Here is a 44,773-nt window from a genome sequence, read left to right on the forward strand (position 1 = left end):
CCGAGGCGGGTGCGGCGATGCCGTAGCGCTGCAACTCGGTCAGCAGCGTCGTCTCCACCTGGGCGCCGAAGCGCACCGGGTGCTTCGTCTCGATGAAGAGCTTGGTGGGGCGGCTCTTCCAATCCAGCACCAGCTCGATCAGCTGGGCCAGGGTCAGCACCGGGGACGGTTCCTCGGCGGTGCCGAAGTTCAGGGCCTCGAGTTCCTCGAGGGTCATCTCCGAGACCGCGCCCACGCCGTCCGAGGTCCGGTCCACGGTGCGGTCGTGCACGCAGACCAGCTGACCGTCCTTGGTCAGTCGCACATCGCATTCGACGCCGTCGGCGCCCTCCTGCAAGGCGAGTTCGTATGCGGCGAGGGTGTGTTCGGGTCGCGCCGCCGACGCCCCCCGGTGCGCGACCACGAACGGCGCGCGACTGGCCCGGCTCACTTCGCCAATACCTCCTCATGCTCGGCTTCCGGCGCCCCCGTGGACTCCGGGCCGGCCGCCTCTGCGGCGATGGCCTCATCATTGCCGACGGCGGTCGCCGGCGCGCGCCCGGCGGCAGCCGCCGATCCCGGCTGCACCGGTTCGATGACCGGCGCGGCGGGTGTGGTCGCGATCAGCCAGCGCTGCGCGGTGAGCTCGCGCCCCCGCAGATCGCGCCCGGCGAAGCCGCGCACCAGCCACAGCGTCAGCACCGCGATCCCGGCCGCGAACGCATCGGTCCACAGCGTGATCAACACGCCGTCCGCGCGCACCTGCAGCGAATCGCCGAAGCGGTACAGCACCGCGATGACCACCAGCAGGCCGTTGAGAACCCAAGCGGCCCACCAGATCCGCACCATGCGCAGCAGCCGCGGTTCGTCGGCCCCGGTGGCGCCGACCCGGACCGTCTCGGTCAGGAAGACGCCCGGCCACACCAGATTCACCCCGGGCACGAGACAACCCGCGAACAGTTCCGCGAGCGACCGCGAATCCTCGCGTCCCGCAGCGGCATACAGGCTCGTCCGGGTGCGCGCCAGCCAGCCCACCACGGCCACCGCGGTGATCAGCGCGACCACCATCGCCGTCACCGCGGCGACCGTCACCGCGGCATCGGACAGCCACAGCAGCCACGGCTCGATCAACCGGCGGCGATTGCGCAGCAGGATCCCGTAGCGCCCCAGCTCGGTCAGGGCCGCGACGCCGAACACCACGGCGGTCGTGACGAGCAGGCGGGGCAGGCGCGCGACGAGCCGGTCGATCCGGTGCACGGGCTCGGCGGCGGTCTGCGGCTGCTGGTCCTGCAGACCCCAGCGCGGGATCTGCGTGTAGTGCGGGGTCGCGAGATTCGGTGCGGTGCGGCGCGGTGTCCCGGGATGCGGGGCCTTGCGGCCCGGCGGGCGGGCGACCCAGCGGTAGTTGCGCCGCTCGGGCGGAGCGTCGACCGGGGCGGGTGAGAGCAGCACGCCGTGGCAGCGCGGGCACCAGTGCAGCGGTTTGCCCTGCACGGCCCAGCGCGCGCCGCAGCGGGCGCACGGCTGCACGACCGCTGATCGCGGTTGGCCCACATTTCCCCCTGTCATCGCTCCATCATCCTGCGCCTAGTAGACCTTCGCGTCGGCGCCGTCGCCGGTGAGCGGGCGTCCCGTCTGCTGCCAGGCAACCATGCCGCCGCTGACATTCGTGGCATCGAAACCGATATGCGTCAGATACTGCACAACCTGGATCGAGCGACCGCCCTGCCGGCAGATCACGTAGATCTCGGAGTCGTAGTCCAATTCGTCCAGCCGCGCGGGCACGTCGACCATCGGGATGTGGATGGCGCCGGGCGCGTGGCCCAGGCTCCATTCATCGTCCTCGCGCACGTCCAGCAGCAGGGCCGGGGGCGGGGTGGTGGCGGCCCACGGCTCGGCGGCGTCGAATTCCGCTGGCACGGCATCGATCGGTACCGAGGGGACGTGGGAACTGGTCACGGTTTCGATCCTGCCACGCGTGCCGGGGAGCCGGGGAGTTCTATCCCCTCGAACCGGCCTGCCGCATCGACATTCCGGGTGCACGCGACTCGCCGAGCGGCACGAAACCGCCGGTCGGTTCCCCTCGGTGGAAGCCCGTCACCCACCCCGTTGCGGTGGGTCTGTGCATATCTCACTTGTAGTTATCCACATAATCCACAGGCTGATCCACAGCCGGGTTGTGGATAGCTCGGGTTGCCCGCGTGGCCGCGGCGAAAAAACCCGACAACACTACCAATAATCGGAAATCCTCTGACGGACAACGCAAGATCGGTAGCCTGACGCTATGACTGTGAGCAGGGGGCTACTCGACGGCGTGGACATTTCCGGACTCAACACCGCTCTCTCCGAGGCGACCTGCCTCGGCGTGGAGGTCGACACCGCAGCCGCCGAGCTGCGCCTGGAGCTCGACGTGCTGACCCTGCCCGCCGACGGCCCGCCGCCGACGGACTGCGACGTCTTCCTGATCCTGTCCGGGGTCAGCCGCGTCGCGGCCTCCCTGCGCAGGCAGCGCTGGGACGACCTGGATCCGGTGGTGCTCCCGCTCGCGCTGGACGGCCTGCACGACGCGGTCAGCAGCTTCGGCGGCGGCGCACTGCACGGCTGGGAGTTCTTCGACCTCGACGACAACGCCTGGACGCAGTGGCGCAAACTGCTCAGCTTCGACACCGTGCTGTCCGACCGCTCGGCCGCGCACATGCTCGAGTTCTCCCAGGAGGAGGGCATCGACCCCCGCGAGCTCGATATGCGGGTGTGGTTCGACGGCATCAGCGTGCAGGACAAGGCGGGCAAGGAGATTCCGCTCGAGGAGTTCGTCGCGGGCGGGGTGCGCTGGTGGAAGGCGCACTCGGCGGGCGATCCGCGCACCATGCGGCCGAATATCGTTCCGCCGCTGTAACTTCGGATTCCTCGGATCGAACGGGCCGCACCGGGTCAGGCGCCGGGCGGCCCTTCCGCATGTTCGGGCCCGCGCCCGGCCGGGTTGAGATCAGCCTGTGTCCATAGGTTGGGAAAACTGGGTAAGCGCTGGAATGTGGGGGCACGCGGCCCGGTTGCACGGGAGCGGGTGTACGAATGATGGTTGGGTGCGCCGCGGCACGGGCCGAGGGCACACAGCCGACGACACTGAGCACTGAGGAAGGGACATCGTGGCCGAGTACACGCTGCCAGAACTGGATTACGACTACAGCGCCCTGGAGCCTTTCATCTCCGGGCAGATCAACGAGATCCACCACACCAAGCACCACGCGGCCTACGTCGCGGGCGCCAACGCCGCCGTCGAGAAGCTGGAAGCCGCGCGCGAGTCCGGCGACCACGCGGCCATCTTCCTGAACGAGAAGAACCTGGCCTTCCACCTGGGCGGCCACGTCAACCACTCCATCTGGTGGAAGAGCCTGTCCAAGGACGGCGGCGACAAGCCGGTCGGCGACCTGGGCGCCGCGATCGACGACCAGTTCGGTTCGTTCGACAAGTTCGTCGCGCAGTTCTCCGCGGCCGCCAACGGCCTGCAGGGCTCGGGCTGGGCGTGGCTGGGCTACGACACCCTGGCCGGCAAGCTGCTCACCTTCCAGCTCACCGATCAGCAGGGCAACGTGCCGCTCGGCATCATCCCGCTGCTCGGCCTGGACATGTGGGAGCACGCCTTCTACCTGCAGTACAAGAACGTCAAGGCCGATTACGTCAAGGCGTTCTGGAACGTCGTGAACTGGGAAGAGGTGCAGGACCGCTTCGGTCGCGCCGTCAACCAGGGCAAGGGCCTGATCTTCGGCTGAGATCGCACGCATCGCGGAGTTCACGCTCCGTGACACGCCCGGCTCGGTAGGCCCGCGAACCCACCCCGGTTCGCGGGCCTACTGCTGTTTCCGGCCCCTGAACGGCGCGATGTTCGCCGGGCCGTTCGTCTGCTAGCACTCTTTGGTACTTGTGTGCCAGTCCGATTCCGGGGCATTCTCTGAATCCACAACCAGGACGGGCAGGGCCGCCCCCGTATTTCCGCACTTCGGGAGGGCGTAATGAGCGAACAGATCGGTGTACTGCCGTTTCAATCGCGTGGGTCGCTACGCGGATTCGTGATTTCGGGCCGCTGGCCGGACTCCACCAAGGAATGGGCGCAGGTGCTGGTCCTGGCCGTGCGGGTGGCCAGCCTGCCCGGACTGCTGCCGACCACCACCGTGTTCGGAGCCCGCGAGGAACTCCCCGAGGATCCGGATCCGGACATGGTCGGGCTCGTCATCGCCGAGGGCACCGTGCTCGGGCAGGAGGCACTGCTGCCGGGCCGGTTCGCCCAGCATGTGCCGCCGGCCCTGATCATGTTGCATCCGCCGCGCGAAACCCGGCCCTCGCTGCCCGAATGCCTGGGCGCCGCCTCGGGTTGCCTGCTGCTGCCGGGTCTGCCGCATCTGGGCCTCGAGCATCGGGCCGCGTGGGTGGAGACCGACACCGACGGCACGGTCACCTCCATGGTGAGCCGGGTCGGGGTGGATCCGATCAGTGATCCCGACACCGCGGTTCTGGCCATGCTGCTGGCGGCGTGAGGGTACCCGAAACCACCCGGCAGTGTTCCCAAACTTATTGCGCGCATTGCGATTTCGGCGATAGATGTTTGCGTCTGCCGGGTTTGCCGGGGTAAAGTCTCCGGCAGCGAAGGGGAGTAGCCCCCAATCGCGTAGTCGACATACTGGTCCCGCGCGGATCCGGCTGCGTGAACCGTCAGCGCCCTGTCCGGCGCCCGGTGGGCGAGACCTTCGGCCGACGAGAACCAAACCGATACACGGTGCGGCGTCGGCTGAAGCGCCCGCGCATCTTCAGCCGACAGGCCGGAAACCCTGGGAGCTGATGTGATCACCACGATTTTGCTGACATTCGGCGTGCTGTTCCTCGCCGAACTCGGCGACAAATCGCAGTTGATGGCCCTGACCTTCGCGCTGCGCTACCGCTGGTGGGTGGTGCTGAGCGCGATCACCGTGGCCAGCGTCCTGGTCAACCTCATCGCCGTCGGCGTCGGCCACTTCCTCGGCGCGGCCCTGCCCACCGAGATCATCTCCTTGTTCGCGGCGGCCATCCTGATCGGCGTCGGCCTGTGGACCCTGCGTGAGACCCTGCCCGGCCGGGAGGACGGCGACGAGGCGGAGGACGAGGCCCAGCTGCCGGCGTCGCGCTCGGCCTTCTTCGTGGTGCTGTCCGCGTTCCTGCTCGCCGAGCTCGGCGACCGCACGATGTTCGCGACGATGGCCCTGGCCACCAACAACGGCTGGGTGGCGGTGTGGATCGGCTCGGTCCTGGGCATGGTCGCCGCGGGCGGACTGGCCATCCTCGTCGGCGTCACCGTCGGCAAGCACGTGCCCGAACGCACGATCGCCGTCTGCTCGGGTCTGCTGTTCCTGTACTTCGGCGCGACGACCCTGCTGGGTACCGTCGCCCCGGGCCTGGGGACGGTCGCGATGGTCGCGGCCGGCGCCCTGCTGCCGCTGGCGGCGGGCGCGGTGCTGCTGGTGCTGCGCCGTCGCGCGGGTTCCGGCGAGCCGCACGTGCACCACCCGGACGCCGAGGCGCTTCCGCGGTCCTCGGCGCAGGCGTCTCCGCCGGACGCGCACTGATCACCTCGAGCGGCCGCCCGTACTGCGATGGATATCCGGAAACGCTGAACAGCGCTGTGCCCGAGAGCCGTTGGAAAGCCTAAACAGGCAGGTCAACGCAAGGAAATAATCTCCGCCCTGCTACCCTTCCGCGTCATGGGTAAGAGCAAGCGCAACAGTCCCAAGCCGGACAGCAACCGCGCGCAGAAGCTGGCCGCGCGCCGAGCCGAGCAGGAGCAGGCTTCGCAGGCGGTCACGCGGCCGTTCGAGGGTCTGGCCGCGGAGTGCGATCTGGTCGCGCTACGGGAATTCGTGCCGTCGGCTACCGCCACGCTGAAGCTGGCGCCGGGGGTCGCGGCCGAGCGCGCGGTGACCCTCGCGACGGTGCTGCCGGGGGCGGTTGCCGCATTGGTGCGGGCGGGCGACGAGCCGCTCGGATTCGTCGGCACGCAGGTGCAGTTCCAGTCGGACAACCCGGCGAGTGATCTGGCCACCGCGATCCTGTGGACCCAGTCCGCGGAGCCGGGCGAGTCGCTGGCGGCCGCGAGCGTGGACGGCGCGCCGACGCTGACCGACGTCCTGGATCCGGGCGCCGCGCTGGACCTGACCGTGCACCAGGACTTCAACTGGTGGGTCCCCGAGGGCGTCACTCCGGACAAGCAGGTGGCCGCCACCATCGAGCAGGCGAACCAGGCGATCATGCCCTCGGCGCGCCTGAACCTGGGTGCGGACGCCGTCGGCGCGGCCTGGTGGGTGGATGCGGGCGAGAAGGCGCATCTGCGCTGGGTGCGGCCCGAGGACGAGGATCAGCTGATGCTGGCGCTGGCTCGGCTGCACGCGGCCGGCGAGCTGCATCTGGGCGAGGATTCGCGGTTCGCGGGTTCGTTCCGCACGCACGGCCTGCTGGTGCCGGTCTTCGACCTGGACCCGGAGAAGCACGCCACCGAGTGGGAGCCCGCCGCTCGCGAGTTCGGCGCGCGCCTGATCGCGGCGCTGGCGAACACCGAGCCGCTCACCTCCGAGGAGCGCCGCTCCCGCGACGGTCTGCGCTCGCGTCAGGTGACGCTGCGCTGATTCCCGCGCACCGGTCCGCCGCACCCGGATCCGGGTGCTGAGCGGGCGATCTCCGGGCCGTTTGCCGGTTGGTTGCGACCACCGGCAAACGGCCCGAAAATTTTGCCGGAAGAATTTTTGAAAAAACCATATCTCGTTCGTTGGGCTCGGTTACGTTCTCCTCACCCCCGGAACAGCGGGGAGTCACCCCGGAAACTCGGGGCAAACCTGATGAGGAGAACACCATGGATGCCATTCTCGGTCTGATCAAGAGCCTGTTCAGCAGCATCTCCGCGAAGTAGCAATACCGCGGTAACCCAACAGAAAAGGCCCGGTCCAGCGCAAGGGACCGGGCCTTTACTGAAATTGCGAACTAAATGGAACCGCCCGCGGCCTTCGGGGACCCGGAAGCGTCCGGCGGCGAGCTCAGCTCGCGCGCGACGAAGTTCTCCAGGTCGAACATATTCGCGCTGGCCCGGTCGGCGACCGTGAGCAGCGTATTCATGTGCGCGACTTCCTCGACCTGCTCCTTGAGGAACCACTGCATGAACTGTTCGCCCAGGTAATCGCCTTCTTCCCGGGCGGTGCTGGCGAGCTGGATGATCTGGTCGGTGACCGTCTTCTCCTGCGCCAGCGCCAGCGCGATCGGCTCGCGCGCATTCTCGAATTCCGACTTGGCGGCGTCGACGCTGGTGAAGTCGACGCTCATATCGCGGTCGAGGAAGTACTGCGTGATCATCATGGCGTGATTGCGCTCTTCGACCGCCTGCTTGTAGAAGTGCTTGGCAAGCACCGGCAGATCCGCATTGTCGAACCACACCGCGATGGCGATGTACTGGTGTTCGGCATTGAATTCATTGCGGATCTGGTCATGCAGCAAACCGTGGAACTTGCTGCGCTTGGTTTGGGTTCGGCTCGACATGCCGACGACATTAGCCCTGGTCAGAACGCGTGTCATCCAAGTGCAGCCTTATTGAGCCCAGCCTAAATGAGGCAAGTATTGCCTAATTCGACTAATTGCCGACGGTGGTGACGAGGTCCGCCGGAATGGGTTCGTCCTTGGCGAGCGCTTCGAAGAACCTGCTGGCCCGGGCCTTGTCCCAGAGCAGCACGTTGCCCGCGTCGGTGTCGTCGAACCCGGCGATCGGCACGGTCGTCGCGACCGGATCACCGGCCAGCGCCTTCCCCAAAGATGCCAGATTCCACACATGATCGCTCGTGTCGACCTTCAACGCCTTCGTCAAGCCCTGTATCAACGGCCACGACCGGAACGGGTTGATCAGCGTGCCCGGACTGGCCGCCTTCTTCAGCAGCGCGCTCAGGAACTTGCGCTGATTCAGCATGCGATCCAGATCCGCGCGCGGCGTGGCGCGGGTGCGGACGAAGCCGAGGGCCTCGGCGCCGTTCAGCGTCTGGCAGCCGGCGCGCAGGCTGAGCCCGGCGAGCGGGTCCTCGATGGCGTCGTCCAGGCACATCTCGATCCCGCCGACCGCGTCGACGATGTCGGCGAAGCCGCCGAATCCGATCTGCGCGTAGTGGTCGACGCGCAGTCCGGTCGCGCCCTCCACGGTCTCGACCAGCAGCGTCGGGCCGCCGAAGGAGAACGCGGAGTTGAGCTTGTCCTTGCCGTAGCCCGGAATGGTGACGTACGAATCGCGCGGCAGGCTGACCAGCGTCGGCTCCCCGGACTCCGGCACGTGCACCAGGATGATCGTGTCGGTCCGCTCGGAGCCGACCTCACCGCCGGTCGCGAGTTCGGATTCCTGTTCCGCCGACAGACCCGAGCGACTGTCCGAACCCACCAGCAGCCAATTGGTCCCGGGCGTGTTGGTGGGCCGCCCGGTGTAGTTGGTGAGCGCGTCGATCCGCGCCAGGTGGTTCTCGACATAGAACCCGACGCCGATCGGCAGCAGCAGGATGACCAGCAGCAACGCCAGAATCCAACGGCCCCAGTGCCGTTTGCGCCGGGGCCGCGGCGCGGGCGCGCCACCCTTGCGCCGCCGCCCCGGCAGCGCGGGCGGTGGCGGCGTTCCCCGGTCGTCGTCCCGGTACGCCTCGGGCCGCTGGGTCGGCGCGTGCGAGGCGACCGGCCGTGCCGGTCGGCGCTGTGCCGGGGCCGGCTCGTCGGCCTGCTCGTAGCGCCGGGTCTGCTGGGGCGGCGCCACGCGCGGATCCCGTTGCCCCGGACCGGCATTACGCTGCCCCGGACCGGCCGCGCGCTCGCCCGGACCCGCGGTGCGCGAGCCGGGAGCGCCGCCGCGCTGCCCGGGCGCCCCGCCGCGCATTCCCGGGTCACCCTGTGCCGGGCCCGGATTGCGCGATGGGTTCGGGTTCCGCTGCGGTGGAACCGGATTGCGGGGCGGCTGATTCCGCTGCGGGGCTTGCGGCCCGCGCCCGTGCGGCGGCTGCTGCCGGCCGTCGGGCCGGCCGGGCCACCCCTGATTCGGGATCGGCTCATCGCGCTGCATACGCCTGTTGCGATCAGCGGGTGGGTGCGCGCTCGGGGGTTGCCCGTGGGATGCTCCGGGGCGCTGCGGGCGAGCCGGGGGCTGCGCCGGGCGTCCCGGCGGCGGCTCCCGGCGCATCCGTGCAAAGTGCTGGGGGTCGTCGCCGTTCATCACTGTCGACTCTACGGATCGAACCGCCCGAACGGTTCATCTCGGGTGCACTTCTTTTCGCATTACGGCAGCCAGGAGACGTGACCGCGCAGTAACGCGTACCCGATATAGGCCACCGTGTCGATGAGCGCGTGGGCCAGCAGCAACGGCCAGAGACGGTTCGTACGTTGCCAATACCGGCCGAAGATCAAACCCATGACCACGTTGCCTATACCGCCGCCGAGGCCCTGATACAGGTGATAGCTGCCACGCAGCAGCGCCGACGCGAGCAGCGAGCGATTCTCGCTCCACCCGAGTGCCCGCAGCCGGGTGATCAGAAACGCGACCACCAGGATTTCCTCGGCGGCCGAGTTGGCCCACGCGGTGAGCACCAGCATGGGCACCCGCCACCAGTACTGCAGCGAACCGGGCACGATGGTGACGCTCACCCCGAGCGCGTGCGCGGCCAAATACAGTCCGAGCCCGGGTATTCCGATGATCGCGGCCAGCGCCAGCCCGGGCAGCACGTCCGCCCGCCAGCGCAGCCGCCGCGCCAGCCCGATGGCCCGCGGCCCGATTCCGCTGCGCCACAACAGGTAGAGCCCGAGCGCGGCCCAGGCCAGCAGGCGCGTGGCGCCGATCAGCTGGAACAGCAGATCGATGGTGGACTGCGTGGCGCGCGAGGGGTTGAGCGCGACCGTCTGCCCGCCGACGCCGCCGGGGGAGAGTGCGCTCTCCAGCAGCGACAGGGCGGCCGAGGCGCCACTCAGGCCGAAGGTGACGGCCAGCACGACCGCGATCTCGATGCGGATGGCCCGCCGCTCGGCGTCGGTCTCGGCGACCGGGAACTTCCGGGGCGGGGTGTCGGCGGCCGGGGTCATGCGGTCAATCTATGCGGTCAGATGCGATGCAGCCCGCCGCGGAACGGGTTGGCGGCCAGGGCCTGCACCGCGCGGCTGAGCGATTCCACATCGTCGGCGGGCGCGGCGAAGGGCAGCCGGATGTCGTGGTCGGCCTCGGTGCCCTCCACTCGCAGGGTGACCCCGTAGCGGTCGATGGCCAGCGGATGCACGAGCGCGCCGCGCCGCAGGCCGGGCGGCAGGTGCCGGGCCAGCCGGTCGATGACGTCGGCGTGGTCGGCGTGCAGGTGCTGCAGCCAGGCCGCTTCCATGCCGACGAACGGGTCGGGCCGGGTGTGCCGGAGTTCTTCGCGGCCAACCGAATCCGCGCCGGTGGTGTCGGCGACGACGGCGGAGTCCACGACCAGGCGCAGCAGGCTGGCGGTGTGACCGATGTCGAGCAGGGACGGGTGCGGGTGGTCCTCGGCGACGGCGGCGGCCAGGGCGCGCTGGGCGTTGGCGGGGACCGCGTGCACCCAGCCGCGCAGCCAGACCAGGGCGCGCACGGGTTCGCGCAGCGGCAGCGGCGCGTGGTCGGTGAGCTCGAGGACGGCGGGGGAGCCGGTGGTGCCGCTGCCGACGACGAGCTGGGCGGCGACCGAGTAGGTGGGGACCGCGATCACGATGTCGCCGCACTGGCGCAGCAGGTGGACGGAGGTGGGTACCGGGTCGAGGCCGGGCAGCGCCAGTACCGCGTTATCGGCGTGCGCGCAGGCGCTGTGCACACGCTCAGCGGTAGTGGGGGCGACGACCGGGGCCGTTCGGGGCATACAACACCTCCGGAATGGAATTAGGTAAACCTAAGCTAAGTCAGAGTGTGATCTTCCGCAACCCTTGCGCTCGCCTACCGTGAAGCCGTGCCCCACGATTCGCATCCCGCGCCCGAGCCGGTCTCCCTGCAATTGAGCTTTCCGGCCAAGCCCGGCGGGCAGGGCCTGACCGCCGGCCTGGTCCGGCCGGTCACCGCCGATCCCGGCGCCGTACCGGTGCTCGACCTGGCCGCCGCCGACGAAACCGTCTCGGAGTTCCTGGTGCGGATCGCGCACGGCGACACCGGTTTCATCGCCCGCACCGACTCCGGCGAACGGGCCCTGGCGATCGTGGCCGCCACCGTCGCGGCCCTGTGCGGCGACGACATCCGCCGCGCCCTGCAACGCCCGGACGTCGCGTTCCTGCGGGGACTGAAGGGCCCGGCCGTCGAGGCGCTGCGCGACATCCTGCTCGCGATCGAGACCACCGACCGCGACGCCGTGACCAGCGCCCTGACGGTCCTCGCCGACTGAGGGCTCGGCCCCGCGCGGGCCCACCCGGGGTGAAACGCTGGGCCGCGCCGCAGGCTCGGACCTCGCCGTCCGGCGGCCCTCGGAAACCGTCCCGGGCGTGGCAAACCGTTCAGGTCGAGGCAAACCGTGGGAGCCCCGCGCGGGCACAAGTAATCTCGTAGTCGTGCCGCGCATCGCCTACTTCGGGCCGTCGGGAACTTTCACCGAGATGGCCCTGGCCAAACTGGAGTCCACCGAAATATTCGGCGGGCCCGTCGAGCGTGTGCCCGCACCGAGTCAGGGCGCGGCCATCGAACTGGTCCGCGCGGGCGAGGCCGAGGGCGCGGTCGTGCCGATCGAGAGCTCGGTCGAGGGCTCGATCTCCCCGACCCTGGACGCGCTGGCCCTTGGCCCGCGCCTGCAGATCATCGCCGAAACCGAACTGGACGTGGCCTTCACCATCGTCGGCAAGCCGGGGCTGTCGCTCGACCAGGTCCGCACCGTCGCCGCCTACCCCGTCGCGGCGGCGCAGGTGCGGATCTGGCTGGCGCACCGGCTGCCCGCCGCCGAGCTCTACACCTCCGCCTCCAACGCGGCCGCCGCCGAGGACGTGGCGGCCGGGCACGCCGACGCCGCGGTCTCGACCGCGCTCGCGGGTGAGCGCCTGGGCCTGGCGACCCTCGCCGCCGGCGTCGCCGATCACGATCAGGCCGTGACCAGGTTCGTGCTGGTCGCCCCGCCGCAGCCGGCTCCCGCCCGCACCGGCCGCGACCGCACCTCGTTCGTGCTGGAACTGGCCAACGAGCCCGGTTCGCTCATGCGCGCCTTCGCCGAATTCGCCACGCGGGGCATCGATCTCACGCGCATCGAATCGCGCCCCACCCGAACGGGCATGGGCACGTACCGCTTCTACCTGGACTGCGTCGGCCATATCGACGACGCCGCGGTGGCCGAGGCGCTGAAAGCGTTGCACCGCACCGCGGCCCGGATCCGCTACCTCGGATCCTGGCCCGCGACCTCGGCGACCGGCGCCCCGCCGCCCGCCGACGAACCCGCGGCGGCCTGGCTGGCCGATCTGAAGAAGGGGGTGGCTGATCTGTGACCGGCAAACTGATCCTGGTCCGGCACGGTGAGACCGAGGGCAATGTCGGCAAGATCCTCGACACCCGCCTACCCGGGCTACCCCTGACCGAACGCGGTGCGGGACAGGCGAAGACGTTCGGCTCCGGCCTGCTCGTCCCGCCGCAGCGCCTGTTCTCGTCCGAGGCCCTGCGCGCCCGTCAGACCGGCGGCTACATCGAGGCCGCGACCGGCGTGAACCTCGAGGTGCTCACGGATCTGCAGGAGGTGCAGCTCGGCGATCTGGAGGGCCTGAACACCAGAGCGGCGCACGAGGCGTTCCAGGACGTCTACCACGCTTGGCATTTCGGTGAGCTGTCCGAACGCGTCCCCGGCGGCGAATCCGGCAACGACGTGCTGGAGCGCTACGTTCCCGCCCTGGAGCGCCTGCGCGAGACCTATCTGACCGACCCGGAGGCCCCCGACCTGATCGTGGTCAGCCACGGCGCCGCGATGCGCCTGGTCTCCCGCGAATTGACCGGCGTCCCTCGCCAGTTCGCCGCCAACAACCACCTCGACAACACCGAGACGATCGAGCTCCTCCCGGTCCCCGGCGGCTGGGACTGCACCCGCTGGGGCAGCTACCTCCCGCCCTTCGCCGCCGACATCGCCCCCACCGGCGACGACCCGATGGGCTGAGCCGATCCGAGCTTCGATGCGCTCGGGCACCGGCCGCGTGCTTGCTCGGCTGCCGGCGGGAGCAGCTCTCCGGCTCAGGCGGGCGGTGGCGGGAGCGGGAAGTCCTGGCGCAGGGGGAGTGTGGCGATCAGGTCCGACAGTGCCGTGCGCAGGCGGGCGGGGGCGCCGGCGGTCAGGGCCGTCCATTTCGTACCGTCGTCGGCGCGGGAGGCGGTGGCCAGCAGGCGGCCGTGGCGGGTGTCGAAGACCGCTATGTGGTTGTCGGTGACCTCGCGGGCGGCGTCGGCGTAGACGACGGCGACGATCTCGGCGTGCGAGTCGACCTGGATCAGGGCCGCGGCAAGGGTTTTCGCGTCGCGGGGCGGCTTGCCGATCAGGGCGAGGCGGTTCGCGGTGGTGGTGACGTCGGTGGCGGCGTCGTCGAACACCGGGGCCAGTTCCTCGGTGGGTGCGTTCATGCCCTCGATGTCGAGCGGACCGGCGGGGCCGAGCGCGGCCAGGATCGTGCCCGGAAGATCGTGTCCCGCTTCGTCGATGACGTACGAGTGCGGCCCGCGCAGCGCCAGCACCTCGATGTCGTCGCCCTTGGCCAGACACAGTCGATTGACCTGCTCGCCCACGTACCAGCGCAGCGCCACCACCCAGTGCGGACGGTGCAGCACCCGCAGCCGTTCGGCCAGCTCGGGATGAATCTCGGTGCCGTCCAGCAGTTCTCGCTCGGCGAGTGACACCGCGGCGGCCGCCATGGCCGCGTCGTGATCGGCGGCGTTGTCATAGCGGCCCATGGCGTCGAGCACCACGGGCAGCTCGTCGATCCCCACCGCCTCCAGCAGATACTGCATGTCGTCGAGCGAGAGCGTCACCGCCCCCAGCGGCGACGGCCCCCGCCCCGCGCCGAGCACACTCACCTCGCGTCGCCCGGCTCGCCGCCGATCACCGCGGGCGCCAGCGCGTCGCCATCGGAGAACGGCCGCTCGGACCGCCCGAATCCCTTGCCGCCGTGCGCCTCCTCCTCGTCCCGCGCGGCCTGATTGCCGAGCAGCGGGTGGGCTCCGGGGCCTTGACGCACCGGCGCGGCCGCCGCGTTCCCCGCCCCCGCGCCGGGCATCGGTTCGGCCAACGGCGCCGCACCACCACCGATGCCGCTGCCCGCACCCCAGCCCTCGGGCAATCGCAGTGTGCCGCCGCCGTTTCCGATGCTCACCCCGCCACCACCGCCGAACCCCGCCGCGCGGATGCTCGCCGCCCCTCCGGCCGCCACCGCCGCCGCGCCGAGCCCGGCCGCGATCCCCGGATTCGCACCGGGCACGGCCTGCGTCAACCCGTTCCCCACGGCGGTGATGGCCGTCTCCGCGACGGTGCCCGCGGTGGTCGCGACCCCGGTGACCACGGTTCCCGCGGCCTGCGAAACCGCGCTCAGCACACCCGGATTGTTCGCGAACGCCGCCGCCGCGCCGAGCGCCGCCTGCACCGGACTCGTGCCGTCCCCGAACGCGTTCGCCGCAGCACCGGCCTCGGCCGACCCCGCGCCCATGGCGATCGGCGGCGGCATGAAGAACTCGCCCGGCGTGGTGACCAGCGTGGTCGTCGCGAACTCGTAGGTCTCCATGACCAGCGCGGCCCGGATGTCCAGGGCCAGCTTGGCCGCCTCCGCGGCTTCGGCAGTGCCGTTGAGCGCGCCGCCGGTCGAATGTGCCGCCACCCGAGCCGCTTCCACGAGCGCGATCTCGGGCAGGCTCGGCATGACCAGCGAGGCCACGGTGTACGCGGTGGCATTGGCGGCCGTCTTGGCGGCCATGACGCCCGCCATCACGGTCTGCTGTTCGGACCACACGGTGAACCCGGTGAGCCGCCCGAGCACGTTGATGCCGTTCAACCCCTGCAACCCGACCCCGACCTCGGCCATGACGCGGGCCACCGTGGCGGTGGCGTCGGCCCATCCGGCGGCCAGGGCGCCCCACGCGGTACCGGCCGCGACGATCGGAACCGCGTGTGCCCCCGCGTTCAGCGACAGAGAATTGAGTTCGGCCATCCGGGGCAGCCAGAAGACGCCCGTGATCCCCAGTGTCATGTCGGAACCCCCTACACCGGAATAGCGGCGATCCCGGCCGCGCGCACCGCGTCCTGGATCAGGTACTGGGCGAGCTGGCTGCGCAGCGTGGCGGCGGCGTGGTGTAGTTCGAGAACAGCCTGGGCGGTTGCTCGATCGTGGCTCAGGGCAGCCTGATTGAAGTGCGCGGCGGCCAGGAAGGAGACTTCCTCGGTGCCGGAGGGCAGCACGTGGGTGGCCGGCGCGGTGGCGGCGGACAGCGCCGCGAGTCGTTCGGCGAGTAGGTCGAGCTCCAGTGCGGCCGCGAGAACGACCTCGGGCTGTACGAGGACGTGGCCAACCATGATCGAGCCCCCTTCACGAGTCTTCCCGGATATGAGATTGGACGCGCGGGTTAGCTGATCGGTTCCCCCCGGAGCTGTCAGCCCCAACCCAGCTGATGCAGCCGGTCGTCGTCAATCCCGAAGTAGTGCGCGATTTCGTGAATCACCGTGACGGCCACCTCGTCCACCACTTCGTCCTCGCCGTCGCACATCTCCAGGATCGCGTCGCGGTAGATGGTGATGGTGTCCGGTAATGCGCCCCCGTAGTGGCTGAAGTCCCGTTCGGTGAGCGCGATGCCGTGGTACAGCCCGAGCAGATGCGGGTCCTCGTCGCTGCGCGGCTCTATGAGAACCACCACGTTGTCGATGGCCTGCGCCAACTCGGCCGGAATCAGGTCGAGTGCGTCGCCGACGAGCTCCTCGAAGCGCTCGTCGGACATGGAGACCGCCATTGCTATCCGTTCTGCGCGTACTCGGCATGGTTCCCGGCCACCGGGAGCCGCCCCCGCGCGGTGCGATTCCGCGCGGGCGGGTGATTCATCGCGGCTGCGGGATGACCGGCGGCGCGGCGCCCGGCAGCGGTTGCGGGGTGGAGCGCCCGTTGTTCGGCGGCGGCACGGGCGCCTGCCCGTCGACCAGGATGTCCCCGCGCGCGGAGCCGGTGATGGTCGCGAAGCCCTCCTGGTCCGCGCCCTTGCCGATCATGCAGTTCAGGCTGCGGCTGCCCGCGAGCCAGCTGCGCGTGTCGAGGAAATCCCAGAACAGGGTGAGCGTCTTATTGCGCAGCGCGTCGGGCGCGCCGAGATAGTCGGTGGAGTCCTTGGCGCACTGCTCCTCCATGAACTTGTCCTGCTCGTCCTTGGACGGCGGGCCCGCGGTGAAGCGGGCGGCCAGATCCACGGTCGAGACGATCTCGAAGGCGTGCGGCTGGGCGCAGGCGACCGGATCGGTGGGCAGGTTGCGCGAGATGCCGATGCAGGTGCCGACGTCGTACACCTTGGACTGGCTGGTGGTGCGCACGCTGCCGCTGATGGGATGGGTGGCGGTGCCCGCGCTGCCCGCGACCTGCAGGCCGCAGCGCAGCGTGCGCTCGCCCGCCTTCCAGCCCGCTTCACCCGGGTTGATCAGGCCGACCACGAACTTGCCGCGCGGATCGAACTTTCCGCCGAGGTAGCTCTGGGCCGCGCTGACGCAGTGTTCGTCGCGCAGTTCGGAGAAGCGCAGCGAGTCGGGGAAGCGCGACCCGTCGCCGAATTCCTTGCCCGGGTACTTGCTCAGATCGACATCGGAGGTGACCTCGAACAGGTGCTTGCTGTCGCATTCGACCTTCACCAGGTCGCTCGCGTTGGGCTTGGTCCAGCTCAGGCAATCGCCCTGGCCGGCGGTGCCGAAGGCCGCGCCCGCCACCGCGCCGGTGGGCTGGGACCCGCCGGGGGTGTGCGCCTCGACCCGGCTGGAGTCGAAGCCGGAGACGAAGAGCGTGATGAGCGCCGCCGCCACCGCGCCGACCGCGACGGCGAGCAGGCCGTAGCGCAGGGTCGGCGCCGACAGCGGACTGTCGTTGTCGAACCGCCGGCGCACGGCGTTCAGCGGTCCGAGCAGCGCCGATTTCCCCGAGCTCTGGGCCCGGGGCATCTGTGCGCGCTTAGGCGGCGGAGGCAACTGTTCGTCTGACATCGCCAACCATCATTGCAGTGATCGCCGCGCCGCGCCGCTACCGTTCGTACTTCGCACCCCCGATTCGCGTGGATCCGCCACCCGTTCCGCGCTGTGCGGGCCGTGTCCGGCCCGGACATGGCCCGGACCGGAGGCATCCACCCCCGGCCCGATGTTTCCCGTGGAACCGCTACGAGGCGTAGATCAGATCCGCGGCCTTCTCACCGATCAGCACCGCGGGCGCGTGCGTGTGCCCGCGCGTGATGACCGGCATGACCGAGGTGTCCGCGATGCGCAGCCCCTCGAAGCCCCGCACCCGCAGCTGCGGATCCACGACCCCGTCCGGCCCGGTGCTCATGCGGCAGGTGCCGACCGGGTGGTACAGCGTGTGCGAGTGATCCTCGAGGCAGCGCCGCAGCACCTCCTCCATCGGGGTGTCCGAGGGCACGCCCGGCTGCATGATCTCCCCGATGTGTTCCTTGAGCGCGGGCTGGCTCGCCAGGTTCGCGCAGATCCGCAGTCCTGCGAGCAGCGCGGCGCGATCGTCGGCCTCGGTGCAGTAGCGCGGATTGATGCGCGGCGCGGTGAAGGGATCGGCCGAGGCCAGGGTGATGCTGCCGAACGAGGTCGGCTTGAGCAGCACGGCCGCGAAGGTGACCGCGTGCCCGTCGGGTTCGGTCAGGCCCTCGCCGACGTACGGCGCCGGGGCGAAGATCAGCTCCAGGTCCGGCAGCGGGAGTTCGTCCCGGCTGCGGACGAATCCGTACGCCTCGCCCACGTTGGAGGTGAGCTGCCCGCGCCGGCGCAGCAGGTAGTTGGCCAGCTCCGGAATGCTCTTGTCCGCGCCGAACAGGCTGCCGCCGCGGGTGCGGTAGACGATGGGCGCGGCCAGGTGGTCGCGCAGTCCCTGCCCGACCTCCGGGGTGTGCCGTCGCACCTCGATCCCGTGGTTCTGCAGCTGATCCGCGTCGCCGATGCCCGAGAGCATGAGCAGATGCGGGGTGTTGATCGCGCCGCCGGACAGCACCACCTCGCGGTTGGCGCGCAGCTGTTTGACCTCGTCGCCGACCCGGTATTCGACGCCGACCGCCCGGGTTCCCTCGAACAGGATCTGGGTGACGTGCGCGTCGGTGACCACGGTGAGATCGCGCCGCCGCTGCTGTGCCGGACGGATGTACGCGTCCGCGGTGCTCCAGCGCGCGCCGCGCTTCTGGGTGACCATGGTCTGCGTGAAGCCTTGCGGCTCATCCAGATTCGCGGCTTCCACCGGGTATCCGGCCTGCGCCACGGCCTGCAGGAAGTCGCCGGTGAGTCCGCGCGGGCTGCGCTGGGTGGAGATGTGCAGCGCCCCTTCGGCGCCCGGCTCGGCGACCCCGTCCAGGGTCTCCATCCGCTGGAAGTACGGAAGTACCTGCTGGAAGGACCATTCGGGCCCGGCGTGGCTCGCCCACTCGTCGTAGTCGGCGGCGAAGCCGCGGACCCACATCATGGCGTTCATGGAGGAGGAGCCGCCGAGCATCTTGCCGCGCGGCCAGTAGACCTGCCGATTGCTCAGGTCGGGCTGCGGTTCGGTGCGATAGTTCCAGTCGTTGGGGCCCTGGAAGAGCTTGGAGAACCCCGCGGGAATTCGAATGAACTTGTCCTTGTCCTCGCTTCCGGCTTCGAGGACGGCGACGCTGACGCCGGGCCGGTCACTGAGCCGGGCGGCGACGGCCGCTCCGGCCGATCCGGCGCCGACGACGATGAAATCGACTGAGCTCGGCATGTATTGGGGCATTCAGACTCCTCAGGCGAGACCGCAGAGATGACGCCGGGCGCGGCGGCGAGCCACGGCGCGGGGTGGAACAGCCCGCCACGGCGCACGAGCGTGCCGGGCCGGGCGGGTGGAATGGGCCGGACACGATCGCGGGCGCAGCTGCGCTGCCGGGCGTGTCCATGGCCCCAACTATGGGCGGACGGGCGCGTACTGGCCAGCGAAACCGCGAATCCGGCGGAATCGGGGAGGCGGATGACCGGAATCCGCACCCGCGCGGGGGATATGGCGGGCGGCGGCGCGGGGGCCGGACCTACGGGAAATTGGGTGGCCGCCGCCCACTAGGCTGTTTCCTATGATCGACCTTCGATTCCTGCGGGAGAACCCGGACGTGGTCCGCGCGTCGCAGCGGGCTCGTGGTGAGGACCCGGCCCTGGTGGATGCCCTGCTCGCGGCCGATGCCGCGCGGCGTGCGGCCGTGGCGAACGCCGACGGGCTGCGGGCCGAGCACAAGGCGCACGGCAAGAAGGTCGGCAAGGCGTCCCCGGAGGAACGGCCCGCCCTGCTCGCGCGCGGCCAGGAGCTCTCGGCGCAGGTCAAGGCCGCCGAGGTGGGGGAGAAGGACGCCGACGCCGTCCTCGACGCCGCGCAGCGCGCCCTGTCGAACGTGGTGCAGGAGGGCGCTCCCGCCGGTGGTGAGGACGACTACGTCGTGCTCGATCACATCGGGACCCCGCGCGAGTTCGATTTCGAGCCCAAGGATCACCTGGAGCTGGGCGAGTCGCTCGGCCTGATCGACATGGAACGCGGCGCCAAGGTGTCGGGCGCGCGCTTCTACTTCCTGACCGGTTACGGCGCGCTGCTGCAGCTGGGTCTGCTGCAGCTGGCCGCGCAGCGGGCGACCGCGAACGGTTTCACGATGATGATTCCGCCGGTGCTGGTGCGCCCGGAGGTCATGGCGGGCACCGGTTTCCTGGGTCAGCACGCCGCGGAGATCTATCACCTGGAAGAGGACGACCTGTACCTGGTCGGCACCTCGGAGGTGCCGCTGGCCGGCTACCACTCGGGCGAGATCCTGGATCTGAGCGGTGGCGCCAAGCGCTACGCGGGCTGGTCGTCGTGTTTCCGTCGCGAGGCGGGCAGCTACGGCAAGGACACCCGCGGCATCATTCGCGTGCACCAGTTCGACAAGGTGGAGATGTTCGTCTACACCACCCCGGAGGAGGCCGATGCCGAGCATCGCCGCCTGCTGGCGTGGGAGCAGGAGATGCTGGCCGCCATCGAGGTGCCCTATCGCGTGATCGACGTGGCCGCGGGTGATCTCGGCAGCTCGGCTGCCCGCAAGTTCGATTGCGAGGCGTGGGTGCCGACCCAGCAGACCTATCGCGAATTGACCTCGACCTCGAATTGCACGACGTTCCAGGGCCGCCGCCTCAATGTCCGCTATCGCGACGAGAACAACAGGCCGCAGACCGCCGCGACGTTGAACGGCACCTTGGCGACCACCCGCTGGATCGTGGCGATTCTGGAAAACCACCAGCAGGCCGACGGCTCGGTCCGCGTGCCCGCGGCATTGGTCCCGTTCGTCGGCACCGAAATTCTGAAGCCGATTCGCTGAGTCCACCCTCCGCACCGAAACCTCTGCATCTGCTCCTCTACGCCGACGACGCCGCCTACCCCGCACACCCGTTTTTCGTCCCCGACTATTCGGATACTCCCGCCCCGACGTTCGCGGCCCGCCCGGTTCTGGACTGAGTGGAGCGGGGGAGCGAAGCGGAGGAGCGGAGGGAGGGAAGAACCGGGCATAGGGGGCCGCGAACCCGCCGGAGCGAAGCGGAGGCAAAAAGATACAGAGCGGAGGCAAAAATCAAGACACCGTTTAGGCTGGGCTCCGTGCGAGGAATCGGGTCTCGCGGCGATACCCGAACGCGGGTGCGGGCGGCTTCGGCGCTGGCAACGGCAATGGTCATGGCGCGGACCACCGGGGCGTTCTACGTCATGGGTGGAGTTCTGGGTCTGGTGATCACCGCCGTGGCACCGGGCGATGAGGGTAATCGACCGCTGGTGGGCGCTGCGGCGCTGGTGGCGTTGCTGCTCGGCGTGAGCCTGCTGATTTGGGGTCCGCGGATGCCTCATTCGGTGCACCACGTCTATGTCGCGATGGCGACGGTGCTGGTGACCGTTGCGGTGCACTGGTTTCCGAATACGGTGGGCGCGATCAGCCTGGCCGCGTTCTATGTGTTCGTGGCGTGTGACGCGGCCATCTTCTTCGCCTACAAATGGCTGGGCGCGCATGTGCTGTTCGCGGTGGTGTGCTGTCTGTGGGTGGTGCCTTCGCGTGGCCTGCCGTGGTGGTCGGGTTTGATTCCGGCGGGTATCACCGTCGGGGTCGGCATCGTCGTCGGCATTCTCACGCGCATGGCCTCGGACGCCGATATCGATGTGCTGACGGGTCTGCTGAATCGCCGCGGTTTCGATCGCGCGCTGGCCAATGCGATCGCGCACGCGCAGCGCGCCGATCAGAGTCTGTCGCTGGTGCTGGTCGACCTGGATCGCTTCCAGAAGATCAACGATCATCTCGGCCATCGCGCCGGTGACGCGGTGCTGCAGCGCGTCGCCGACACCTGGGCGAAATTGCTCACCCCCGAGCAGCGCCTGGCCCGTTACGGCGGTGACGCTTTCGCGCTGCTGCTGCCGAATTCGACCGAGCAGGCCGCGATTCTGCTGACCGAGCAGTTGCGCGCGGCGGTGACGACGGGTTGTTCGGCGGGTGTCACCTCGTGGCAGCCGGGCGAGTCCGGTTCGCTGCTGGTCAGCCGGGCGGACGTGGGTCTGTACCGGGCCAAGCAGGCGGGCCGCAATCGCACGGTGCTGGAGTCCTCGCGGCAGCTGCCGCTGGCGGTGGAGCTGCGGGAGGCGATCGATCGCGGCACCCTGGACGTGCAGTATCAGCCGATCGTCTCGCTGTCGGACGGCGATACCCGCGCGGTCGGCGTGGAGGCGCAGTTGCGCTGGTCCTCGCACGCGCAGCCGGAGGTCACGACCGAGGGCCTGATTCGCGTCGCCGAGGAATACGACCTCATCTCCGATCTGGACGAGCTGGTGCTGCGGCGCGCGTGCGCCGACGCCGCTCGACTACAGGAGACCTTCGAACAACTCGATCTGACCCTGAATGTGAATGTGAGCGGCCTGGAACTGGCCGAATCCGATTACGCCGACCGGGTTTCGGGGATTCTCGCCGATACCGGCTGGTCCGCGGATCAGCTGGTGCTCGAGGTGACCGAGAGCGATATCGCCGCCGAATCCGAGACGGCCGTGGCGAATCTGCACAAACTCCGGGAGCGCGGCGTTCGCATCGCCATCGATGATTTCGGCACCGGCTATTCGTCGTTGAGCCGGTTGGCGAATCTGCCGAGCGACATTCTGAAGGTGGATCAGTCCTTCGTGGCCGCGATCCGTTCCGATTCCCCGGCGCCGCCGTTGCTGGGCGTCATCGCCGCGTTGAGTAAGTCGCTGGATCTGCAGGTCATCGCGGAGGGAGTGGAAACCGAATATCAGGCGGCGGTGCTGACCGAACTCGGTTTCGCCCTGGCGCAGGGTTATCACTACGGCGATTCGCATCCGGTGTCCGAGCTGATCAGCGACCTGAACGAGCGTCCCGGCCTGGTGGGCGCGGCCCGCACCGAGGGCGAGGTCGACACCACCGGCTGGATTCCGATCGACAATCCCCTTGACGGTGGCCTCGGTCGCGAGTGAAGCTGGCGGTATGCGCATGCTCGTGTACGCCTGTTGATTCTCCAGCCTGCTTCGCGGTGACGCTCGCGCCGATTCGGTGCGCGGTCTCACCGCGCGTTCGGTGCTGTTCGCGCTCACCAAGGATCTGATCCCGCTCTACGCGGTCTATGCCCTGATCTTCGCCGATCACGGTCTGAGCGTCGCGCAGATCTCCTCGCTGCTCGCGATCTGGTCGGTGACCTCCTTCGTGCTCGAGGTGCCCTCCGGCGCCTGGGCCGACACGGTCTCGCGCCGGGCCCTGCTGATCCTGTCGGCGGTGCTGCTGGCCGCCGGTTTCGCCGTCTGGACCCTGTTCCCGTCCTACCTCGGCTTCGCCGCGGGCTTCGTCCTGTGGGGCACCTCCGGCGCCTTGAGCTCGGGCACGTTCGAGGCTCTCCTCTACGACGACCTGGCCGCCCGCGCCGCCACCCCCGCCTACGCCCGGATCCTGGGCTACACCCGCGCCGCTGCCGAATCCGCCGCCCTCGCGGCGATTCTCGCCGCCGCGCCCCTCTACACCTGGGGCGGCTACCCCCTGGTCGGCTGGTCCAGCGTCTTCGTGGCGGCCCTGCACATTCTCGCAGCGATGGCGATGCCGAGCGCCCCGAAGGCCGTATCGGCCGGGGAGGTCGAGGATTTGGAGGACGCCGACGAAGCGGATTCGCCCCCTGGGGAATTCGAGTATCCGCGCGTCCGCACCGTCGATGCTCCCGCCTTCGTCCCCGAGTCCGCGAGCCTGTCCCGCTACCTGCACATGCTCCGCACGGGTGTCCGAGAGGCCCTGCGCGTCCGCGTGATTCGCCGCGGCGTCCTGCTCGCGGCCCTGCTGAACGGCATCACCGCCTACGACGAGTATTTCGCCCTGATGGCCGACGAGGCGGGCGTCTCCCCGGCGGTGGCCTCGCTCCTGGTCGGCGTGACGGTGGCGGGCGCCCTGGCCGGCGCGTTCCTCAGCGGCCGCACCGAGTCGATGCGCCCGCGAACGATGGCCTGGACCCTCACCGCGGGCGGCGTCCTGTTCATCGCCGGGGCCCTGCTCTCGGGCCTGGCCGCCACCCACCCCGCCTCCGTACACCTGCTGACCGGCGTGGGCTTCACCCTGATAGGCGTCGCCTACGGCCTGAACTACAACGCCGACGTGATCGCCTCGGCCCGCCTCCAGGACGCGATCGAGGGCCCCGCCCGGGCGACGGTCACCTCGGTCTCCGGCGTGGCCACCGAAGTCTTCGCCCTGGCGGTCTTCATCTTCGCGGGCTCGGCCGCAACCCTGCTCTCGATCTCGACGGTAGTGGCCCTACTCGGCATCCCCCTCCTTGCCACCGCGCTTCTCGCCACCCGGTGGCTTCCGAGATCTCACGTTTCATCGGCGCCCGGCGGCCCATCGTGAACGTTGCGCTGGCGAAGATCCGTGGCCAGCCGAGCCGCGGTCACGTAGTCGGCATCGTCGTGCAGAACGATCAGGTCGTGATACGCCGCGGTCGCGCAGATCTGCAGGTCGACCACCGACAGGCATTGATGGTTACCGTGTTCCGCGGCCCGCCATTGCAATCCGGCGATCCAGAGCCCGGCGGATTTCGGCACGGCGACATCTCGGTAGGACGCGTCGAACATCGCGCAGAGCTGGCTGTACTCCTTCAGATTCCGGGCGGACCGAAGAAACTCGGAGCGCATCGGATAGCAGGAGCGAAGGTCGCCGTCCACGGCGGCATCGCGCCACAGCTCGTGAATCTTGGGATCGCGCAGGATGTGCCAGAGCGCCGAGGAATCGAGCAGATACCCGATCACTGCCGATGCTGCTCCTTCTCCGTGCGATGAGCGGCCTCGGCACCTTCCAGGTCCCAGCTCTTGGCTAGCTCGAAGTAGTGGTCGTATGCGGCGGCGCGCGCGCGTCGTTCGTTGTACTCGGTCAAGGCGGCGGCAACGGCGGCGGTCTTTGTCCGGTGTCCGCCGAGCTTCTTGGCTGTTTCGAGGGCTTCGTCATCGATGTCGATATGAGTAAGCGACATAACGCCCTCCTGTACATAAACACGCCCAAAGTTGTCTCAATAGTGTACATCGAGCCCGGTGGCGAAGAATCGAACCGTGACGATGCGACGGATCGGTCTGGGTTTCGGGGTGTGCATCGGCGCGGGTGCGGCGGGGCAGGCCCGGATCAACGGGGTGCTGGGGGAGCGGTTGCACGACGGAATCGCGGCGGCCGTCATCAGTTTCGGGACGGGGCTGCTGCTGGTGCTGGCGGTTTTCGCGGTGAGCCGGACATCGCGGTCGGGATTGGCACGGGTGCGGGTGGCGTTGCGGGGCGGTGAGCTGCGGTGGTGGCAGTTGCTCGGCGGGTTGTGCGGCGCGTTCTTCGTCGCGTGCCAGGGGCTTACGGTGGCGGCGCTGGGGGTCACCGCGTTCACGGTGGCCGTGGTGGCGGGCCAACTGGTGAGCAGCCTGGTGGTGGATCGGGTCGGGGTGGGGCCCAAAGGACGCACGCCGGTCACGTGGGTGCGCGGGGTGGGCGCGGCGCTGGCGCTGGTGGCGGTGGGTTTGTCGGTGATCGGCCGGCACGGCGCGACCGGGGTGGGATCGGCTGTGCCGGAAGCGTTTCGAGGCGGCGCGCAGCTGCTGTTGATCGTGTTGCCACTGGTGGCGGGGATCGGGGTGGCGTGGCAGCAGGCGGTGAACGGACGGGTGGGCGCGGTGGGTGGACCGCAGTCGGCGACGCTGGCGAACTTCGTGACGGGCACCGTCGGGCTGGTCCTGGTGGAAGCGGTGGTCGTCGCGAGGACCGGATGGCCCGAACGGTTTCCGCCCGAGCCGTGGCTGTATCTCGGCGGTGTTATCGGCGTGGTCTTCATCGCGCTGGCGGCGGCGGTGGTGCGCTGGATCGGGGTGCTGCTGCTCGGCCTCACCGCGGTGGCCGGCCAGCTGTCGATGTCCCTGCTGCTGGACGTGGTCGCGCCGACGGGCGCGGGCATCTCGCCGCTGGTGGTGCTCGGCTGTGCACTCACCTTCGCCGCGGTGGCGGTGGCCGCCCGCGGCTCGTCCTGACCTCGCTCCGATCCGGCCGGCGCCGCGGCCCCGGCCGGAAGTCGTGTCAGCTCGCGGTCGGCGCTTCCAGTTTCTTCGACCGCAGTTCATGCCCCTTGGAGGTCTTGCAGCGGCCCGATTCGAGATCCCACGACCACCCGTGCAGATTGCAGGTGAGCGTATTGCCCTCGATGACACCGAATTTGGACAGATCCGCCTTCAAATGCGGGCAGCGCCGCTGGATTTCCCAGCCGTCGAGTTCGGTCGAGGCCGAGTCGTCGTGTGCTTCGGAGAACCAGCCGTCGGCGTACGCGATGCGTTCGTCGGTCAGGCATTTGAAGAAGGTGTAGAGGAATTCGTTGTATCCGCCGATGCGCCAGGTGGTGAAGCGCGTGGACAGGAAGATGGTGTTCACCCAGTCGGGTTCGTTGTCCCGCAGCACGGTGCGCACGAGTGTCGGATCGATGCGGAAGCCGTAGCGCTGCTTGCCTTCTCCCTCGATCACCGGGCGCACGATTCGCTGCGGGAAGTCCAGCACCACGGTCTCGTCGCCCATGACCAGCGCCACCGGGTACCCGATGCCGTCGCAGATGAGATCGCTCTGCGCCATGATCGGCTCGAACAGCGCCTTCAGTTGCGGCAGCAGCGGCCCCTCGGATTCGCTTGCCCAGGTGGCCTTCTCGGCCGCGAGCACGGGCGCGAACCGCTGCGCCATGTCCTCGATGTACGCGGCCTTGTCGCCGTACACCGAGTCGGGATCGACCGCGTGGGTGAGCGTGAGTTCCTTGCCGTGCACGTCGGCGACCGACCCCGGGATCATCAGGATCCCGCCCTCGTTGCCGTGGATGCGCATCTGCTCGAGGAAGACGATCTGATCGGGGAAGATGTTGCCCTCGTCGCCCCGGTCGTCGTTGAGGTAGCGCAGTTCGTCGTCCAGGAAGACCGGCGGCCCGGCCGAGGGCACGACCCAGGTGGCCCCGACCTGTTCGATGTAGGAGCGTGCCCGGTCCATGCCGCGCTGGCGCTTCTGCTTGCCGAAGTTGGACTTGGTCTTGGCGGGGATGTCGTACACCATCGGGTACCAGATGGCCCCGGAGTACTGCAGCAGGTGAATGTCGATGTGCCCGAACGCGTCGTGCAGCACGTCCATGTCGACCGGTCGCGCATCGTTCATGTTGAAGCACACGGTCTCGCGGTCGGAGACGATGATGCCGGAGTCGCCGATGGGCCCGTCGGCGGGCGCGCGCAGGGCGATGATCATGATGTCGATCTCGTTGCCGTCGCGCCCGGTGACGGTGTGCTTGACCGAGTCCTCGGTCTCGAAGAAGGTGTGGAACCCGAGCTGCTCGAGTTCGCGCCGCAGGTCCGGCACCGGATAGTCCGGCAGCAGCACGACCGCGTCCTTGTTCACCTTGTCCAGCAGGTGCTGCGCGTCGAAGTGATCGCGGTGCAGATGCGAGACGTAGAGGAAGTCGCAGTTGCCGAGCTCGTCCCAGTCCAGTTGGGTGTTGTCCGGGAACGGCACCCATGATGCGAAGTACGCCGGGTTGACCCAGGGGTCGCACAGGATGGTTCCGGCTGCGGTACGGATGTGGAATCCGGCGTGTCCGACGCTGGTGATCTGCACGAGCTCTCTGCCTCCCTGACCGTTACCAGCCACCCAGAGTACTGGCTACCCCGAGACGTCGCCGATGCAGTAACCCTGGTTGCCGGACTTCAGGGTGAATGTCTGTTTTTTCGCCACACCCGCGGTGCTGGTGACGCCCGCGGTGACGGTGAGATAGCCGTCACGCGGCCATTCCGCTCGAATCGACCGGTCCGCGAACTTCTTGATGCCTGGGAGTTTGCTCGCGGCGGCCGCCATGGGCGCGATGCCGGGCCTGCCGGTGCCGTACGGATCCCAGGTCGCGGTATCGGTGGAACAGACCAGCGGATAAGCATTCTCGACGTCGCCGGTATGTACGGGATCGCCGATCATTCGCGCGAGAAAGCGCCGGACGGTGTGGATGGCGTCGGCCTCGGTGAATTCGACCGCCGCGCCGGCGGGGAACACGTACGGGCAGGCGTAGCCGTCGACGGTGTCCGCGTCGGTGACCACCAGCGTCACCGTCGCGCTCGTCCAGCGCGTGGTGTCGCCGTGGTCCACGGGATCCCGGGTCAGGGCCTCCAGGATCGGCCCGGGCTCGGCGTATTCGGACTCGATCCGGTCCGGCGCCATCGCCCAGCAGTCGGCCGCGAGTCCCGCCGTGCCGCGGCCGCGCAGGTCCGCGGCCCAGCGGGCGACGGCCGCACCGGCGGCGACGGGTGATCCCGGTTCGGGAACCGCGGCCGGCCCCGGCGTGGTCGCGGTGCCGCTCGGTCGCGGTGCGGCGGTGGTCTCGTCGCCGGGGATCCCCACGGCCGCATCGCAGCCGGTGAGCAGCAGGCAGCTCGCGGCCAGCGCGGTCACGACGCGGACCGTTCCGCCGAGTGTCCGATCGCGGCCGGTATCCCGCGTCGCGGTGCGTTCGTTCACCCCTGCGAACCTTTCTGTCCGTGCCCCGCGGCCGTGTATCGCCCGCCCGGGAGCGGCGCCGATATTTTGGCGTGTGCGGCTTTCCTACTGTCGCGAAGGGTTTTTGCGCACTCCCGCCGGGCGGGTGTTGCCCGGATCACTGGTCGCCGCGCGAGCAGCGACTACGCTAGTGGAACTGTGGAACCCGTCTACTTCCCGATCATCGGGCTGGCCCGCACCGTCTTCGCGCTGCAGGGCCTGAAGTTCTCCGTCAAAGGCGACACCAACATCCCGGCGGAGGGTGGCGCGGTCATCGCCATCAACCACACCGGCTACCTCGATTTCACGTACGCGGGCCTGCCCGCGCGCACGAACAAGCGCTACATCCGCTTCATGGCGAAGAAGGAGGTCTTCGACAATCCCGTCGGCGGCCCGATCATGCGCGCGCTCAAGCATATTCCGGTGGATCGGTCCGCGGGGTCGGACTCGTATCGCGAGGCGGTGAACCGCCTGCGCAAGGGCGAGCTGGTCGGCGTGTACCCCGAGGCCACGATCAGCCGCAGCTTCGAGCTGAAGGAATTCAAGTCCGGCGCCGCGCGCATGGCCATCGAGGCGAATGTCCCGATCATCCCGGTCGCGATCTGGGGCGCGCAGCGCGTGTGGACCAAGGGGCATCCGAAGCGGCTGGGCCGCACCAATACTCCGATCGCCATCGAGGTCGGCGCGCCGATCGCGCCGTTCGAGCCCGCGCAGGAGCTGACCGACAAGGTGCACGCCGCCCTGCAGGCCATGCTGCTGGACCTGCAGCGGGACTACGTGCACGAGCCCGGCGCGTTCTGGGTGCCCGCCCGCCTGGGCGGCGGCGCGCCGACCCTCGAGGAGGCCAACGCCATCGAGCAGGCCGAGGCCGAGGCGAAGGCGGCCCGCCGGTCCGAATGACCGGAATCGGCTGGTGATCAGCCGATCCGCAGCCTGATCACCGCTTGGAGAGGGTGGCGCGCCGGTGATCCCGGTGCGCCACCCTCCGTCGTGAGCGGACCGTCCGGTTCGGGCGTCCGGACTCGGATGCGCCTGTGCCCAGGGGGAATTGGTGGGGCGACAGTCCGGCCGGGGGATCAGTAGGCTGCACAGGCGACTGTCGCGGGGAATGAGGGAGACGTGCAAGGCACTCCGTTCGGCCGGTATCGCCTGCTCGAACTGCTCGGTGAGGGCGGGATGGGTCAGGTCTACCGGGCGTACGACACCGGAACCGATCGCATGGTCGCGCTGAAGGTGCTGCCGCCCGGCTACGCCCACGACGAGAAGTACCGTGCCCGTTTCCGCCGGGAGGCGCAGGCCGCGGCACGGCTGAGCGAGCCGCACGTGGTGCCGATTCACGACTACGGCGAGATCGACGGCAGGCTCTACCTGGACATGCGCAGTGTCGAGGGCGTCGATCTGGCGCATCTGCTCGACCGTTCGGGCGCGTTGTCGCCGGCCCGGGCGGTGTCGATCGTCGCCCAGATCGCCGCGGCCCTGGACGCCGCGCACGCGGTGAATCTGGTGCACCGGGATGTGAAGCCCTCCAACATCCTGGTGACCCCCGACGATTTCGCCTATCTCATCGATTTCGGAATCGCCAGGGGCAGTGACGAAACCAGCCTGACCACCACCGGCGCGACCGTCGGCACGCTGGCCTACATGGCCCCCGAACGTTTTTCGAAGGGCGTGTACGACGCGCGCTCGGACGTCTATTCGCTGGCCTGCGTCCTCTACGAATGCCTGACCGGCGCGAAGCCGTTCCCCGGCCCGAGCGCCGAGCGGCAGATCGCCGCCCACCTGACCGAACCCCCGCCCCGGCCGTCGGTCACCGACGCCGGCGTCCCGAGCGACTTCGACGCGGTCATCGCCTGGGGCATGGCCAAGGATCCCGAGCAGCGCAGCCGCACGGCGGGCGCGCTGGCGGCCGCAGCCCGTGAGATCTCGGTCGACAGCGCGCCCGCCGCGCCCCGGTTCGCGCCCCCGGTGACACCGGCGACTCCCCAGCCCACCACCGTCGCCTCCGACATCCGCGCCTACGCGAATATGGCGCCCACCCAGGTCAATTCGGCGAGCCATCCGCCGCCTCCGCCGCCGCCGGAATCGACCCGTAACCGCTGGCTCGATCCCCGCCTGGTCTGGGCCATGGCCTCGGTGCTCGTGGTGGCGCTGGGCTTCACCGTCGTCTACGGCGTGCTCGCCACCCGGGATTCCACGTCCGGCGACACCGCCGCCGCGCCCTCCGCGTCCTCGAATCCGCCGCTGTCCGCGAATCCTTCGACGGCCGTGCAGCCTTCGACAACCGCGCAGCCTTCGACGACCGCCGCGCCCCCGACCACGCGTACGCTCGCCCCCCTGACCACCGTGATGACCGATTTCGTGCGCGATCACTACGCCGCGCTGCCCGCGAACACCCGCGCCGCCTACGACCGCCTGTCGCCCGACTACCAGCGCCGCATCGGCGGCTACGACGCCTACAGGTCGTTCTGGGACACCATCTCCCGCGTCACCACCGACTCCCTGACCGCCGACCCCGCCACCCAGCGGGTCACCTACCGCCTGACCCTCACCACCAACGGCGGCGAGGTGACCACCGAGTGGCGGGTCATCCAGCTGGCACAGGCCGGCGACAGCTACTACATCATCAGCGCCGAACTCCGTTGACCAGCGCCTTGTCCCGCAATAAGAAATCCACAAGGTTTCGTTAACACCCACCCCGCAGAATCATTCTTGTCCGGTTGAGAGACCGGGACTGCCGGACCGGCCGGGTGACACCGACCGGGACGACAGCTGCTTTCGGCGGGGGGAGCAGCTTGCGTCGCACCTTCGGGGGGAAGGACGGCGGGGGGACAGGGACGGGATGGTGTGCGGTGCCGGTTCGCTTCGGGGAGGAGCCGAGCCGGACCCGGCGCCACCCGATGGCGTCGGCGAAGGAGGAGCGCCGACGGGGCGGGGAAGGCGCCGCGACCCCGGGTCGGTTCGGGGAGGAGACGAACCGGGGTCGTGTGCGCTGCCGAAGCCGGCGGGGGAGCACCTTGGGGGAGGTGCGCCGGCGGAACAGGGGTTCGTGGTTCGGGGGAGCCACGGGCCGGGGGGACCTGGGGGACAGGGGAACTGGGAGCAGGTCTGCGAGACCGGGGGGTGCGCAGACCGGGAGGACTGCGGAAGTCAGGGGGAGCAAAGGAACTGTGGTCTCGGGGGGAACTGTGGTGTGGAGGGGACCATGACGATCGCCGGCTGGGAAGCCCGCTGATCGGCTGGGGGACAGGGAGATAGCGGGCAGGGGCTCGCGAAGGGGCGGGGAGTCCGGTGCCGTGGTTCGGGGGGACTACGGCACCACGCGAGGAGAAGGTCCATCAACCTGGGGAGGATTGTGGATCGATCGGGAACAGGGGAATCGCAAGCAGGGGTGCGGATGGCGGGGATTCGGGGGCTGTGGCCGGGGACCACGGAACAGTTGGGGCGGAGGTTCGCGATCCCGGGGAGGATCGTGGACGGGGCGGGGAACGGAGTCGCGGCTCCGGTTCGGCTGGGGAAGAGCCGAACCGGAGCCGCGTTTCGTCGTTGCCACTCACCCGGAGCCGTACCGGCTCGGCGCGACCGCGTCAGCTGGGGTCGGAGCCTCGAATGGCGGCCAGCCACGTCGCGAGCGCGGCGGCCACCACGGTCGCGGCCGCGAAGGTGAGGGCGGAGCCGCCGGCGATGTATATCCACAGCAGCGCCGCGAACGGAGCGGCGATCGCCGACTGCGCGTCGAGCAGCAGCCTGCGCCCGGAACCGGCGGCGCGGGTGGCGAGTTCAGCGGCGTCGGCCGCGGGCCGGGTGGGATTGTCGATGAGCCTGCCGATGGGCTCGGAATCCCGCACCCGCCCGGCCGGATACACCCGCTCGCCGTCGACTTCGATTGCCCGGCCAGAGATCTCGCCGCGCGCCGAGGTCAACGTCATCAACGCCGGATCGAAATACACGGGCAGCCATCGGGTCCGCCCGCCCCCGCTGATCTCCAGCCACGACCGGCTGACCAGCCGATGCTGCTGCCGCACCCGCCGCACGACCGCGTCCGCCTCGAACGCCGGCACCCCGGCGGGCACATACCCCCACGCCATGGCGAGCCGAAACACGCTGTACCCCAGCACGCAGACCCCCACCGCCCCCAGCATCGCCACCTGCTCCGAATCGCCGAACGGCGCCCACGCGAGGCATATCGCGAGGGCGCCGATCGTCACGATCACCGGATAGGCCAGGGGGTGGCCCATCCAGTGACTCACTTCAGAAAACCGATCTTGGTGTAGTCGTAGGTGGCCAGGCCCGCCGCGCCGTAGTTGGCGAGATTCGCTCGCACGGCGACGTTTCCGGCCGACTGCACGAGCGGGATCGAATGCCCTTCGGCGAAGACCTGCTGATCGATCTGGTTCGCCAGTTCGATCGCGCGGGCCGGGTCGAGTTCGGACACGGTCTGCTCGATGAGCGCGTTGAGTTCGGGCGAACCGATGCGACCGTAGTTGCCCTGCAGATCATTCGGGTTGTAGCCGTAGATCTGGTTGAGGCTGCCGAGCGGGAACGGGTCGCCGACCCAGCTCCAGTACGCCACGTCGAAATCACCCGGCTGGATGAAGTCGGTGAAGTAGCCCTTGCCCGGCTTGGTGTCGATGGTGAGCTTGATGCCGACCTGTGCGAGGTTCTGCTGCATGATCTGTGCGATCTGCACCCAGGTGTCGGCGGTGTACATGACGTCGCGGATCTCGAGCTTGCGCCCGTCCTTCTCGCGGACGTCGCCGACCAGCTTCCAGCCCAGATCGTCGAGTTCCTTGGCGGCGGCGGCGGGATCGAAGGCCTGCGCGTTGTCCTGGTAGCCGGCCTGACCCTGCAGGAAGATGTGGTTGTTCAGCGGCTTCGGGTCTTCCACCAGGCCGTTCTGAATGGCGGTGGCGATGCCCTGCCGGTCGATCGCCTTGATGATGGCGACCCGCAGCTTCGGATCGGACAGGATCGATCCGGGCGCCCCGTTGAAGGTCATGTGCGACCACTGGTTACCCGGCGCGCGCCGCACCACGACGCCGGCGGTGCCCTGCGCGGTCTTGAGATCGTCGCGCGAGCCGAGGCCGACCGCGTCGATCTCGTTGTTCTGCAGCGCGGGAATCGTGGCCGCGCTGTCCAGCACGCTGTAGGTGATGGTGTCGAGCTTGGGTGTGTCACCCCACCACAGCGGATTGCGCTCGAGCACGATCCGGTTCTGCGCGCGGTCGACGGACCGCAGCTTGAACGGTCCGGAGGTGAGCTGGATCCCGTCCACCAGGCTCTTGTTGAACGCCTCGGGGTTGGCGGTCACCGACTTGGGGAACAGGAACGAGTTGCCCGCGAACTGGCCCCGCCAGTCGGCGTAGTGCCGGTTGAACGTGATGATCGCCTGGCGATCGTCGACGCCGCGCTCGATCTTCTCGACCCGGTCGAAGCCGTTGTTGATGGCGAGCAGGTATTCCTTGTTCTTCCCGCTCAGCGCCTCGCCCTGGGAGCGGATGTCCTCCCAGGTGATGGGCGAGCCGTCGGACCAGACGGCCTTGGGGTTGATCGTGTAGGTGACCTGCTGCGGATCGGTCTTCGTCAGCTCGGCGCTGGTGAAGAAGTCGGTGTTGACCGTCAGATTGCCGGCGGCATCGGTCTTGAACGAGCGCGGCATGATCGGCCGGAGCACCCCGGCGGTTTCCGCGTCGTTGCCGTCGTTGTGCAGCGCGTTCCAGTTCTGCGGCAGCGCGGACATCGCGAGCCGCAGGTTCCCCCCGTCGCGCAGATCGGCGACATCGTGCGGGTTGATGTCGTTCGTGGTGCCGATGGCCGCGGTCGCGCCCTGCGGCGCGCCGCCCTCGTCACCACCGCACCCTGCGGCCAGCATGGCCACTGCGACCAGTGGGACAGCGAGTCGCATCCCAATCGAGCGCTTCCTCATCGGTCGCCCCTTTCCTCGGAGTTGGCTGGGTTACTTCAAGAACCCGATCTTCGTGTAGTCGTAGGACGCGAGACCGGGTGCACCGTAGTTCGCCAGATTCGCGCGGACCGCGACGTTGCCGGCCGACTGCGTCAGCGGCAGCGAGTGGCCCAGCTCGAACACCTTCCGGTCGATTCGATTCGCGAGCTCGATGGCCTTGGCCGGATCCAGTTCGGACAGCGCCTGATCGATCAGATCGTTGATCTCCGGGCTGCCGATCCGCCCGTAGTTCCCCTCGATGCTGCCCCCGTCGAGGCGATAGACCTGCGGCAGGTTCTTCAGCACGAAGACGTCGCTGGACCAGGCCCAGTGCGCGATGTCGAAGTCACCGGGCTTGATGACGTCGGTGAAGTAGCCCTTGCCGGGCTTGGTCACGATGTCGAGTTTCACGCCGACGGCGGCGAAGTTCTGCTGGATGATCTGGGCGATCTGAATCCAGGTGTCGTCGTTGTACATGACATCGCGGATGACGAGTTTGCGGCCGTCCTTCTCGCGCGTATCGCCGTTGAGCTTCCACCCGAGCCGATCGAGCGCCGCCGCCGCGGCCGCGGGATCGAAGGCCAGGCTGTTGTCCCGATAGCCGGTCTGCCCCGCCACGAACACGTGATTGTTGAGCGGCTTCGGGTTCTCGACCAGCCCGTTCTGAATGGCCGTCGCGATGCCCTGCCGGTCGATCGCCTGGGAAAGCGCAACGCGCAGACCGGGATCCGCGAGGATCGAACCCGGCGCGCCGTTGAAGGTGACATGGGTCCAGCTGCTGCCCGCCGCACGCCGGATGGCGATGCCCGCCGTGCCGCGCGCGGTCTTCATGTCGTCGCGGGAACCGATGCCGACCGCGTCGATCTCGTTGTTCTGCAGCGCGGGGATCAGGGCCGCGCTGTCCAGCACGCTGAAGGTGATGGTGTCCAGCTTCGGTGTCGAGCCCCACCACAGCGGGTTGCGGCCCAGCACGACTCGGTTCTGCGCGCGGTCCACCGACTTCAGGGTGAACGGCCCCGCGGTCAGCTTGATCTCGTCGACCAGACTCTTGTTGAAGGCCTCCGCGGTTCCGGTGACCGATTTCGGGTAAAGCGATGCCTCCCCGGCGAATTGGCCCTTCCAATCGGCGTAGTGCTCTTTGAAGGTGATCACGGCCTGACGGTCGTCCACCCCGCGTTCGACCGTCGCCACGCGATCGAACCCGAAGGTCATCTTGATCAGATACGCCTCGTCGGCCCCGCTCATGGCCTGCGCCTGGGAGCGGATGTCCTCCCAGGTGATGGGCGAGCCGTCGGACCAGACGGCCTTGGGGTTGATCGTGTAGGTGACCTGCTGCGGATCCGACTTCGTCAGTTCGACACTCGTGAAGTAGTCGGGATTGACCGTGAGGTTCCCGGCGGAGTCGGTGGTGAACGCCCGCGGCATCATCGGCCGCGCCAGTCCGCCCGCCTCACCGTCGGCGTCCGTGTGCAGGGTGTTCCAGTTCTGCGGCAGCGCGGACAGCGCCAGTCGCAGATTGCCGCCGTCGCGCAGGTCGCTCACATCGTGCGGGTTGATGTCGCTGGAGGTGCCGAGTTCGGCCGCCGCGCCCTGCGGCGCCTCCTCCTCGGTGTTCGAACAGCCGGACAGGAGCACTCCCACCGCCAGCAGCGATATCGCCAAACGTGGTGCGAGCGAACGAATCCTCACCGGACAACTCCTATCGGGCGACGACCGGCACGGGCACGGCGTCGATGAGGGCGCGAGTGTACTCGTGCCGTGGTGAATCGAAGATCTGCTCGGCCGGACCGTATTCCACGATCTTCCCCTGGTACATGACGGCGATGTCGTGCGCGAGATTGCGCACCACCGACAGATCGTGCGAGACGAACAGGTACGAGAGCCCGCGCTCGATCTGCAAGTCCCGCAGCAGATTCAGAACACCGGCCTGAATGGAGACGTCCAGCGACGACACCGGTTCGTCCAGCACCAGGATCTCGGGTTCCAGGGCCAGGGCGCGCGCGATGTTGATGCGCTGCTTCTGCCCGCCGGAGAAGTCGGCCGGATAGCGATCGGCCTGTTCGGGTCGCAGTCCCACCTGTTTCATCAGTTCGGGCACGCGTTGCCGGATCTCGGCCCGGGATCGGCCGTCGATCCGCAGCGGCTCGGCGATGGCGTCGGAGATCGGCAGGCGCGGATCCAGGGACGCGGACGGATCCTGGAAGACGATCTGCATCCGGCGGCGGATATCGCGCCGCTGAGTCCGATCCAGTTGCGCCACATCGTGACCGAGGATCTCGATGCTGCCGCTCTCGGGAGGGACCAGATCCATGATCTGGGTCAGCGTCGTGGACTTCCCGGAGCCGGATTCGCCGACCAGCGCCAGCGTCCGCCCGGCCCGGAGCTCGAAATCGATGCCGTCGACGGCGTGCACCTCGCCCTTGCGGCGGCGGAAGACGACACCCGAGGTGATGGGGAAGGTCTTGCGCAGCTCCGAGACGCGAAGCACCACGTGGGAATCGGTCTCGGTGACCTGTTCGGGCGCGGAGATCTCGTGCCGGTACGCGGTGAACAGCGCGGCGCTGTCGACCTCCGCCGTGCGGATGCAGGCCGCCCGGTGGCCCGGGGCGGTGTCCCGCAGTGGGGGTTCGGCGACCAGGCATTCGTCGATGGAGACCGGGCAGCGCGGGGCGAAGCTGCACCCCGGCGGCAGCGCGTGCATGGCCGGCGGCGAGCCCACGATCGGAATCAGCGGGGTGCGCGGGGGGCCGTCGATCCGCGGGATCGAACCGAGCAGACCCACCGTGTAGGGCATCCGGGGAGTACTGAAAAGCTCTGCCACCGGTGCGGTTTCGACGATGCGACCGGCGTACATGACCGCGACCCGATCGGCGAGCGTGGCGGCGATGCCCATGTCGTGGGTGATCATGATGACGCCCGCGCCGGTGATGTCGCGCGCCTTGCGCAGCAGATTCAGGATCTGCGCCTGCACGGTCACGTCCAGGGCCGTGGTCGGCTCGTCGCAGATGATGAGTTCGGGATCGTTGGCGATGGCCATGGCGATCACCACGCGCTGGCGCATACCGCCGGAGAACTCGTGCGGGAACGCGCGCGCCCGCGTCTCCGGATCGGGGATGCCGACCAGGCGCAGCAGCTCGATCGCCTTCTCGGCGGCTTCGGCTTTGCCGAATTTGCCGTGTGCCAGCAGGGCTTCCGCGATCTGCTCGCCGACGCGATAGACCGGCGTCAGGGCCGAGAGCGGATCCTGGAAGACCATCGAGATCTTGCTGCCGCGCAGTTCGGACAGCTGTTTGTCGCCGAGGCCGAGCAATTCGCGCCCGCGCAGGCGGATCGAACCCTGCACGCGCGCCTGCTCGGGCAGCAGTCCCATGACCGCCAGCGAGGACACCGATTTACCGGAGCCGGATTCCCCGACGATCGCCAGGACCTCGCCGTCGCCCAGCGTGTAGTCGACGCCGCGCACCGCCTCGATGCGGCCCTCTTCGCCGGGGAAGGACACCCGCAGGTCCGACACCTCGAGCAGGGGCGCGGTGGTGTTCTTGCGCGGCGAATCCGCCTCGGGCGTCTTGTCCGTCCTCATGCCTGGGCCTTCTTCTGGGCGCGAGTCTTCTTGCGCGAGCGAGCACGTTGCGCACTCGGATCGAACGCGTCCCGCAGGCCGTCGCCGACCAGGTTGGCGCACAGCACCACCATGATCAGCAGGCCACCCGCGAACAGGAAGAGCCACGGGTAGGTGAGCGCGGACTTCGTGCCGTCGGCGATGAGTGAGCCCAGCGAGACGTCGGGTCGCTGCACGCCGAATCCCAGGTAACTCAGGCCGGTTTCGGCCAGGATCGCCGAACCCACCGCCAGCGTCGTGTCGATGATCAGGATCGACGCGATGTTCGGGATGATGTGGGTCGTGATGATCGTCCACGTCGACGCGCCCATATAGCGCGCGGCCCGGACGAATTCGCGTTCCTTCAGACTCAGCGTCATGCCGCGCACGATGCGCGCGCTGATCATCCAGCCGAACACGCTGAGCAGGATGATCAGCAGGAAGATCGAGCCGCTGCCCTTGGTGCGCGGGGCGAAGATCGCGATGATGATGAAGCTGGGCACCACGAGCAGCAGATCGACCAGCCACATGATCGCGCGATCGGGCCAGCCGCCCAGCAGTCCCGCCACCGCACCGGCCAGCGCGGCGATGATGACCGAGATGAACGCCACGCTGAAACCGATCACCAGCGATTTCTGCAGGCCGCGCAGCGTCTGCGCGAGCACGTCCTGGCCGATCTGATTGGTGCCGAAGGGATGCTTGGCGCTGGGCGGCTTGAGCAGCGCGGTGTAGTCGAGCTGCTGGTAGTCGTACTTCAGCAGCGGCGGCAGCGCGAAGCTGAGGATCAGCATCAGCAGCAGCACGATTCCGGCCACCACCGCAGGCTTGTTCCGCAGGAAACGCCGCAGCACCAGCTTGCGCCGGCCGGCGGCCGCGGGCTCGGGTGCGCCCTGCACGATGAGTTCGGTTTCGGTCATCCCACACGCACCCGTGGATCGAGGATGGCGTACACGATGTCGGACAGCAGACCCGACAGCAGCACGACCAGAGCGATGAAGGCGGTGATCGTCACCACCGGGTACAGATCCTGGGCGTCGATCGACAGGATCAGCCATTCGCCGACGCCGTGCCAGCCGAAGATCTTCTCGGTGAAGGTCGCGCCGGTGATCAATCCGCCGAAGCTGTAGGCGAACAGCGTCGCCATCGGAATCAGGGCGGTGCGAAGTCCGTGTTTGTACAGTGCCCGGCGCCGAGTGAGACCCTTGGCGCGCGCGGTGCGGATGAAATCGCTCTGCAGCACGTCGAGCATCGCATTGCGCTGATAGCGGCTGTAGGCCGCCGCCGTACCGAGAATCAGGCCGATGGTCGGGACGACCATGTGCTGCAGGCGGTCGATGATCTGATTCCACAGCCCGTGCACGGCCGTCGCGGACGTCTCACCGGTGTAGAGGAAGATCTGCTCGCCGGTGATCGTATTGACTTGCAGCGCACCGTATTTCAGCAACGTGGCGAGCAGGAAGACCGGTGTGCTCAATATCAGCAGCGAGAGAATCGTGGTGAAGTAATCGCTGAACTTGTACTGCCGGATCGCGCCCGCCGCGCCGATCAGCACGCCCAGCAGCGTGCCCAGCACAGCGCCGATGACCAGCAGGCGCAGACTCACCGCGATGCGCCGGGGCAACTCCTCGCTCACCGGCTGGCCGGCGAGCGTCGTGCCGAAGTCGCCGTGTACCGCGCCGGTGACCCAGTTGATGTAGCGGGGCACGACGGGGTCGTCCAGGTGCAACTCCGCGCGTTTGGCGTCGATCACCGACTGCGGTGGTCGCGGATTGCGCTGTTCCAGGCTGTCCAGCGGCCGGAAGGTCCACGACGCGAGTGCGAAGGTCAGGAACGACGCCAGTATCAGCAGTACGACATAGTTCAGCGCACGTCGCAGTAGAAAACCGGCCATCAGTCCCTCTCGGGTCGAGTCTTAGCCCCAGATCATAGGGATACCTGTGGATAACCGTGCGGTACGCACACCGGTGGCGGAAAAGTGTTGTAGCTACCGCACGGAAGCACATCGGTCCGACCACGAACCCGCAACGTCGCCGGGCGCGTCGTAAACCCGCAGGAACACGCCGTGCCCACCCGATAGAGTGGACGAGGTGACTCTCTCTCACCTGCCGAAACCCAAGATGGTCGCCACGGATGTCGACGGCACGCTCATCGACGATGACGAACAGGTGAGTCCGCGCACCAAGGCCGCGGTGGACGCCTTGATCGCCGACGGCGTGCCGTTCGTGCTGGCGACCGGCCGTCCGCCACGCTGGATCGACCGGGTCATCGACGGGCTCGGCTACGCGCCGCTGTGCGTGTGCGCGAACGGCGCGGTCATCTACGACAGCGCCAACGACCGCATCCTGTCCACCCAGACGCTGGGCGTGGACACGCTGTCCTGGCTGGCGGAGCTGTCCGAGTCCCTGCTACCCGGCTGCGGTTTGGCGACCGAGCGCGTGGGCTCCTCGGCCCACGACGCCGCTACCCCGCAATTCGTCAGCTCCCCCGAGTACGAGCACGCCTGGCTGAACCCCGACGACACGGCGGTCTCCCGCGCCGAGGTGATCGCGGCGCCCGCGATCAAAATGCTGATCCGCCTGGCGGGAGCTCAGAGCGCCGACATGCGCGCGATCCTCGAGCCCCACCTGTCGGGCCGCGCGGACCTGACCTATTCGACCGACAACGGCCTGATCGAGCTCTCGGCCCCCGGCGTCACGAAGGCGACCGGCCTGGCGACGGTCGCCCAGCGCCTGGGCGTTCAGCACTCGGCCCTGATCGCCTTCGGTGACATGCCGAACGACGTGCCGATGCTCAAACTCGCCGGCCACGGCGTGGCGATGGCGAACGCCCACCACGAGGCCAAGTCCGCCGCGGACGAGATCGCGGCGGCCACCAACCACCACGACGGTGTGGCGCGCGTGCTGGAACGCTGGTGGCTCTGAGCGGTCGCCGGCCGCTCGCACCCGTCCGGACTCAGGCGTCGGCGACGCAGCGGAAGCCGATGTGGCTCATGCCGGTATCCACCATGTGCGGGCGGCGTGCGGCGGGGCGGTAGCGCAGGCAGTAGCTGTCGGCGCAGAGGAAGGACCCGCCCTTGAGGACTCGGCGTTCGATCGGGAAGCCGGGCTGACGGGGGTCGAAAGTGTCCGCGGCGCAACAGGAGCGGGTGGCGCGGCTCGGCGCGTACAGGTCGGTGGTCCACTCCCAGACATTGCCCGCCATGTCGTACAGGCCGTAGGGATTGGGGGCGAAGCTCCCCACCGGTGCGGTCCGGCCGTACCCCGTATCGGGCAGGTACGGGAACTCGCCGTGCCAGTAGTTGGCGAGCCGTTGGCCGGGTCGCTCCGGTTCGTCGCCCCAGGTGAAACGCGCGTGCGGCAGGCCACCGCGGGCGGCCGTCTCCCACTGCTCCTCGGTCGGCAACCGCAGGCCCGCCCATTCGGCGTAGGCGTCCGCGTCCGCGTACGCGATGTGGACTACCGGGTGTGACTCCAGACCGCGCAGGCTGGAGCGCGGGCCGCGGGGGTGATTCCACGCGGCGCCGGGTGTCCACCTCCACCACTGACTCATATCGCGCAGATTCACCGGACCCGCGGTGCGCTGGAACACCATCGAGCCCGGTCGCAGGTTCTCCGGCGGTGCGTCCGGGTAGTGCGCGGGGTCCAGCTCCCGCTCGGCGACCGTGCGGTAGCCGGTGTCGGCGACGAACACGGCGAACTGGGCGTTGGTCACCTGATGCGCCTGAATCCGGAAGGATTCGACGGTGACCTCCCGGACCGGGCCCTCCTCCGGATCGCCGGCGTCGCCCTGGAGCAGGCTCTGCGCCGGAATCCGGATTAATTCGCCGACGGCGGTGCGGATCTCGACCTCAGTCATCGAACACCCGTGACCAATCGCCGGCCATGCTCACGAGCTGCCAGCCATCGGTCGTCGTCGCCAGCTGCTTGGCTCGCTCGGCGCCCGCGGGATAGGCGAATTCCCGATCCGCGTCGTCGTGGTCGATCAGCAGCGCCAGCCCGGGGCCGTCGCCGGTTGTCGCGTAGTCGAGCATCTCGATGTCCCCGTTCGAGTTTCCGGCCGCCAGGATCGGGCGCCGCCCGACCCTGGACCACACCCGAACCGGCTTCGCGGCGCCGTCATCGAAGATCTCGAGCTTGTTCGTGGTGACCACCCGGCCCGAGTCGTAATTCAGCCCCATCGAGCTGCCGACCACCCGCTCCGGCGGAATCGCGTACATCTGCTCGGTGACCGCGCGCATGAAGTCGCGACCGCCACCGGACACGATGTAGCAGGTGAAGCCATTCGCCTCCAGGTAACGCAGCAGCTGGACCATCGGTGCGTAGCCGCACGCCGGGTACGGCCGATTCAGCGTGGGATGGCGAGCGGTCTCGAAGAACGCGCCGACCCGCGCCGCGTAGTCCTCCGTCGACTCGGCGGCGGCGAGATGCATTACCGCCGCGGCGAACTCGTGCAGCATGGTGTCGTCGCCCCGGTAGTGCTGTTCGACAGCGGTGCCGAACCAGGCCAGATCGCCGTCGTGTGCGGCCCGGAACGGCGCCTGATCGAGCAGCCCCGGATCCGCGGTCGCGGCCTGGGCCAGGGCTCGCACGATGAAATCCAGCTGCACGTACGCGGGTTTCTCACACCACAGGGTGCCGTCGTTGTCGAACACGGCGACCCGTTCCGCGGGCGGTACGTGATCGGGGCCCGCGCCGGTCACGCGCCCGACGAAGTCGATGATGGCCGACTTCGCGGGCGCGTCCCGCCACGCGTCGAGGACGGTGTCGTTCAAAGCTCAGTCCTTCGCGAGGTATTCGTGCAGCTTTTCCACCGCCTGGTCGATGGTGAAGCTGGCCGGTGCGTGCCGCGGCGGGAATTCCTTGAATGTCTCGAGAAACGCCGTGGACATCGCCGTCATGTAGAAGATGAGATAGTCGTGGTGCAGGAACCAGTCGTAATAGGTATTCGACGTGATGTCCGCGTACTCGAACGGATCGGTGCGCAGGTTGAACAGCTTCGGCACCCGCAATCGCGTGAACGGCTCGGCCCAGACCCGCAGGGTGCCCTGGCAGCGCTGCTCCATGAACACCGCCTTCCAGTTCTCGAACCGCATGGCCATCAGATCGCCATCGTCGGAGAAGTAGAAGAACCCGCGCCGCGGGCTGGCCTCCACCTCGCCGGTGAGGTACGGCAGCAGGTTGAAGCCATCGATGTGCACGCGATAGGTCTTGTCGCCGATGGTCTTTCCGGCTTTCAGCTCCTCCGGCGTGGTGGTATCGCCCGCCGCGGCCAGCAGCGTCGGCAGCCAGTCGTGGTGCTGGATGATGTCGTTGGACACCGAGCCGGCCTCGATGTGCCCGGGCCAGCGGATGAGTTCGGGCACGCGGAACGCGCCCTCCCAGTTGGTGTCCTTCTCGCTGCGGAACGGTGTGGTGCCGCCATCGGGCCAGCTGTTGCGGTGCGGGCCGTTGTCGGTGGAGTAGATCACGATGGTGTCATCGGCGATGCCGAGTTCGTCGAGCACGTTCAGGACCGTGCCGACATTCTTGTCGTGCTCGATCATGGTGTCGTGGTACTCCGACTGCCACAGGCCGGCCTGCCCACGCTTGTCGTCCTCGACGTGCGTGTACAGGTGCATATGGGTGAAGTTGCACCAAATGAAGAACGGCGCGTCCTCCGCGTGCTTGCGCTTGATGAAATCGACTGTGCGGTCGGCGATGTCGTAGTCGATCACCTTCATCCGCTCGATGTTCAGCGGGCCGGTGTTGACGATGGACTGTTTGCCGACCGGCCCGAACTTGGGATCGTCCGGCTCGTCGGAGACATGATCGAGCGCCTTGCAGTCCAGCACGCCGCGCGGTTTCGCCAGATCGTAGAGCCTGGGGAACTGATCCTTGTGCGGGTAGTCGAACTGTTCGGGCTCTTCCTCGGCATTCAGGTGATAGAGGTTGCCATAGAACTCGTCGAAGCCGTGCACGGTCGGCAGATACTTGTTCAGATCGCCGAAATGGTTCTTCCCGAACTGCCCCGTTGCGTACCCGTGCGGTTTGAGCAACTCGGCGATGGTGGGATCGTCCGCCGACCAGCCGACATCGGCGCCCGGCGCCCCGACCTTGCTCATGCCGGTCCGGTACACACTCTGGCCACTGATGAACGCCGCCCGCCCGGCGGTGCAGCTCTGCTCACCGTAGGAGTCGGTGAACTTCATGCCTTCTTTGGCGAGTCGGTCGATGTTCGGCGTGCGATACCCCATCACGCCGTCGCTGTAGCAGCTGAGGTTGGTGATTCCGATGTCGTCGCCCCAGATGACCAGGATGTTGGGTTTACCGTTCGGCACAGCGCGCCTCCATTGGGTGGAGAATCCGGCATTGACGATCCAGTTGCTATCCCTGACGAATACAGTTCCCTAGCCGCTCGGAGCCGTATTCCATCGAGCGGAATACGTGTACGAGCGGGAGAACCGGTCAGGTTTCGAAGCCTAGCTCGATGTTGCTCGGTATTCGCTACATTCGAATCCGGGTGTTGGAGCCGGTGCGGGACGTGGCCGCTCCCGTATCTCCGAGCCCGGGGCAACCTGCGGTGCACCCCCGGATCGTTCCGCGAGTTCGCCCCGAGTCGGCCCTTTCGCTCGCGTATCCGGCTCGACGACTGTTGGCGGTGGGGGTGGGCTTCGTGGATGCGTGGCCTGGTCGTCGATTATCGGAGCGTGAGGCGTTGGTTGCGTTGAGAGACGACTGGATAACGACAACCAGCCGAGACCGGTTGGGAGAGTTGGGCTGCGGTTCCAGCCCTTCCGGGGCAGGGCAGACTGGATGACGAGAACCAGCGGGGCCGGTTGGGAGATCGAGTGCGGTTCCAGCCCTTCCGGGGCAGGGCAGACTGGATGACGAGAACCAGCGGGGCCGGTTGGGAGATCGAGTGCGGTTCCAGCCCTTCCGGGGCAGAGCAGCCTGGATAACGAGAACCAGCGTTGTCACGTTTGGGAGTGAGGCTGCGGTGGGGTGCCCTACCGCAGGAAGAGCAGCCTGGA

At 68.6% G+C, this 44,773-nt stretch carries 41 protein-coding genes (1 of these 41 cut by a window edge); 15 read left to right on the forward strand and 26 right to left on the reverse strand.

The features are described 5' to 3' along the window. The 3 genes in view from ACFVBH_RS33175 to ACFVBH_RS33185 are tightly spaced (at most 18 nt apart) and all read right to left on the reverse strand, a layout consistent with a single transcriptional unit that may run on beyond the window. Positions 1-430, reverse strand: the 5' portion of a protein-coding gene (locus ACFVBH_RS33175; RefSeq protein WP_354988163.1) for a glycerophosphodiester phosphodiesterase. It extends 338 nt beyond the left edge of the window; only the first 430 of its 768 coding nucleotides appear in the window; its start codon is at positions 428-430; its stop codon lies beyond the left edge, outside the window. Beyond that, positions 427-1,548 carry a DUF4328 domain-containing protein gene (locus ACFVBH_RS33180; protein ID WP_379007739.1) on the reverse strand — a complete coding sequence of 374 codons (1,122 nt, stop codon included), beginning with the start codon at positions 1,546-1,548 and terminating at the stop codon, positions 427-429. The genes ACFVBH_RS33175 and ACFVBH_RS33180 overlap by 4 nt, the downstream gene beginning before the upstream one ends. 18 nt (positions 1,549-1,566) lie before the next feature. Continuing rightward, entirely contained in the window at positions 1,567-1,938 is a 372-nt protein-coding gene (locus ACFVBH_RS33185; RefSeq protein WP_379007741.1) for a rhodanese-like domain-containing protein, read from the reverse strand. 325 nt (positions 1,939-2,263) lie between these two features. On the opposite strand from ACFVBH_RS33185, the gene ACFVBH_RS33190 reads away from it, so the two are divergent. The 5 genes from ACFVBH_RS33190 (at position 2,264) to ACFVBH_RS33210 (ending at position 6,626) form a co-directional block, all read left to right on the forward strand. Then, positions 2,264-2,875 (forward strand): hypothetical protein, encoded by a 612-nt coding sequence (locus ACFVBH_RS33190; RefSeq protein ID WP_354988160.1) that lies wholly within the window; start codon positions 2,264-2,266, stop codon positions 2,873-2,875. Between the two features lie 250 nt (positions 2,876-3,125). Further along, positions 3,126-3,749 (forward strand): superoxide dismutase, encoded by a 624-nt coding sequence (locus tag ACFVBH_RS33195; RefSeq protein WP_354988159.1) that lies wholly within the window; start codon positions 3,126-3,128, stop codon positions 3,747-3,749. Between the two features lie 240 nt (positions 3,750-3,989). Continuing rightward, on the forward strand, positions 3,990-4,511 hold the full coding sequence (locus ACFVBH_RS33200) for a peptidase (protein WP_354988158.1): 522 nt from the start codon (positions 3,990-3,992) through the stop codon (positions 4,509-4,511). Positions 4,512-4,814: 303 nt separating this feature from the next. Next, entirely contained in the window at positions 4,815-5,573 is a 759-nt protein-coding gene (locus ACFVBH_RS33205; protein WP_379007745.1) for a TMEM165/GDT1 family protein, read from the forward strand. A gap of 135 nt (positions 5,574-5,708) precedes the next feature. After that, on the forward strand, positions 5,709-6,626 hold the full coding sequence (locus tag ACFVBH_RS33210) for a DUF5926 family protein (RefSeq protein WP_354988156.1): 918 nt from the start codon (positions 5,709-5,711) through the stop codon (positions 6,624-6,626). 352 nt (positions 6,627-6,978) lie between these two features. Here ACFVBH_RS33210 and ACFVBH_RS33215 read toward each other — a convergent pair whose 3' ends face one another. The 4 genes from ACFVBH_RS33215 to ACFVBH_RS33230 all read right to left on the reverse strand — a co-directional run bounded on the left by ACFVBH_RS33215 (position 6,979) and on the right by ACFVBH_RS33230 (position 10,871). Beyond that, positions 6,979-7,527, reverse strand: coding sequence for a ferritin (locus ACFVBH_RS33215; protein WP_354991319.1), 549 nt, complete (start codon positions 7,525-7,527; stop codon positions 6,979-6,981). 91 nt (positions 7,528-7,618) lie between these two features. Then, positions 7,619-8,890 (reverse strand): LCP family protein, encoded by a 1,272-nt coding sequence (locus ACFVBH_RS33220; RefSeq protein ID WP_379007748.1) that lies wholly within the window; start codon positions 8,888-8,890, stop codon positions 7,619-7,621. 395 nt (positions 8,891-9,285) lie between these two features. After that, positions 9,286-10,083, reverse strand: a complete 798-nt coding sequence (locus tag ACFVBH_RS33225) for a CPBP family intramembrane glutamic endopeptidase (protein WP_379007750.1) — start codon at positions 10,081-10,083, stop codon at positions 9,286-9,288. Positions 10,084-10,100: 17 nt separating this feature from the next. Further along, entirely contained in the window at positions 10,101-10,871 is a 771-nt protein-coding gene (locus ACFVBH_RS33230; RefSeq protein WP_354991308.1) for a DUF2470 domain-containing protein, read from the reverse strand. Between the two features lie 87 nt (positions 10,872-10,958). Here ACFVBH_RS33230 and ACFVBH_RS33235 point away from each other — a divergent pair, with 87 nt between their 5' ends. From ACFVBH_RS33235 to ACFVBH_RS33245, 3 genes are all read left to right on the forward strand, one after another. Then, positions 10,959-11,384 (forward strand): hypothetical protein, encoded by a 426-nt coding sequence (locus ACFVBH_RS33235; protein ID WP_354991309.1) that lies wholly within the window; start codon positions 10,959-10,961, stop codon positions 11,382-11,384. A 163-nt stretch (positions 11,385-11,547) separates the two neighbouring features. Beyond that, positions 11,548-12,465, forward strand: a complete 918-nt coding sequence (pheA, locus tag ACFVBH_RS33240) for a prephenate dehydratase (protein WP_379007753.1) — start codon at positions 11,548-11,550, stop codon at positions 12,463-12,465. Continuing rightward, positions 12,462-13,121 (forward strand): histidine phosphatase family protein, encoded by a 660-nt coding sequence (locus tag ACFVBH_RS33245; RefSeq protein ID WP_379007756.1) that lies wholly within the window; start codon positions 12,462-12,464, stop codon positions 13,119-13,121. Before pheA ends, ACFVBH_RS33245 begins: the two co-directional genes overlap by 4 nt. Positions 13,122-13,195: 74 nt before the next feature. Here ACFVBH_RS33245 and ACFVBH_RS33250 read toward each other — a convergent pair whose 3' ends face one another. The 6 genes from ACFVBH_RS33250 to ACFVBH_RS33275 form a co-directional block, all read right to left on the reverse strand. Then, on the reverse strand, positions 13,196-14,029 hold the full coding sequence (locus ACFVBH_RS33250) for an ESX secretion-associated protein EspG (protein ID WP_379007759.1): 834 nt from the start codon (positions 14,027-14,029) through the stop codon (positions 13,196-13,198). Beyond that, a complete protein-coding gene (locus ACFVBH_RS33255; protein ID WP_379007762.1) occupies positions 14,026-15,192 on the reverse strand; it encodes a PPE domain-containing protein in 1,167 nt (388 codons plus the stop codon). The genes ACFVBH_RS33250 and ACFVBH_RS33255 overlap by 4 nt, the downstream gene beginning before the upstream one ends. 11 nt (positions 15,193-15,203) lie before the next feature. Next, complete coding sequence (locus ACFVBH_RS33260) at positions 15,204-15,515, reverse strand: PE domain-containing protein (RefSeq protein WP_379007765.1); 312 nt, start codon at positions 15,513-15,515, stop codon at positions 15,204-15,206. Between the two features lie 77 nt (positions 15,516-15,592). Next, positions 15,593-15,946, reverse strand: a complete 354-nt coding sequence (locus tag ACFVBH_RS33265) for a metallopeptidase family protein (protein ID WP_354991315.1) — start codon at positions 15,944-15,946, stop codon at positions 15,593-15,595. Positions 15,947-16,031: 85 nt separating this feature from the next. Further along, positions 16,032-17,129 carry a septum formation family protein gene (locus ACFVBH_RS33270; RefSeq protein ID WP_354991316.1) on the reverse strand — a complete coding sequence of 366 codons (1,098 nt, stop codon included), beginning with the start codon at positions 17,127-17,129 and terminating at the stop codon, positions 16,032-16,034. 211 nt (positions 17,130-17,340) lie between these two features. Further along, positions 17,341-18,927 (reverse strand): GMC family oxidoreductase N-terminal domain-containing protein, encoded by a 1,587-nt coding sequence (locus ACFVBH_RS33275; protein ID WP_354991317.1) that lies wholly within the window; start codon positions 18,925-18,927, stop codon positions 17,341-17,343. Positions 18,928-19,258: 331 nt separating this feature from the next. On the opposite strand from ACFVBH_RS33275, the gene serS reads away from it, so the two are divergent. The 3 genes from serS to ACFVBH_RS33290 all read left to right on the forward strand — a co-directional run bounded on the left by serS (position 19,259) and on the right by ACFVBH_RS33290 (position 24,064). Next, positions 19,259-20,521: a serine--tRNA ligase gene (serS, locus tag ACFVBH_RS33280; RefSeq protein ID WP_379007770.1), complete on the forward strand. Its 1,263-nt coding sequence runs from the start codon at positions 19,259-19,261 to the stop codon at positions 20,519-20,521. A gap of 350 nt (positions 20,522-20,871) precedes the next feature. Beyond that, positions 20,872-22,659 carry an EAL domain-containing protein gene (locus ACFVBH_RS33285; protein WP_379007773.1) on the forward strand — a complete coding sequence of 596 codons (1,788 nt, stop codon included), beginning with the start codon at positions 20,872-20,874 and terminating at the stop codon, positions 22,657-22,659. 76 nt (positions 22,660-22,735) lie between these two features. Then, positions 22,736-24,064: an MFS transporter gene (locus ACFVBH_RS33290; protein WP_379007776.1), complete on the forward strand. Its 1,329-nt coding sequence runs from the start codon at positions 22,736-22,738 to the stop codon at positions 24,062-24,064. On the opposite strand, the gene ACFVBH_RS33295 is transcribed toward ACFVBH_RS33290, so the two are convergent. Both ACFVBH_RS33295 and ACFVBH_RS33300 read right to left on the reverse strand, forming a co-directional pair. Then, complete coding sequence (locus ACFVBH_RS33295) at positions 24,031-24,462, reverse strand: PIN domain-containing protein (protein WP_379007778.1); 432 nt, start codon at positions 24,460-24,462, stop codon at positions 24,031-24,033. The genes ACFVBH_RS33290 and ACFVBH_RS33295 overlap by 34 nt on opposite strands. Beyond that, complete coding sequence (locus ACFVBH_RS33300) at positions 24,459-24,683, reverse strand: type II toxin-antitoxin system VapB family antitoxin (protein WP_379007782.1); 225 nt, start codon at positions 24,681-24,683, stop codon at positions 24,459-24,461. The genes ACFVBH_RS33295 and ACFVBH_RS33300 overlap by 4 nt, the downstream gene beginning before the upstream one ends. Before the next feature lie 82 nt (positions 24,684-24,765). Between ACFVBH_RS33300 and ACFVBH_RS33305 the strand changes: the two genes are divergently transcribed. After that, positions 24,766-25,713 (forward strand): DMT family transporter, encoded by a 948-nt coding sequence (locus ACFVBH_RS33305; protein ID WP_354990561.1) that lies wholly within the window; start codon positions 24,766-24,768, stop codon positions 25,711-25,713. Between the two features lie 46 nt (positions 25,714-25,759). On the opposite strand, the gene ACFVBH_RS33310 is transcribed toward ACFVBH_RS33305, so the two are convergent. Together ACFVBH_RS33310 and ACFVBH_RS33315 are read right to left on the reverse strand one after the other, a co-directional pair. Continuing rightward, on the reverse strand, positions 25,760-27,319 hold the full coding sequence (locus ACFVBH_RS33310) for a Rieske 2Fe-2S domain-containing protein (RefSeq protein WP_354990555.1): 1,560 nt from the start codon (positions 27,317-27,319) through the stop codon (positions 25,760-25,762). Between the two features lie 45 nt (positions 27,320-27,364). Further along, positions 27,365-28,207, reverse strand: coding sequence for a hypothetical protein (locus tag ACFVBH_RS33315; RefSeq protein WP_379007786.1), 843 nt, complete (start codon positions 28,205-28,207; stop codon positions 27,365-27,367). Positions 28,208-28,384: 177 nt separating this feature from the next. Here ACFVBH_RS33315 and ACFVBH_RS33320 point away from each other — a divergent pair, with 177 nt between their 5' ends. Together ACFVBH_RS33320 and ACFVBH_RS33325 are read left to right on the forward strand one after the other, a co-directional pair. Further along, on the forward strand, positions 28,385-29,125 hold the full coding sequence (locus tag ACFVBH_RS33320) for a lysophospholipid acyltransferase family protein (protein ID WP_379007789.1): 741 nt from the start codon (positions 28,385-28,387) through the stop codon (positions 29,123-29,125). Positions 29,126-29,344: 219 nt separating this feature from the next. Beyond that, positions 29,345-30,868 carry a serine/threonine-protein kinase gene (locus tag ACFVBH_RS33325; protein WP_379007791.1) on the forward strand — a complete coding sequence of 508 codons (1,524 nt, stop codon included), beginning with the start codon at positions 29,345-29,347 and terminating at the stop codon, positions 30,866-30,868. Positions 30,869-31,809: 941 nt separating this feature from the next. Here ACFVBH_RS33325 and ACFVBH_RS33330 read toward each other — a convergent pair. The 6 genes from ACFVBH_RS33330 to ACFVBH_RS33355 are packed head-to-tail and all read right to left on the reverse strand — an operon-like array spanning position 31,810 to position 39,655. Then, complete coding sequence (locus ACFVBH_RS33330) at positions 31,810-32,472, reverse strand: hypothetical protein (protein ID WP_379007793.1); 663 nt, start codon at positions 32,470-32,472, stop codon at positions 31,810-31,812. Then, the gene (locus ACFVBH_RS33335; protein WP_354990550.1) at positions 32,469-34,148 is read right to left on the reverse strand and encodes an ABC transporter family substrate-binding protein; all 1,680 of its coding nucleotides are present in this window, start codon (positions 34,146-34,148) and stop codon (positions 32,469-32,471) included. Before ACFVBH_RS33335 ends, ACFVBH_RS33330 begins: the two co-directional genes overlap by 4 nt. A gap of 30 nt (positions 34,149-34,178) precedes the next feature. Continuing rightward, the gene (locus ACFVBH_RS33340) at positions 34,179-35,855 is read right to left on the reverse strand and encodes an ABC transporter family substrate-binding protein (protein WP_379007796.1); all 1,677 of its coding nucleotides are present in this window, start codon (positions 35,853-35,855) and stop codon (positions 34,179-34,181) included. 10 nt (positions 35,856-35,865) lie between these two features. Further along, positions 35,866-37,746 (reverse strand): dipeptide ABC transporter ATP-binding protein, encoded by a 1,881-nt coding sequence (locus ACFVBH_RS33345; RefSeq protein ID WP_379007799.1) that lies wholly within the window; start codon positions 37,744-37,746, stop codon positions 35,866-35,868. After that, positions 37,743-38,681, reverse strand: coding sequence for an ABC transporter permease (locus ACFVBH_RS33350; protein ID WP_354990547.1), 939 nt, complete (start codon positions 38,679-38,681; stop codon positions 37,743-37,745). Before ACFVBH_RS33350 ends, ACFVBH_RS33345 begins: the two co-directional genes overlap by 4 nt. Further along, entirely contained in the window at positions 38,678-39,655 is a 978-nt protein-coding gene (locus ACFVBH_RS33355) for an ABC transporter permease (RefSeq protein WP_379007803.1), read from the reverse strand. The genes ACFVBH_RS33350 and ACFVBH_RS33355 overlap by 4 nt, the downstream gene beginning before the upstream one ends. A gap of 226 nt (positions 39,656-39,881) precedes the next feature. Between ACFVBH_RS33355 and ACFVBH_RS33360 the strand changes: the two genes are divergently transcribed. Beyond that, positions 39,882-40,685, forward strand: a complete 804-nt coding sequence (locus ACFVBH_RS33360) for an HAD family hydrolase (protein WP_379007872.1) — start codon at positions 39,882-39,884, stop codon at positions 40,683-40,685. 31 nt (positions 40,686-40,716) lie between these two features. On the opposite strand, the gene ACFVBH_RS33365 is transcribed toward ACFVBH_RS33360, so the two are convergent. The 3 genes from ACFVBH_RS33365 to ACFVBH_RS33375 are packed head-to-tail and all read right to left on the reverse strand — an operon-like array spanning position 40,717 to position 44,080. Further along, on the reverse strand, positions 40,717-41,619 hold the full coding sequence (locus ACFVBH_RS33365; protein ID WP_379007806.1) for a formylglycine-generating enzyme family protein: 903 nt from the start codon (positions 41,617-41,619) through the stop codon (positions 40,717-40,719). Then, entirely contained in the window at positions 41,612-42,535 is a 924-nt protein-coding gene (locus ACFVBH_RS33370) for an HAD family hydrolase (RefSeq protein ID WP_379007809.1), read from the reverse strand. Before ACFVBH_RS33370 ends, ACFVBH_RS33365 begins: the two co-directional genes overlap by 8 nt. Positions 42,536-42,538: 3 nt before the next feature. After that, the gene (locus ACFVBH_RS33375; protein ID WP_379007812.1) at positions 42,539-44,080 is read right to left on the reverse strand and encodes an arylsulfatase; all 1,542 of its coding nucleotides are present in this window, start codon (positions 44,078-44,080) and stop codon (positions 42,539-42,541) included. Between the last annotated feature and the right edge of the window lie 693 nt (positions 44,081-44,773).

Source organism: Nocardia sp. NPDC057668 (genome assembly GCF_042799795.1).
Classification (GTDB): domain Bacteria; phylum Actinomycetota; class Actinomycetes; order Mycobacteriales; family Mycobacteriaceae; genus Nocardia.

Excerpts from the sequence above, each read along its gene's own strand:
- ACFVBH_RS33180 (WP_379007739.1), bottom strand. The coding sequence starts at position 1,548 with ATGACAGGGGGAAATGTGGGCCAACCGCGATCAGCGGTCGTGCAGCCG.
- ACFVBH_RS33190 (WP_354988160.1), top strand. The coding sequence starts at position 2,264 with ATGACTGTGAGCAGGGGGCTACTCGACGGCGTGGACATTTCCGGACTC.
- ACFVBH_RS33200 (WP_354988158.1), top strand. The coding sequence starts at position 3,990 with ATGAGCGAACAGATCGGTGTACTGCCGTTTCAATCGCGTGGGTCGCTA.
- ACFVBH_RS33210 (WP_354988156.1), top strand. The coding sequence starts at position 5,709 with ATGGGTAAGAGCAAGCGCAACAGTCCCAAGCCGGACAGCAACCGCGCG.
- ACFVBH_RS33215 (WP_354991319.1), bottom strand. The coding sequence starts at position 7,527 with ATGTCGAGCCGAACCCAAACCAAGCGCAGCAAGTTCCACGGTTTGCTG.
- ACFVBH_RS33220 (WP_379007748.1), bottom strand. The coding sequence starts at position 8,890 with ATGCGCGGCGGGGCGCCCGGGCAGCGCGGCGGCGCTCCCGGCTCGCGC.
- ACFVBH_RS33225 (WP_379007750.1), bottom strand. The coding sequence starts at position 10,083 with ATGACCCCGGCCGCCGACACCCCGCCCCGGAAGTTCCCGGTCGCCGAG.
- ACFVBH_RS33230 (WP_354991308.1), bottom strand. The coding sequence starts at position 10,871 with ATGCCCCGAACGGCCCCGGTCGTCGCCCCCACTACCGCTGAGCGTGTG.
- ACFVBH_RS33255 (WP_379007762.1), bottom strand. The coding sequence starts at position 15,192 with ATGACACTGGGGATCACGGGCGTCTTCTGGCTGCCCCGGATGGCCGAA.
- ACFVBH_RS33260 (WP_379007765.1), bottom strand. The coding sequence starts at position 15,515 with ATGGTTGGCCACGTCCTCGTACAGCCCGAGGTCGTTCTCGCGGCCGCA.
- ACFVBH_RS33265 (WP_354991315.1), bottom strand. The coding sequence starts at position 15,946 with ATGGCGGTCTCCATGTCCGACGAGCGCTTCGAGGAGCTCGTCGGCGAC.
- ACFVBH_RS33270 (WP_354991316.1), bottom strand. The coding sequence starts at position 17,129 with ATGCCCCGGGCCCAGAGCTCGGGGAAATCGGCGCTGCTCGGACCGCTG.
- ACFVBH_RS33275 (WP_354991317.1), bottom strand. The coding sequence starts at position 18,927 with ATGCCCCAATACATGCCGAGCTCAGTCGATTTCATCGTCGTCGGCGCC.
- serS (WP_379007770.1), top strand. The coding sequence starts at position 19,259 with ATGATCGACCTTCGATTCCTGCGGGAGAACCCGGACGTGGTCCGCGCG.
- ACFVBH_RS33285 (WP_379007773.1), top strand. The coding sequence starts at position 20,872 with ATGGCGCGGACCACCGGGGCGTTCTACGTCATGGGTGGAGTTCTGGGT.
- ACFVBH_RS33300 (WP_379007782.1), bottom strand. The coding sequence starts at position 24,683 with ATGTCGCTTACTCATATCGACATCGATGACGAAGCCCTCGAAACAGCC.
- ACFVBH_RS33305 (WP_354990561.1), top strand. The coding sequence starts at position 24,766 with ATGCGACGGATCGGTCTGGGTTTCGGGGTGTGCATCGGCGCGGGTGCG.
- ACFVBH_RS33335 (WP_354990550.1), bottom strand. The coding sequence starts at position 34,148 with ATGAGGAAGCGCTCGATTGGGATGCGACTCGCTGTCCCACTGGTCGCA.
- ACFVBH_RS33345 (WP_379007799.1), bottom strand. The coding sequence starts at position 37,746 with ATGAGGACGGACAAGACGCCCGAGGCGGATTCGCCGCGCAAGAACACC.
- ACFVBH_RS33350 (WP_354990547.1), bottom strand. The coding sequence starts at position 38,681 with ATGACCGAAACCGAACTCATCGTGCAGGGCGCACCCGAGCCCGCGGCC.
- ACFVBH_RS33355 (WP_379007803.1), bottom strand. The coding sequence starts at position 39,655 with ATGGCCGGTTTTCTACTGCGACGTGCGCTGAACTATGTCGTACTGCTG.
- ACFVBH_RS33360 (WP_379007872.1), top strand. The coding sequence starts at position 39,882 with ATGGTCGCCACGGATGTCGACGGCACGCTCATCGACGATGACGAACAG.
- ACFVBH_RS33365 (WP_379007806.1), bottom strand. The coding sequence starts at position 41,619 with ATGACTGAGGTCGAGATCCGCACCGCCGTCGGCGAATTAATCCGGATT.